Here is a 57,671-nt window from a genome sequence, read left to right as displayed (position 1 = left end):
CCGGCCGGGGCGGGCACACCGCGGAAGACATCGGGGTAGTTGTCCAAGGCGCCGAGGCGGTTGAAGGGCCAGGCGATGACGGCGGCCCGGCCTTCGATGTCGGCGATGTCGACGAAGCCGCCGTTGGTGTCCGCGTGGGCACGTGAGTCGGCGGAGTGGTTGCGGTTGTCACCCATCACCCAGACCTTGCCGTCGGGGACGACGACGTCAAAGTCGCGGATCTGGGGCACCTCGGCGGGATTGATGTAGGTCTCCTCCAGCGGCGCGCCGTTGACCATGATCCGGCCGCCGGTGTCGCAGCAGACCACATGGTCGCCCGGCAGCCCGATCACGCGCTTCACGAGATGCTGCTCGGAGTTGTCCGGCAGCAGGCCGATAAACGTCAGGCCATCCTGCACCCAGGTAAAGGGACCGGCCGGCTTCGACACCGCGGGAGCCAGCCAGCCCTGGGTGTCCCGGAAGACAACGACGTCGCCGCGCTCCAGGGCAAACGGTTCGGGGACCAGGAGGTTCACAAAAATGCGGTCATTCACGTCCAGCGTGCTGACCATGGATTCGGAGGGAATGTAGAAGGCCCGGAAGAGGAAGGTCTTGATCAGGAAGGACAGCACGATGGCGACGAGCACCACGGTCGCCACCTCCTTCACCCAGAGGAACAGCGGGCTGTGACGCGCCTGGGCTTCCGCCCGGCGTGCGTTTTTCGACGAGTTCCCTGCGTGGGCCGGTCCGCCCGCGGCGGGAATGCCGGACGCCGGGCTGTCGGGCGCCGGGCTGTCGGGCGCCGCCGCGGACACGGACTCGGGCGGAGACGCCGGGGCCGTCGGAGACGCGGGAGACGCCGCTTCCGCAGACTGCGGCAGCTGGGACGTCTGAGTGGCGCGGGCATCCGGAGCGCCGGCACCGGGGGTCGAGCCGGGATCCGTGCGGACACCGGTCTCCGAGGAGCGCTCCGCGCCGGGGATCGCTGCGGAGGTCACCCGGGGCTGGTCCTGCCCCCTCGGATCGGGATTCCGGGGTCCGGTCTCGGGCATCTACTGTCCGTTCTTCTCTGTTGTTGGAGCGGTCTCTGTTGAAGCGGCCTCGGCGGGCCGTGCTACTGCTGCAAATCTATCAAGCGGCCAGATGATCTGGACGGGTCTGCCGACCACCCGTTCCTGCGGGACCATGCCCCCACCGGGGGCCCCCAGCAGACTTCGGGAATCGGCGGAGAGGGCGCGGTGGTCCCCCATCAGCCAGAGACGATCAGGCGGAACGCTGACGCTGAATTTCAGTTCGCTGGGGGCGTCGCCTGCATAAAGATAGGGTTCCGCAACTTGCTGACCGTTCACTGTGAGGTGGCCGCCGGTGTCACAGCAGACCACCTGGTCACCGGGGAGCCCGATGACGCGTTTGATGTACGTGCTGTCGGCGCCGGAGAGACCCACCCAGTGTCCGACGCCGGCCAGAAAGTCCAGCAAGGCGCCGTTGCCGCTGTTCAGCGGTGCGAAAGAGCCCCGGCCGTCGAAGACGACGATGTCGCCGCGCCCGAGCGGGTCGGCGCGGAAATCCGTGCGGGACACGAGGATTCTGTCCCCCTCGCGGAAGAGCGGCTCCATCGAGGCGGACGGGATGTAGTACACATCGATCCACAGGGACCGGACCAATCCGCTGATGACCACGGCAAGGACCAAGGCAAGCAAAGCAAAACGCCAGCCGAGTTTCCTGGGCTGGCGTTTTGTTTGTTCCATGATCCGTATCCTCTAACGCTTTTCGAACGTGAACAGCGCTGTTGCGGATGTTCCGGCGCTGGCCGGACACGGTCCGTGGACCCGCAGGGAAGTCCGAAGGACTTATTTGCCGGTCAGGAAGTCGCGCTTTTCCTTGATCTTTGCGGCCTTGCCGCGCAGGTTGCGCATGTAGTACAGCTTGGCGCGGCGCACGTCACCCTTGGACACGAGCTCGATCTTGTCGATGATCGGGGAGTGCACCGGGAAGGTACGCTCCACGCCGACGCCGAAAGAGACCTTGCGGATGGTGAAGGTTTCGCGCAGGCCATCGCCGTGGCGGCCCAGGACGAAGCCCTGGAAGACCTGGACGCGGGAGTTCTTGCCTTCGATGATGTTCACGTGAACCTTGAGGGTGTCACCCGCGCGGAACGTCGGAACATCGGTGCGCAGCGAGGCTGCATCTACGGAATCGAGAATATGCATTGATTCACTCCTGGCAAACGCCACAGGTCATTTACGTGGGGTCACGGCGGCCAAGCCCGGGCAAAGGTGCGGCCCGGAAATCCCCGCCGAAAATTGTTGATCCGGCACCGTCAGGAATTGACGGGGCCGGGGTGCCGCGCTGTTGGTGACGCTCCCCCTGTGGCAGGTTCGCTACCCAGCAGGCACAAGGACTAATTTTGCCATACCCGGGCCCATCCAGCCAATCCGGTCAGGCGGGGTTACCGCCGGCGTCGGGACGCAGCGCAAGGCGGCCGTCGACGACGGCGTACCCCAGGTCAGCGAAGGCCGTCCGGTCCGCGCGGGGCAACTTGCCGGCGTCGAACCCGGCGAGCAGGTCCGGGCGGCGTTCGGCGGTGCGCCGGTATTGCTCGTGCCGGCGCCACTGGGCGATCTTGCCGTGGTTGCCGCTGAGCAGCACTGCCGGAACGTCGCGGTCCCGCCAACTCGACGGCTTGGTATAGACGGGGTACTCCAGCAGCCCGTCTGAGTGTGATTCCTCCACGAGTGATTCTGGGTTGCCGACGACGCCGGGCAGCAGCCGTCCGATGGCCTCCACCATCGCCAGCACAGCCACTTCGCCGCCGTTAAGAACATAGTCACCGAGGCTCATGGGCCGCACCGTAAAGTGCTCAGCCGCCCATTCCATGACGCGTTCATCGATGCCTTCGTAGCGTCCGCAAGCGAACACCAGCGTCTCTTCCCCCGCGAGTTCCTGCGCCGTGGCCTGGCTGAACCGTTCGCCTGCTGGCGAGGGCACGATCAGTACCGGTTTGGCTGCCTGCTCCTGGCCGAAGGGACCCGAAGCGGGATAGTCCGAACTCGAAGCCTCGGAGCTGGAAGGCTCGGGGCTGGAAGTGTTCGATCGTCCGGCGGCGACGGATGCCAGGGCCAGCGCCCACGGCTCGGCTTTCATCACCATGCCGGCGCCGCCGCCGTACGGGGTGTCATCCACGGTCCGGTGGCGGTCGGTGGTGAAGTCCCGGAGGTCGTGGACGTTGAGTTCCAGCAGCCCGTCCTGCCGCGCCTTGCCAATCAATGACAGTTCCAGCGGGGCCAGGTACTCGGGAAAGATGGTGACGACGTCGATCCGCATTTAGGCGTTGTCTCCGGTGTTGTCGCTGGCGTCCGCGCTGACGCTGGTGTCGGCCGGACCGGCGGACGCGGGCTTGGCTTTGGTCTCAGCTTTGGCCTCGTCCTCGGCGTTAACTTCGAAGAGTCCCGGTGGCGGGGTGACGAGGACGTAGCCTTCGCCGACGTTGACCTCCGGGACGATCTGCTCCACGAACGGGATCAGGACTTCCTTGCCGTCGGTGGCGGTGACTACCAGCAGGTCCTGGACCGGTAGGGTGTGGAGGCCGGAAACCTTGCCCACCACCTGGTCGCCGACGCGGACCTCCAGGCCTTCAAGCTCGTGCTCGTACCAGCCCTCGTCGTCGTCATCGTCGTCGAGCCCTTCGGTTTCCACGAAAAGCTTGGCGCCGCGAAGGGTCTCCGCCTCGTTTCGAGTCTCAATTTCCTCAAACGCGAGCAGCAGGATGTCCTTGTTCCACCGGGCGCTGAGAATCGTCAGCGGCCCGGCCGTGGCGGGCTCCACCACGAACTGGGTTCCCGCAGTGAAGCGGTCACCGGGCGCGTCCGTGAGTACCTGGACGGTCACTTCGCCGCGGATGCCGTGGGGCTTGCCGATTCGTGCCACCTGGAGCTGCATCTGATCCTCTGTTCGGGGTTGGTGATGGTGGGTGCTGGGAAAAACAGTCCGGCCCCTCCACCATTATCTGGTGAAGGGGCCGGACTCAAGACAAGTGTTGCTGAAAGCGTTACCGGCGGCGGTCGGTGTCAACGACGTCGACCCTGACCGGCTCGCCATCCGCCAAAGCTGCCACCACAGTGCGCAATGCGCGTGCGGTGCGGCCCTGGCGGCCGATCACCCGTCCGAGGTCGTCCTCATGAACGCGCACTTCGAGGGTGTCCCCGCGGCGATTGTTCTTGGCACTGACCTTGACATCGTCGGGACTGTCAACGATCCCACGGACGAGGTGTTCGAGCGCTTCGGCCAGCAAGTTACTCAGCCTCGGTGGTCTCTGCTGCGGCGTCGGCGGGAGCCTCGGCTGCATCGTCCTTCTTGGCCTTCTTGGTGATGGCTTCCGGGATAATCACGGAACCCTTTTCCGGCGTAACGAAGGCAGCCTTGGGAGCCTTGGTCTTCAAGGTGCCCTCCTGGCCCGGGAGACCCTTGAACTTCTGCCAGTCACCGGTGATCTTGAGGATCGCGGCAACCTGCTCGGACGGCTGTGCGCCGACGCCGAGCCAGTACTGGGCACGGTCCGTGTCGACCTCGATGTACGAGGGCTCTTCGGTCGGGTGGTACTTGCCGATCTCTTCGATGGCACGGCCGTCACGCTTGGAGCGTGCGTCCATGACGACGATGCGGTAGTACGGTGCGCGCATCTTGCCAAAGCGCTTAAGGCGAATCTTTACGGCCACTTTTGTGGTCACTCCTGTTTCTGAAACGGGGTCGAGCCCGGCGTTCTGCACCCGTGGGGCGGGCCATACTAGGGGGTTCTAAAAGGACAGGATCCGGACGCGGAGAGAGGGGCCACGCAGATCGAGTACCTGTTTATTGTGCCAGATCAGCGGCGGGATTTCGACTTGACACCCGCAACGGGTCCATGAAGGTCCCGATCGGTGCTAGGAAGTCCAGACATATAGGCCGGACTTGCTGGCCGGATCGACGGCGGCGGCGAGCTCGGCAAGCTGCTTCACGTAACGGACGGACTGCCCGGCGCCGAAGGGCATGTCCTCCTCGGCGGCCCAGCTTTCGGCGACCTCCTCGAGGACGTCACCCTCGCCCTCCGTCTCGTAGCTGAGCAGTTCGGCGAGCGCGCGGACCATCGCCGGCGGCACACCGAGCAAAGAATCACTGGCAACGTCCACCATGGCCAGTTCGTAGTCGGCGCCGGCGGCGTGGACCGCGGTGCCGGCAAGATCCCCGAGGCGCTCGATCTCGAAGTCGGTGATGTCCGCGATCCGGACGGCTGCGGGCGCTGCGGGAGCACCACCGTCGAGGGCGGCAGCTCGCTTGAGGGCTTCATCGTGGGTGGAGACAAAGACTTCAGTGAATCCCATGGAACTCGTCCTTAAATATCTGGCGGCGCAAGGCCACGGTTTTCGGCGTCGCTTCAGCCTAGCCGCTCCGGCCTCACTGCAGCCCGAACCTCGCCCCACCCCTACCGGACATGCCCTTCTCCGGCCGCGCCGGACGGGCATAGTGCCTCTATGTCCATTCCTGGACGCGGCCACTGGACATGTCCGGCGCTCAGGCAAGCGGCAGATGGTCATGTGCCGCCGCGCGAGTGGCAGATGGACATGTCCGGGCGGCACCAGAAAGAGCGGGCATGTCCAGCCGTCCTGCGTGTAAAGAATGGACAGGCCCTCCTTTGCCCGCGACGGATGGACATAATGCCACTATGCCCGCCCCCGCCGCGTCCAATGGACATGTCCCCGGGACTGGGAATCGGAGGCCGAGCAAGCTCATTGATCGTCGTGAACGCCGGACATGCTCTGTGGACTGTCTGAACGTTGGGCATGTCCGTCGGTTTGAAAGCCCCTTAAAGCTCACCCGGGCCTTGAGATGCCGCCGGCGGACCTTGGCGGCGACACGACGGCCTGCGCTCAGCCGGACATGCCCTCCCCCGGCCGCGCCGAATGGACATGACGCCGCTATGTCCATTCCACGCCGCAACCAATGGGCATGTCCCGATGGACGGGTTAGCGGACGGTGACGCGGATCCGGTTGCGCCACGGATCCTCGAAGCGCAGTTCGGCACCGGTGTGGTGGGACTGGACGCCGGCGGTCTTGAGCCGGTCCGCGAGGGCTCCGATGTCGTCACCGGAGGGTACTTCGATCAGTACTTCGCCCAAGCCCAGGGTGTCGCGGCGGGGTCCGGCTCCGCGGCTGTTCCACACGTTCATGGCCATGTGGTGGTGGTAGCCGCCCGCCGAGACGAAGAGGGCCTGCCCGTGCCAGCCTGCGGTCTTCTCGAAGCCCAGGGTTCCGACGTAGAAGTTTTGCGCGGACTGCACATCGCCCACCTGGAGATGGACATGCCCGACGCCGGCGGCCGCCTCGCGCTGGCCGGCCAGCGACGCTTCGGTGAGGTGCTGCTCCAGGTACCGCTGCGGCGGCAGGGCGAGGCTGTCCATCACCACGGTCTTGCCGTCCCAGGACCAGGCATCGCGGGGCCGGTCCCAGTACAGCTCGATGCCGTTGCCCTCCGGGTCGTTGAAGTAGAAGGCCTCGCTGACGAGGTGGTCTGCGCTGCCGGTGAAGGACTGCGGTTCGAACTGGGCAGCGGAGGCGATGGTCGCGGCCAGTGCGGACTGGTCCTCGAACAGCAGGGCGGTGTGGAAGAGGCCGGCCTCGCCGCGGGCGGGAACGTTGAGTCCGGGTGCGGGGGCCAGGTGAACGAGTGGCTTCTGCTGGCGCCCGAGGTAGAGGCCGCCGTCCTGCTCGGCCACAATCTCCAGGCCCAGGGCACGCTGGTAGTAGTCGGTCATGACCTTCATGTCGCCAACTTTGAGCATCACGGTGCCCATGGTGAGTTCGGCGGGAAGGAGATCCTGGATGCTGGTTTTTGCGCTCATATGGTCACTCCGGTGCTTGAACGGCCACCGACCTTCGATGACCTTACCTAGAGATAAATTACTTGAAGCTTCAATTTATTCCTAAATGGTCCGGCGCTGTGGCTAAAACACCGGCTCTCCGCGCAGCACGATGTGCTTCAGGGCCTGCAGGGTGGCCAGGCTTCTGCGCGGGTCCTCGGCGCAGACCAGGACGTCGGCGCTGGCGCCTTCGGCGATCGCCCGGGCCCCCAGCCACTCCCGGGCAGCCCACGCGCCGGCGTTGAGGGCAGCTGCGGCCGGAAGCCCGGCCGCATGCAGCGCCTGCAGTTCATCGACGATGCGGCCATGCCGGATGACACTGCCGGCGTCAGTCCCGGCATAGATCGTCACGCCGGCTTCAAACGCTTCCAGGACCCGTTCCGCCCGGCGCTCCCAGAGTGCCAGCATGTGCGCGGCGTACCGGGGGAACTTTGCTCCTGCCTGGGCGGCGATGTCAGGGAAGGTGGCGATGTTGATCAGCGTGGGAACGATCGGCACGCCTTGTTCGACGAAACGCGGCATATGCCGCGGGAGAAGCCCGGTCGCGTGCTCGATGCAGTCGATGCCGGCGTCGAGCATGTCATCGAGCGTGTCCTCGGCGAAGCAGTGTGCCGTGACCCGGGCGCCCTCGTCGTGGGCGGCGCTGATGGCGTCCCGCAGCGCTTCGGCAGGAAAAGAGGCGGCGAGGTCACCGGCGCCGCGATCGATCCAGTCCCCCACGAGCTTGACCCAGCCGTCGCCGGCGCGTGCCTGTTTGCGCACCGCTTCAACCAGGTCTGCAGGTTCGACCTCGACGGCGAAGCCGCGCAGGTACCGCTGCGTCCGGGCAATGTGCCGGCCGGAGCGGATGAGGCGTGGCAGGTCCTTCCGCTGCTGGACCCAGCGGGTGTCGTGGACGGCACCGGCGTCGCGGACCAGCAGCGTGCCGGCGTTCCGGTCAGTCTCGGCCTGCTGCTCTGCGACCTCTCCGGGAACATCCCCCTCGGGACCGAGGCCGATGTGGCAGTGCGCATCGACCAGCCCCGGGATGACCCACCCGTCGAAGACGTGGTCCGGCGCCTGGTGGGGGCGCTGGAACGTCAAAGCACCGTCCACGGCCCACAGGCCGCGGCGCTCCTGGTCCGGGCCGATGAGAACGGGGCCGCTGAATTTGATGATGCTGCTCATGCCCTACAGCCTAGGGCGCGGCCAGCACGGGCGCAGTTTTGCGCGGGCCCCACGGCAGCACGGGCGCAGTTTTGCGCGGGCCTTACGGGCTTTAGGATGCCTGGGCGTGCTGGTGCCGGCCGACGTCGGCAATGAACTCCCGGATGAGCCGGTCCCCTTCGGCGGAATCCTGGGGCCGGTGCCCGCCCGGTGTTGTGCGGTGCACGGCGCCGGTCTCGCGCAGGTACTCCGCGATTTCCTCGTAGAGCGGTTCCCAGCCGCCGGTCAGGACCAGCGTGGGGACGCCCGGGACAATCTGCAGCGGAGCCTCCCAGGCCGGAGCCTGCAGCCGCAGGCGGCGTGCCTCGCGCTGGTCCTCTGGACTGGGTGCGCCCAGCGTTGCCTGGGCGGGGGTCTGGGCCGCGGAGATCCGGCGGACGAATTCGCGGTGAAAGTCCTCATCGCTGAGGTGGTGGCGGACGTCGAAAAGCGGCTGCATCAGGGCCCGGTGGGCCGCTGTCGCGGGCAGTTCGGCGGTAAGCGAGAGGCAGGCCGGTTCCACGAGCGTCAGCGAGTGCACCAAATCAGGACGTTCGACGGCGGCCATCATCGCCGCGATGGCCCCGTGGGAGTGGGCCACCACGTGGCCCCCGGCCACCCCGCGGCCATCGCCGGCCAGGGCGCTGAGCACGACGCCGGCATCGACGGTGAAGTTCGTCTCCAGCGGCTCGGCAACGGGGTCGTACCCGTGGCGGCGCAGGAACAAGGCGTCATAGCGCAGCGCCATGCCGTGCTGTTTCGGCCACGCGGCAGCACCGAAACTGCCGGCCCCGTGGACGAAAACTACGCGCTGCTTGAACATGATCCAACCCTATGGCACCGGACCCACAATGGGCCGGCGACATATCGGCCGCAAGGGCCTATTTGCCGCCGCCGAGGAACTTGTCAAAGCCCTTGGGCAGATTCAGCTGGGACGGATCGAAGTCGGCGCCCTGCTGGCCAAAGGCGGCGCCGGTCGGAAGAGCCTTGGCGCCCTCGGCCCGGCGGGCCTGGGCGTCCTTGAGTTCCTGGGCAGCCTTGGCAGGGTTGCCGGAGCGGGCCTTCTTCTTGGGCGCGCTCTTGGCGTTCTTCCGGGAGCCGCCGCCCATCCCCGGCATCCCCGGCATCCCGGGCATGCCGCCGCCGGCAGCCATCTTCTTCATCATCTTCTGGGCCTGGGCAAACCGCTCCAGCAGGCCGTTGACCTCGGAGACGTGCACACCGGAACCGCGGGCGATCCGGGCCCGGCGGGAGCCGTTGATGATCTTGGGGGCGACGCGTTCGTGCGGGGTCATGGAACGCACAATCGCCTCGACGCGGTCAATCTCGCGCTCGTCGAACTGCTCAAGCTGCTGCCGGATATTCTGCGCTCCGGGCATCATCATGAGCATTTTCTTCATGGAGCCCATGTTGCGGATCTGCTGCATCTGGGCGAGGAAGTCGTCCAGGGTGAAGTCTTCCTGGTCGGCGAACTTCTGCGCCATCCGGGCGGCTTCGTCCTTGTCCCAGGACTTCTCCGCCTGTTCGATCAGGGTGAGCACGTCACCGAGGTCGAGGATGCGCGAGGCCATGCGGTCCGGGTGGAAGAGCTCGAAATCGTCCAGGCCTTCGCCGGTGGACGCGAACATCACGGGCTTGCCGGTGATGGAGGAGACCGAGAGTGCGGCACCGCCGCGGGCGTCGCCGTCGAGTTTGGAGAGCACGATGCCGGTGAAGTTGACGCCTTCATCGAAGGCCATGGCCGTGTTCACGGCGTCCTGGCCGATCATGGCGTCCACCACGAAAAGCACCTCGTTCGGGACGATGGCGCGGCGGATCTGGCGCGCCTGCTCCATCATCTCGGCGTCAACGCCGGTGCGGCCCGCGGTGTCAACGATCACGACGTCGTGCAGGGTGCGCTTGGCTTCCTCGACGCCGGCACGGGCGACGGCGACGGGGTCACCGGCGGGGTGGTCCAGCTCGGTGGAGGTAGCGCCCGGGTGCGGGGCGTAGACGGGCACCCCGGCGCGCTTGCCCACCACCTGAAGCTGGGTGACGGCGTTGGGGCGCTGCAGGTCGCAGGCCACCAGCATGGGGCTGTGGCCCTGCGCCTTAAGGTACTTGGAAAGCTTGCCGGCCAGTGTGGTCTTACCGGCACCCTGGAGGCCGGCGAGCATGATGATGGTGGGGCCGGTCTTCGCGAGCCGGATCCGGCGGGTTTCGCCGCCGAGGATCTCCACAAGTTCCTCGTTGACGATCTTCACGATCTGCTGGCCCGGGTTCAGCGCGGCCGAGACCTCGGCGCCGAGGGCGCGCTCGCGCACCCGTGCGGTGAATTCGCGGACAACGGGGACGGCGACGTCGGCGTCCAGAAGGGCGCGCCGGATTTCGCGGACCGTGGCGTCAACGTCCGCCTCGGTCAGGCGGCCCTTGCCACGGAGATTCTTGAAGGTTGCTGTCAACCGGTCAGAGAGTGAATTGAACACGCGCCGTGCACTTCTTTCAGTGGATCTACAGATGGCGGCCGGTCCGGCACGCCAGCGTCGCGACTGATGTTCGCCTGAACGAACCGCCTCGACAACGGGACTCGACTATCTAGGGTACCAAGACCGGCCCATCAGATGGCATGCTGGCTTAGATGACCAGCCAAACGAGTATAAAAACTTTGCTCATCCTCGGTGCCTCGGGGGACCTCACCGGCAGGCTGCTGCTGCCCGGGCTCGCCCGGCTGGTGTCCCGGGGCCGCGCCGACGGCCTGACCCTGGTGGGCGCCGGTTCGGATGACTGGGCCGCGGACCGGTGGCTCGAGCGCCTTGAGGAATCCTTTGCCGACGCCAACTCCCAGGCCGACTCGGCCGGGAAGCAGGAGCTGAAGCGGATCCGCCAATCCACCAGTTACCACCAGCTCGATGTCACCGCCGACGGGCAGCTGGCCGGGCTGCTGGCCACCCTGAAGGGACCGGTGGCGGTCTACTTCGCGCTGCCGCCGCGGATCAGCCAGCTCGCCTGCGAGGCGTTGAAGCCGGACCAGGTGCCCGCCGGAACCCGCCTGGTCATGGAGAAGCCGTTCGGTTCCAGCGAGGACTCGGCCCGGCACCTCAACCAGACCCTGGCCGCCCTGGTCCCGGAGGACCACATCCACCGGGTGGACCACTTCCTGGGCAAAGCGACAGTCCTGAACATCCTGGGGCTGCGCTTCGCCAACGCGTTCCTGGAGCCGGTGTGGAACCGCCGGTACGTGGAAAAAGTGGAGATTGTCTTTGACGAGGACCTGGCGCTGGAGGGGCGGGCCCGGTATTACGACGGCGCCGGCGCCCTCCGCGACATGATTCAAAGCCATCTGTTGCAGATCATGGCCCTGATGGCTATCGAGCCTCCGGCCTCGGTGGATGAGCGGGACCTCCGCGACGCCGTAGCCACAGTGCTGCGGGCCAGCAGCATCAAGGCGCCCTTTGCCAAGAGCACCCGCCGGGCCCGGTACACCGCCGGAACGGTGGATGGCAGGAAGGTTCCGGACTATGCCAGGGAGGACGGCGTCGACGCGTCCCGGGGCACCGAGACCCTGGCCGAGGTTGAAGTGGAGATCGACAACTGGCGGTGGCAGGGGGTGCCGTTCATCCTGCGGTCCGGCAAGGCCCTGGCCAACACCCGCAAGGAAGCGGTGGTGACCTTCCGGCCGGTGCCGCACTTGCCGAAGGGTTTCACCGGGGTGGACGCCCCCAACCAGCTGCGGATCGGCTTCGGCCCGGACACGCTGCAGTTCGACGTCGATGTCAACGGACCCGGCGACGTCCTCAGCCTGGACCGCGCCACGCTTGGGGCGGAACTCAGCGCCTCGGCGCTGCTGCCGTACGGGGAAGTCCTGGAAGGCGTCCTGGCCGGCGATCCCCTGCTTTCGGTCCGCGCCGATACCGCCGAGGACTGCTGGCGGATACTGGAACCGGTCCTCAAGGCCTGGGATCGGGGCAGCGCACCGTTGGAGGAATACCCGGCTGGAAGCGACGGTCCGGAGGGCTGGCCGGCCTGAGCAAAACGTAGGCCGGGCCGGGAACCTTTCCAGGTTCCCGGCCCGCCCTTTTTGCGCGACTGCTTTGTGCGACTGCCTTGTGCGAATGCCCGCTATATAGCGGCTGAGCCGCGTTCCCCGGTGCGGACCCGCACCGCTTCGAACACGTCCATCGTCCAGACCTTGCCGTCACCGGCGCGGCCGGTGTTCGAGCTGGCGATGATGACATCGAGGATGTCATCTGCCTGTTCGTCGGTGGCCAGGACCTCAACCCGGATCTTTGGCAGCAGGTCCACGTTGTACTCGGCGCCGCGGTACACCTCGGTGTAGCCGCGCTGCCTTCCGTAACCGCTGGCCGCGCTGACGGTCAGGCCCTGTACGCCGTAGGCTTCAAGTCCTTCGCGGATGGTGTCGAGCTTTTCAGGCCGGACGATTGCTGTGATGAGTTTCATGCTTCGACACTTTCCTTACCTGCTGCTGCGGACTTCTTGCCGTTGGACGCCGGGTCCACGGTTCCGGCCGGGGCCGCTGCGGCCTGGGCCTTGCCGGTGATGAGTTCGTGTAGCGGGGTGAAGCTTCCACCGTGGCCGCCGACGCCGAACTCGTAGGCGGTCTCGGCGTGCAGGCTCAGGTCCACGCCCACCACTTCCTGCTCCGGGGAAACCCGGAACCCCATGGTCTTGTGGATGGCCAGGGCGATGATCGAGGTCAGCACCGCGGAGTAGGCGATGGCGATGCCGGCCACTGCGAGCTGGGCCCACAGCTGGGTGAAGCCGCCGCCGTAGAAGAGGCCGCCGCCCACGCCTTCGACCGGGAGGGCGATGAAGCCCAGGGCCACGGTGCCGATGATGCCTGAGACGAGGTGGACACCCACGACGTCGAGTGAGTCGTCAAAGCCCCAGCGGAACTTCAGGCCGACGGCGAGGGAGGAGGCCACACCGGCCACGACGCCGAGGCACAGGGCGCCGATCGGGCTGACGTTGGCGCAGGCCGGGGTGATGGCGACGAGGCCGGCGACCACACCGGAGGCGGCACCGAGCGAGGTCGGGTGGCCGTCACGGATGCGTTCGGTCACGAGCCAGCCGAGCATGGCCGCGGCCGGGGCGGCCAGGGTGTTGACCCAGATCAGGCCGCCCTGTTCTGCGGTGGTTGCTGCGCCGCCGTTGAAGCCGAACCAGCCGAACCAGAGGATGGCGGCACCGAGCATCACGAACGGGATGTTGTGCGGGCGGTGGTTGGGATCCTTGCCGAAGCCCTTGCGGTTGCCGATGATCAACACGAGCATCAGCGCGGCGACACCGGCGTTGATGTGGACCACCGTGCCGCCGGCGAAGTCAATCGCCGGGCCCAAAGCCTTGCCGATTGCGCCCTCCGGGCCGAACAGCCCGCCACCCCAGACCATGTAGGCCAGCGGGCAGTACACCAGGGTGACCCAGACCGGAACGAACACGGACCAGGCGCCGAACTTGGCCCGGTCGGCGATGGCGCCGCTGATCAGGGCGACGGTGATGATGGCGAAGGTGGCCGCGTACCCAACCTTGATCAGTCCGTCAGGAGTGTCGATGCCCTCCAGCCCGAAGGTGGCGAACGGGTTGCCCACGATCTGCAGGAAGCCCTCACCGGAGCTCATCGAAGCACCCCACAGCACCCAGACCACACCGACCATGCCGATGGAGATGAAGCTCATCATCATCATGTTCAGTGCGGCTTTGGCGCGCGTCATGCCGCCGTAGAAAAATGCGAGTCCTGGTGTCATGAACAGCACAAGTGCTGCTGCCACCATCAGCCATACGTGACCTGCGGTAAGTTCCATGGTGCACGTCCTCCTTGCTTGGATGCGATCGGAAAGTTGTTGTTGCGGAGTCTTCTGCGTGCCTCAACGCGGTTTGCGTTCTAAGAAGATTTTGTCGGTGGCGTGTTTCGCCGGCGGAGGATTTAGATTGCCGGGGTGTTACAAGAACCTCCCGGAAGTAAATGGTGCAATTCCTTCTTGTTACGGTTATGTTTCACGCGATCCAACACCGTGCCCTCCCCCACGCCACACCGCCAGGAAGCCACCACCATGAGTAAGTCCCACCGCCCCGCGGGTTCCCCGCCCCAGGCAGTTCCCCGGACCGGTGGAAAGGCTGTGCTGCCCCGGGACATCAAGGTGATGTTGGTGGCTGCCTTCCTCATCGCCCTCGGCTTCGGCCTCGTGGCCCCCGTCCTCCCCCAGTTCGCCACCACCTTCGACGTCGGTGCGACGGCCGCCGCCGTGATCGTGAGCATCTTCGCGTTCATGAGGCTCGTCTTCGCTCCCGCCGGCGGCGCGCTGATTGTGCGGCTCGGGGAACGGCCGGTCTACGTGGCCGGCCTGCTGATTGTGGCGGCGTCGACGGCGGCGTGCGCCTTCGCGCAGGATTACTGGCAGCTGTTGATCTTCCGGGGACTCGGCGGCGCCGGCTCGGTGATGTTCACTGTGGCGTCGATGGCCCTGGTGGTCCGGCTGGCGCCGCCGGAAAGCCGCGGCCGGGTCTCCGGGGCCTACGCCTCGGCGTTTCTGATCGGCAACGTCTGCGGGCCGGTGGTGGGCGGCCTGCTGGCCGGCTTTGGCCTGCGGGTGCCGTTCCTGGTCTACGCAGGGGCCCTGATTTTGGCAGCCCTCGTGGTGCAGACCCAGCTGAGCCATATACCGGCCGGTTCCCGCCCGGAAGGGGGTACAGCTCCGGCCATGGAGCTGCGCACCGCCCTGCAGGACAGCGCCTACCGGGCCGGGCTGTTCTCCAGCTTCGCGAACGGCTGGGCCACCTTCGGGGTGCGCATGGCCACGGTGCCGCTGTTCGCCGTCGCCGCACTGAACGCCGGCCCGGAATCGGCGGGCTGGGCGCTGGCCATGTTCGCCGCGGCAAACGCGGTGGCCCTGACCTTCTCCGGCAAACTCGCCGACAGCCTGGGCCGGAAGCCGATGATGATCTCCGGGCTGCTGGTCACCGGCACAGCGACGGCGTTGATCGGCTTCACGCACGAGCTGCCCTGGTTCCTCGCGGCCACCGCCGCCGCCGGCATCGGGTCGGGCCTGCTGGGCCCGGCCCAGCAGGCGGCCATGGCTGACGTGATCGGCAACGAACGCTCCGGCGGGCGGGTACTTGCGATCTTCCAGATGTCCTCCGACAGCGGCGCGATCGTCGGCCCGGTCCTGGCCGGGCTCCTGGCGGACCGGCTGGGGTACGGCTGGGCCTTCGGCGTCACCGGCGGCATCCTGATTGCCGCCGCCGCGGGCTGGCTGCTGGCCCGGGAAACGTTCCAGCGCCCGGCGGCGCGCGCCGCCTGAGAACATCCCCGCGGGCGGACTTCGTTAGGCTGTGGGGAGTCCCCACGCAGAAGCCGGAGAAGTTTTTACATGCCATCCCATGAAGGTCCGCCCGAGCACACCCCGGGGCACACTCCCAATGACCGTTCCTCCGACGGACACCCCGACGGAACAGCAACGCGGCAGAAAAGGCTCCGTCCCGCCGTCGTGATCTCAGTGCTCGCCGTCCTCGCCGTCCTCGCGTCCCTGATGCTGTTTTTGCGGCCCACGACGTCCGGCGACGATGCAGCGTCCCCCGCCCCGAGCGCCAGCGCCACCCCGGCCCCCTCCTCGGCGAAGGCCGTACCGTCGCCGACCAAGGATCCGTTCTACAAACAGCTCGGCCCGCCCGCCGGCTCGCCGCTGGAACCTGTGGCACCACAGCAAGTCAACGTTTCAGCGGACCCGGTGGGTACAACGCTGAACAAAAGCACCGCCGGATTGTCACTGGAGGCCACGGACCTCGGCGATCCGGCCCTCACCGCGGACAACGCCTCCATGGTGGCGCTCCTGAAGCAGATGGACCAGCCGTTCCTGAGGTTCGGCGGGCGGGCCGTCGACCGTCGCTTCTTCTGGACCTCCTCCGGGGAACCCCTGCCCGAGAATTACCGTGGGGATAAGGCACACGTGCCCCGGGCGGTCGGCCCGGCAGACCTGGCCAGGGTGGCGGCGCTGCTGAAGGCGACCGACGCCAAGGTCACCATCACCGTAGACCTCGGACACTATGACCCGGCCCGGGCCGCGGACCTGGTCAAACACGCCACGGAAATTTTCGGTGACCGTCTTCTCAGCGTCACCGTCGGCAACGAACCGAACGGGTACGCCGCCGACGGGGTCCGTCCGCCGAGCTACAACGTGGCGGACTACCTCAAGGAACTGCAGGCCTATGCCGCTGCCATTTACGCGGTGGCACCCGACCTGCCGATCTCAGGGCCCGGAACCTACGACGACACCTGGTGGCAGCCCTTCATCGACGTCAAACTGCCGCAGCGCAAAATCCTTACCTTCCATTACTACGCCCTGTTCAGCTGCGATGGCAGCACCCCCACCAGCTCCCCGGTGATGGGCAACCTCATGAACGCCAACATGCACCAGCGCGCCATCGAATACCTCAATGAGGCGCTCAGGGCCGCAAACGCGGCGGGAATCGAAACCTGGCTGCCCGAGACCGGCGCCTCAACGTGCCCGGGGTCGAACGAGATCACCAAGACACATGCTTCGGCGTTGTGGGCGGCGGACTACAGCCTGAACGCCGCGCAGCTCGGCATTGCCAAACTTGCTTTCCACAGCTCCCTGCTGACGTGCACCGGCGGACCGCCCATGTCAGCCATTTGCAACGGCGGCCCGTACCTCAAGCCGGACGGCGAGCTCTCCGCACGGGCCAACTTCTTCGGCATTGCCATGGTCAGCCAGCTTGAGGGCGGAAAGTTCCTGAAAACCATCAGCACCGGCGGCGGTCTTGCCACGTCCTACGCCCTGCAGAACGCGGACGGCAGCACCACCGTGGTCCTGGTCAACGAAAACGACCCGGAGAAGGCCGCCCAAACGGCCGTCACCCTCGACCTGCCGGGCAAGGCCCGGACAGGAACCATGAGCCAGCTCACCGGGCCCAGTTACGCCTCGCAGGATGGCACGGCCATTGACGGAGACAAATCCGGACCGGTTCCACTTGCCGACCGGGCCACGATGGAGGGCTTCAAGCCCGGTTCCGCGACGCAGACGTTCAAGCTGACGGCCGGCACAGTGACTGTCCTGAACTACACGTACTAGACGAACGTCCCGTCCTAAGACCCCTTAAAAGCAACTGGCTCCCGGGCAGTACCGTTCAGTTCAGCGAACGGCATCACCCGGGAGCCAGCCGCGTTTAAGCGGTGCGGCGGCGAGGCCTAATTCAGGATGGCATCGACGAAGTTCTCGGCGTCGAACGGGGCGAGATCGTCCGCGCCCTCGCCGAGGCCGATGAGCTTGACCGGGACGCCGAGCGACTTCTGAATGGCCACCACAATGCCGCCCTTGGCGGTTCCGTCCAGCTTGGTCAGGACGATGCCGGTGATGTTGACTACCTCGGCGAACACCCTGGCCTGGTTCAGGCCGTTCTGGCCGGTGGTGGCGTCCAGGACCAGAAGCACCTCATCCACCTCGGCCAGCTTCTCGATCACGCGTTTGACCTTGCCGAGCTCGTCCATCAGGCCGGTTTTGTTCTGCAGGCGCCCGGCGGTGTCAATCATGACGACGTCGACTTCCTGGTCGATGCCTGCCTTGACCGCCTCGTAGGCTACGGACGCCGGGTCCGCGCCGTCGACGTCGGACTTCACGGTGGGAACACCGACGCGGCTGCCCCAGGTGGCGAGCTGCTCGGCGGCGGCGGCGCGGAACGTATCTGCCGCTCCGAGCAAAACGTCCTTGTCCTCGGCGACGAGCACCCGGGCGAGCTTGCCCACCGTGGTGGTCTTGCCGACGCCGTTGACGCCCACCACCAGCACGACGGCGGGCTTGTCGGCGTGGCGCTGGACCCGCAGCGTGCGGTCCATCGTGGGGTCCACCAGCTTGATCAGTTCCTCACGGAGGAGGGCTTTGACCTGCTCCGGGGAGCGGGTGCCAAGCACCTTGACGCGTTCCCGCAGCGCGTCCACGAGCTGCAGGGTGGGCTCGGTGCCGAGGTCGGCGAGCAGGAGGATTTCCTCCACCTCGTCCCAGACGTCCTCATCGATCTTGTCGGCGGAGAGCAGGGCCAGCAGGCCCTTGCCGAAGATGTTGTTGGAACGGATGAGCCGTTCGCGCAGGCGGATCAGGCGCCCTGCCACCGGCAGCGGCGTCTCCACGGGGACGGTTTCCAGTCCGGCGACGTTGTCCGGCACGTCAACCGTTTCCAGGCCCTCCAGGTCGACGCCGTCGGGTGCGTTCCGGTCCCGGGTGGGAGCAGGACGGTCTTCCAGGAGGGTTCCGCCGGCACCCGGCTGCACAGGATCGTTCTCGTCCCGGGTTCCGGGGTAGTTGGTGATGTTCTTCCGGGTCTTCATCAGAACCGGAAGGAGCGCACCGAGGACCACCAGGGCGGCGAGAATGGGCAGGAGAATGGGGAGGATGTCGTTCACTCCCCTAGCTTCTCACAAACCGGAAAGCGGCCGCGGAGCCGGAAAACCGGAGCGGACGGACCCCGGCTCCCGGGCCGGCCGGGGCCGACGGGCCGCTGTTTAGGTCTGGACGCCGAGGCGCTGGCTGATGACGGTGGAGACGCCGTCGCCGCGCATGGTCACCCCATAGAGGGCGTCAGCAACTTCCATGGTGCGTTTCTGGTGCGTGATGATGATCAGCTGGCTGGACTCGCGCAGTTCCTCGAAAATGGTGATGAGCCGGCCCAGGTTGGTGTCATCCAGGGCCGCTTCCACCTCATCCATGACGTAGAAGGGTGAAGGCCGGGCCTTGAAGATTGCGACGAGCAGGGCCACCGCGGTCAGCGACCGTTCGCCGCCGGAAAGCAGTGAGAGCCGCTTGATCCGCTTGCCCGCCGGCCGCGCCTCAACCTCGATGCCGGTGGTGAGCATGTCGGTGGGGTCGGTGAGGACCAGCCTGCCCTCGCCGCCGGGGAAGAGCCGGGCGAAGATCCGGACGAACTGCTCCGAGGTGTCCTCGAAGGCCTCGGCGAAGACCTTCTGGACGCGCTCGTCCACTTCCTTGATGATGTCCAGCAAGTCCTTCCGGCTCGATTTGAGGTCCTCGAGCTGGGCGCTGAGGAACTGGTGGCGTTCCTCGAGGGCGGCGAATTCCTCCAGCGCCAGCGGATTGACCCGGCCCAGCGCGGACAGGTCCTTTTCGGCCCGCTTCAGCCGTTTCTCCTGCTCCTCCCGGACGAAGGGTTTGCCGGCCACGATCTCGCGGCCGGCTTCATCGACCGGCGCACGCAGGGCAGCCCATTTGTCGCCCGATGCCGCGGCGGCGACGGGGACGGGCCGGTCGGGGCCGAAATCGGCCACCAGCTGGTCGGCGGTCAGCCCCAGTTCCTCGATGCTGCGAAGTTCCAGGGCTTCGATCCGGAGGCGCTGCTGGGTGCGGGCCAGTTCGTCGCGGTGCACGGAGTCGGTCAGCTCGGCCAGTTCGCGGGCGAGTGCGTCGTTGCTGCCGCGCACAGCGGCGAGCTCGGCGTCCATCTGTTCCTTGCGTTCCTCGGCGCTGTCCCGTTCCTGCCGGGCGAGTTCCACGGAGACGTCCAGGAAACCGATGACTTCGGCGACGGCGGCGGTGACGGCCGCGGCGCGGTGCGCCTGGAGGCGGCGGCGGCGTGCCCGTTCGGCGGCTTCCTCGCGGGCGCGGCGTTCGGTGGCGGCGGCGCGTTCGAGCGACGAGGCCCGGTTGCGGGTGGCGGTGAGCTGCTCTTCGGCGCTGCGCAGGGCGAGCCGGGCGTCCATTTCGGCGCTGCGGGCCAGTGATGCAGCGAGGGCCAGCGCGTCGCGGTGTTCCGGGGACGGTTCTTCCTCGGCCGGAGCTTCCTGGGCGGCGGCGAGCCGCGCCGCCACCGCGGTCAGCGTCTGCTGTTCGGTCACGATGTTGGCTTCTGCTTTTGCGAGGGAGGCGGCGAGCCGTTCGCTCTCGCCGACGGCACTGCGCAGCACGGAGTTCAGGTGCCCCAGGCGTTCGGCGACAGCCGCCAGCCGGGCATCGGAATCATGGAGTTTCTCGAGGGCCGCGTCGGCGCGGTCCTGCGCCGCGGCCCGCCGGTCCCGGGCGGCGGCGAGGGCGAAGCGGTGGCGCTCCAACTCGGCCGTCACCGCGGCAAGCCGGGCGGAAGCATCGTCCACCGCTGCCTGCACCTCCAGCAGTGACGGTGCCGTCGCGGAGCCGCCGCTCACGCTCAGCGCCGTGAGCACATCCCCGGCCGGCGTCACGGCGGTCAGGTCCGGACGGGCGGCCACCAGCGCCGCTGCGGCGTCCAGGTCATCGACGACGGCGATGCCCGCCAGCAGCGCGGTCAGCGGCAGCTTCGGGGCGGCGTCGTCGGTGCCGGATGCTGTGATGAGCTCGGAGGCCCACCGGGCGCCCGCGGGCAGGTCGGCGCCGGGAGCCCCGGCCTCGGACTGCGGCACCCCGCCGGAGGGTAGATCCGGACCGGCGGCGGAAGGGACCTCGGACAGCAGCAGGGCGGCCCGGCCGGCGTCGTCGTCCTTCAGGTTCCGGACGGCGGCGGCCGCAGCCGCGCTGTCCCGGACCACGACGGCGTCGGAGGAGGCGCCGAGGGCCGCGGCAACGGCGGCCTCGAAGCCGGGCTCAACGGTGACCATGGACGCCAAAGATCCGAGGACCCCGGGGATGCCCGAGCCGAGGACGTGCTCGGAGCCGTCCTTGCGGTTCAGTCCGAGTTGCAGGGCGTCGCGGCGGGCCATCAGGGCTCCGCGTTCGCGCTCAGCGTCGCGTTCGGCCGCTGTGAGCGCATCGATATCGGCCGCGACGGCGTCCAGGGCCGCGCTGGCGTCCTCATAGTCGGCGTCGAGGGTTTCCTCGCCGTCCTCCACGCCGGCAACCTGGGATTCGAGGGCGGTGAATTCGCTGTGCGCCTGCCGGCGGCGTTCCTCGCCCGCCTTGAGGGATTCACGGAGCCGGCCGAGTTCAGCCTGCGCGGCTTCGACCCGGGAGCGTGCGGCACCCACCTGTCCGGCCAGTTTCGCCAGGCCCTCGCGGCGGTCTGCGGCGGCGCGGAGCAAGGAGGCGAGCCGCTTGTCCTCGGCCGCTGCGGCGTTTTCGGCGTCCTGCTTGGCCGCCGTCGTGCCGTCCAGGGCGCCACGGCGGTCCACGATCTGGCGTTCCAGCCCGGCCTGTTCCTCGCGGACGCGGGCGGCCTGGCGGTCCAGCTGGTCGGGGTCGCGGCCGGAATCCGGCATGGCGTCGGAGGTGCCCAGCAACCGGCGCCGCTCCTCGGCGAGCGAGCCCAGCGAGCGCAGCCGTTCCCGGCCGGTGGAGAGCTGGTACCAGGTGTCGCGGGCTGCGTTGAGCTTGGGCGTGGCCTCGGCCGCGAGGTGCTCCAGGCTGGCTTGCCGCTGCCTGCCGGTCTCAAGTTCCTGCCCGACGACGCCGCGCCGGGCTTTGAGCGCGCTCTCGTCCGCGACGTCCTGGGCCAGGGCGGACTGCTGCCGGACGAGGTCGTCCGCGAGGAGGCGGGAGCGTGCATCCCGGACCTCGAACTGCACGGTCTGGGCCCGCCGGGCTACCTCGGCTTGTCTGCCTAGTGGCGTGAGCTGGCGCCGGATTTCGCCGGTGAGGTCGCTGAGCCGGGCGAGGTTGGCCTGCATCGCTTCGAGTTTGCGGACCGTCTTTTCCTTGCGGCGGCGGTGTTTGAGGATGCCGGCGGCTTCTTCGATGAAGCCGCGCCGGTCCTCGGGGGTGGCATGGAGCACCTTGTCCAGTTGGCCTTGCCCCACGATGACGTGCATTTCCCGGCCCAGGCCGGAGTCGGAGAGGAGTTCCTGGATGTCCAGGAGCCGGCAGCCGGCGCCGTTGATGGCGTATTCCGAGCCGCCGGTGCGGAACAGCGTGCGGGAAATCGTGACTTCGCTGTATTCGATGGGCAGGGCGCCGTCGCTGTTGTCGATGGTGAGGGAAACATGCGCGCGGCCCAGCGGCGGCCGTCCTGACGTGCCGGCGAAAATCACGTCCTCCATTTTGCCGCCGCGGAGGGTCTTGGCGCCTTGCTCGCCCATGACCCACGCCAGGGCGTCCACCACGTTGGACTTGCCGGAGCCGTTGGGTCCCACCACGGCGGTGACGCCTGGCTCGAATTCAAAGGTCGTCGCCGAGGCGAAGGACTTGAATCCCCGGACGGTCAGGCTTTTCAGATGCAAGGTGTTTCTGGTCTCCTGCTCGGCGGACGCGGGTGGTGGGGACAGCCGCGGATACCTACAATCTACTGCGGGGCAGGGACATTTCCGCGCAGAACCGAGGCAACCACGGGGCAGTTGCCTCAATTTGCATATGCAGGAATGGATCGGCACCGGGCATAGTTAAGCTCTTGGGCTTGTGCTTAAAGGCGGGGTTAGCCGCCGGAGCGCAGGACAGACACGAACAGAGGCTTGATTTTGATAGGGAATGCAACATTCCGGCACCGCAACACCGCCCTGCTTTCGGTGAGCAGCGTCGAGGCTCCGAGGATCATCAGTTCCAGGGATTTCGACCACAAGCTGGCTTCGACTTTGCACCGGTTGAAGTTTCCCCCGCGACTGCTCGAACGGGTGGCCGGCGTCACCCACCGGCGGTGGTGGGCTCCCGGGACCTCGTTCGACGACGCCGCCATTGAAGCGGGCGCGAAGGCCCTGGCCGAGTCCGGCATTGAGGCGTCCGAGGTGGGTTTGCTGATCAACACCTCCGTGACGCGGCGGAACCTGGAACCGTCGGTCGCGGTGAAGATCCACCATGGACTGAGCCTCCCGTCGTCGGCGATGAACTTCGACCTCGCCAACGCCTGCCTCGGATTCGTCAACGGCATGACCCTGGCGGCCAACATGATCGACTCCGGCCAGATCAAGTACGCGGTGATCGTCAACGGCGAGGACGCCCAGGCGACGCAGGAGGCCACCCTGGCCCGGCTGCAACGGCCGGAGACCACCCGCGAAGACTTCAACCGCGAGTTCGCCACCTTGACCCTGGGCTCGGGGGCTGCTGCCGCGGTCCTGGGCCCGGCCGACGAGCATCCCGGCGGCCACCGGATCCTCGGCGGCGTGATGCGCGCCGGCACCGAGCACCATGAGCTGTGTGTGGGCGGCATTGACGGCATGGCCACGGACACCAAGGGCCTGCTCGACGGCGGCCTGCAGCTGGTGGTGGACGCCTGGCACGAGGCGCAGCCGGAGTGGGACTGGGCTTCGATGGACCGTTACGTCACGCACCAGGTGAGCACCGCCTACACCCAGGCAATCATCGACGCCATTGACCTGGACCCGGACAAGGTGCCCATCACATTCCCGCACTGGGGCAATGTGGGACCGGCTTCCCTGCCCATGACGTTGGCCGCCGAGGCGCAGAACCTCGGCGCCGGCGACCGTGTGCTGTGCATGGGCGTTGGTTCCGGCCTCAACACCGCCATGGTGGAAATCGTTTGGTAACCGCCGACTGGCCCGGCGTCGACCCCGAGTGGTCGCGCGACATCGAGGTGGCCTCCAGCTCCGCCGCGGATGCGCCGGGAACCGTGCGCCGCTGGCACCTGCTCGACAACGGCGCCCAGCTCAGCCGCCGCGGCCTGGCTCCTGCCGGCACCCTGCTGTGCGTCCACGGCAACCCCACCTGGTCCTACCTCTGGCGGACCCTGCTGGCCGCCGGATCCAACCCCGCGCAGCCCTGGCGCGTGGTGGCCGTGGACCAGCTGGACATGGGCTTCTCCGAGCGCACCGGCACGTTCCGGCGCCTGGCGGACCGGATCACGGACCTTGGCGACCTCACCGACGCCCTGGAGCTGGACGGCCCGGTGGTCACGGTCGGCCACGACTGGGGTGGCGTGATCAGCCTTGGCTGGGCCCTGGACCACCCGCAGCAGCTCGCCGGCGTGGTCCTGACCAACACTGCCGTCCACCAGCCGGCCGGCTCCCCCATCCCGCCGGCGCTGCGGCTGGCCCTGCACCCGGCTGTGCACCGCTGGGGAACCACGACGTCGGATTCCTTTCTGCGGGTGACGCACTCCCTGGCCCACCCGCCGTTGACCCCTGAGGTCCGCAGCGCATTCCTGGCCCCCTACCGGGGCGCCGCCCGCCGCGCCGGCGTGGGGAATTTTGTCGCGGACATCCCTGCCGACGCGTCCCATCCCAGCTTCCCCGCGCTCACCCGCGTCGCAGAGGGGCTGCACGGACTCAAGGTTCCGGCGCTGATGCTCTGGGGACCGCGGGATCCGATTTTCTCCGACCGGTACCTCAAGGACCTCATTACCCGGCTGCCGGAAGCGAAAGTACACCGCTTCGAAGGAGCCGGGCACCTGGTTGCCGAGGACAGGGACATCGCCACCCCCATCTTCGAGTGGCTCGCCGGGCATGCCCCGGACACCCGTCCGGTGGACGCCGACAGCCGTCCGGCCGGCGCCGACACCCGTCCGGCCGGCGCCGACAGCCGTCCGGTGGGCGCCGACAGCCGTCCGGTTGGCGCCCCCGTCCCGTCCGCACCGCCGCTGTGGGCGCCGCTGACGGAGCTCGCCGCGGGACCGGCCGGCACGGACACCGCCGTCGCGGAAATGGCAGCGGACGGCACGGTCGCCCGCTCGCTCAGCTGGCTGGACCTGGAACGAAACGTCGCCGCCGCCGCGGCGGGACTGCAGGAGACCGGCGTCGGGCCCGGCAGCCGCGTGAGCCTGATGGTGCCGCCGGGCGTGGACCTGACAGTGGTCCTCTACGCCTGCCTGCGGCTGGGCGCCGTGGTGGTGGTGGCCGACGCCGGCCTCGGCACCCGCGGCCTCAGCCGTGCCGTCAAGGGCGCCACTCCGGATTTCCTCATCGGCATCGACAAGGCCCTCGCCGCCGCCGCAGTGCTCGGCTGGCCGGGGCGCCGCATCAGCGTGCGGGAGCTCCCGGCAGCCCAACGCCGGCTCCTCGGCGTCGAGACCTCCCTTGCCGCCCTCGCCCGCCGCGGAAAGCTCCACGCCGGGACGGTACCGCCCGTACCGGCGCCGGATCCGGACGCGCCCGCCGCGGTGCTTTTCACCTCCGGATCCACCGGCCCCGCCAAGGGCGTGCTGTATACCCACCGGCGGCTGGCGGCGATGCGGGACACCGTGGCCGCGACGCTGGGCATTCAACCCGGTGCGCGTCTGGTGGCGGGTTTCGCGCCGTTCGCCCTGCTGGGACCGGCCCTGGGTGCCGTCTCCGTGACGCCCGCCATGGATGTGACGGCACCCCGGACCTTGACGGCCCAGGCACTGGCGGACGCCGCCGCGGCCATCGGCGCCACCGTGGTCTTCGCCTCCCCCGCGGCGCTGCGCAACGTCCTCGCCACCCGGGACAGCCTGAGCCGGTCGGGGCACCAGGCCCTGGAGCGTGTGGAGCTGCTGCTCTCCGCCGGCGCGCCCGTGGCCGAACCCCTCCTCGCCGCCGTGCAGGAGATCCTGCCCTCCGCCTCCCTGCACACCCCGTACGGGATGACCGAGGCGCTGCCCGTGACGGACATCAGCCTCGAACAGATCCGTGCCGCGGAAGCGGACGCGGCCACCGGAACGATGGCGGGCGCCGGGAACGGCGTCTGCGTGGGCCTGCCGGTCCACGGCGCCCGCGTGGCCCTCATTCCGCTCGCCGCCGACGGCACGGCCCCCGGCGACAAACCCGTTACCGTGCCGGCGGTGACCGGTGAGATCCTGGTGTGCGCTCCGCACGTGAAGGAAGCCTACGACAGGCTGTGGCTGACCCAGCGCGACAGCGCCCGCACGGCCGGCTGGCACCGCACCGGCGACGTCGGGCATCTCGATGCCGCCGGCCGGCTTTGGGTGGAAGGACGCCTCGCGCACGTCGTGACGGCACCGGATGCCGTCATCACGCCGGTGGGCGCCGAGCAGGCCATCGAACGCCTGCACGGCGTCGGGCTGGCCGCTGTTGTCGGCGTGGGCCCGGCCGGGACGCAGGCCGTCGCCGCCGTCGTGGAGACCGTTCCCGCCGCCCGCCGTGCCGGTCCTGCCGCGCCCCAACTCGCGGGCCGTGTCCGGGAGGCGGCCCGCGAGGCCGGCGTCAGCGTCTCCGCCGTCCTGGTTGTCTCGTCCCAGCCCACCGACATCCGCCACAACGCCAAGATTGACCGGACCCGCCTGTCGCGGTGGGCATCGGCAGTGCTGGCCGGCGGCCGCGCAGGCACCCCATGAAGATCCTTGTCACCGGCGCGAGCGGCCTGCTCGGCGGGGAAGTCGCCCGGCAGCTGGTGCGCCAGGGTCATGACGTCACCACGTTCCAGCGCCGGCCCGCAGGCGTCGACGGCGCCGCGGACCTGACGGCGTCCATCACCGACGTACACGCCGTCCGGCGCGCACTCGCCGGCGCCGACGGTGTCATCCACCTGGCTGCGAAGGTGTCCTTCACCGGCCGGCCCGCGGATTTCGACGCCGTGAACGTGGAGGGCACCCGCAGTCTGCTCCGCGCCGCCCGCGACGCCGGCGTGCGGGATCTGGTGTTCGTCTCATCCCCGTCGGTGGCCAACTCCGGGGCTGCGATTGCCGGACTGGGTGCCGAGCCGGCCGATCCCGCCCGTGCGCACGGCGATTACTCCCGGACCAAGGCCGAGGCCGAACTGCTGGCGCTGGCCGCGAACTCGCCGGAGCTCCGGGTCGCGGCGGTGCGCCCGCACATCGTATGGGGCCCCGGGGACACGCAGCTGGTGGAACGGGTGCTGGACCGTGCCGGCCGCCGTCGGCTGCCGCTGCTCGATGCGGGAGCGGCCCTGATCGACACCACCTACGTGGACAATGCCGCCGCAGCCATCGTCGCCGCTCTGCACCGGATGGACCACGTCTCCGGCCGGGCGCTGGTGGTCAGCAACGGCGAACCACGACCGGTGGGCGAACTGCTGGCGGGGATCTGCGCCGCCGGCGGCGTCCCGGCGCCGTCGTGGTCGGTGCCGGGCGGGCTGGCCCGGGCGGCAGGATCGCTGGTGGAAAAGGTGTGGCTCCGGTCCGGGCGGGCGGAAGAGCCGCCCATGACCAGATTCCTGGCCGAACAGCTGTCCACCGCGCACTGGTTTGACCAGCGGGAAACCCGCGAACTCCTCGACTGGGTCCCGGCCGTGTCGCTGGACGAGGGGCTGGCGAGGCTGGCCGGGCACTACAGCCCGCGGCAGCCTTAGCGGATTCCCGACCACTCGACCCCCAGGGGACTTTCAGCACTTGGCCTGCCGCCCGGGCGGTGGCGAGAATGGGTTCAGGAGGCGCTTAGCACCCGGAGGAAGAAATGGAACAGCTGATTCTCTGGCTTGTGTTCTGTACGGCTTTCCTTGCGTTGAGTCTTTGGAAGCCGGGGGCTGCCCGGATCTTCCTTGGCGTCTTCTTTATCCTCATGGCGGTGGCCGTAAACCTCGTGTTGAGCTTTGTGGCACCTGAGGTGTTCCTATCGCTCGGCACGGATGATCCGCTGGTGCCAAGCTACGTGTGGGTGTTCCACAACGTCGTGGCCCTTTCCCCGCAAGGCGTCGGTGCGCTGGCAGCGGCAGGGGAACTTACAGTGGGCATGCTCATTCTCGGTCGCGGGCGGAGCGTCAAGATCGGCCTCGCCTTGGCAATCGCGTTCCTGCTGCTCATCACGCCTGTGGGGATCTGGACCTTACCCAACCCGGTCATGGCTGCCGGTGCGGCCTGGCTGATGACCAGGGACTTCCCTCAAAGCCCGCTCCAAATGCTGCGCGCAAGGCGCGGACGCGCGCACACGCACGTACGGGCGGGCACCAACGCCGCCCTTTCGCTTGCTACAACTTTCCCCACCCCGGCGCTCTAAGCCCGCGGGGCCCCGGGCCTGCGGTTGGACCCAGCAGACCACGAGTCAAACGAGGGGCGGCAAACCGCCGGCTTCCCCGCGCAGCCTGTGTGACCTACCCTGAACCCATGGCTGATACCTTGGCGTCCATCGCGGACACTTTCAAGAACATGGGCGTTTCCACGGCCTACGGCGAACGTGTGAACGTGGGCGGCGAGGAGATCGTCCCTGTCGCACTGGTCTGGTTCGGTTTCGGCGGCGGCAGCGAATCAGAGCGGGGCCCGTCCGGCGGCGGTGGCGGCGGAGCAGTACTCCCGCTCGGCGTCTACCGCACCGTCAACGGAAGGGCAGTATTCGAGCCCAACACGATTGCCACGTTGGTGTGCCTGGTGCCGCTGGTCTCCGTAGCCGGCAGGGCAGTTCGCCGGGCCATCGCCGCAGCAAGAAAGTAGCACGCCGGACGCACGCAACGGGCGGAGCCGCAACCTTCAGACGCATCAACGGGGACGGGTCCCCTAAGGGCTACGGTCAGTGGCCGCGTCCGGAGAGAAACCCAGCCGCACGGCCAGCAGCTTCAGCGTCTGAACCGCCTCTCCCGGCTGCAAAGCGCGCCGCACTGCTCCGGCCGCACCTCAAGGACGGTGTTCCCCCGTCAGGATCCCCGGAACACTGCCGCGGACTGGCCTACCAGCGGCCGTTACGTGGCCGGGGCTGGCAGATGGGGCAGGAATAGGACGAGCGGTTCATGAACTGTTCCCGCTTCATGATGCTGACGATTCCGGCCGCGGCGCAGCGCTTGCACTCCAGGCCTTCGCGGCCGTAGGCGTTGAGCGAGCGGTCGAAATAGCCGGAGGCGCCGTTGACGTTGACGTAGAGCGAGTCGAAGCTGGTTCCGCCGGCGGCGAGGGCGTCGGTCATGACCTCACGGGCGGCGTCCAGGACCCGCAGCGCGTCGGCCCGGCGCAGGGTGTCCGTGGGTCGGGCATAGTGCAGCCTGGCTTTCCACAGGGCCTCGTCCGCGTAGATGTTGCCGATTCCGGAGACGAGGCCCTGGTCCAGCAGGGCGCGTTTGAGGCCGGTCTTGCGGGCCCGGAGACGGCGGTAGAACTCGTCGAAGGAGAAACAGGGGTCCAGCGGGTCCCGGGCGATATGTGCGGCTTCCCCGGCGATCAGCGGCAGGGGCGTTTCGGCGCGGCCGCCGGGACCGCCGTCGGCCGTGGGGATCAGCGAGGTGAGGAAGAGCCCGCCGAAGATCCGCTGGTCCACGAACCGGAGCTGTCCGGGCATGCCCTCTGCGGGGCTGAGGCTCAGCCGCACTTTGAGGTGTTTTTCGTCGGCCGCCGAGGAGTCCTGCATCAGCAGTTGCCCAGACATGCCCAGATGCGCCATCAGGGCGACGGCGGGGCGTCCCGCGTCCTCTTGGCCGCTGCCGGGGGAGTCGAGGGGCGTGTCCGCCAGCGGCAGCCAGAGGAACTTGCCGCGCCGGACCACGTCCAGGACGCGGGCGCCTTCCAGGTTGCCGGCGAAGTCCTCCGGGCCGAGCAGGTGCCGGCGGACGGAGCGCGGGTCCACCACCTGGACGGCGGTGATGGTGCGGCCGCGCACCCAGCTCACCAGGCCGCGGCGCACCACTTCAACCTCGGGCAGTTCCGGCATGGTGCGCGGCTAGGCGCCGGTCGTGGACGACGCGTCCTGCGCGCCGGGCTCCATGGCGCCGCCGGCGGCCGCGGGGGCCGCAGACGCGGCGGCGGGTGCTGAGAGCCTGCGCCAGGCGTCCGCGGCGGCTTCCTGCTCGGCTTCCTTCTTGGAGTTGCCGGAGCCGGAGCCGTAGTCATTTCCGCCGATCCGCAGGATGGCTTCGAACGTCCGGGCGTGGTCCGGGCCGGAGCCCTCCACTGCGTAGTTGATCGTGCCAAGCTGGCGGCTCGCGGCGAGTTCCTGGATGCTGGTCTTCCAGTCCGTGCCGGCACCGAGCGCGGCAGCGTCGGCCAGGAGCGGCCCGATCAGGCGCATGACCAGCTGGCGGGCGGTTTCGATGTCGTTGGAGATGTAGGTGGCGCCGATGAGCGCTTCCATGGTGTCCGCGAGGATGGAGGCCTTGTTTTTGCCCTCGGTGAGCTTCTCGCCCTGGCCGAGGTAGATGTACTCGCCCAGGCCGATGCTGCGGCCGATGCCTGCGAGGGCCCGGGTGCTGACGACGGCGGAGCGGCGCTTGGCCAGGTCCCCTTCGGGCAGCGTGGGGTTGTCGCGGTACAGCGCGTCGGTGACGGAGAACCCCAGGATGGAGTCGCCCAGGAACTCGAGGCGTTCGTTGGTGGGGATGCCGCCGTTTTCGTAGGCGTAGGAACGGTGTGTGAGCGCAAGACGAAGCGTCCCGGCGTCAATAGTGACACCGAGACGCTTCAGAAGCTCTTCAGTTGAAGACATCTTAGTCAGCCTGTTGGCGGATTAGACGTCTGCGACCTTGCGGCCCTTGTATTCAAGGAACAGCGCGGTGCCAGCCGAGTCGGTAACGACCTTTGCCTGGTGCGGCAGGCTGTAGGTAACCTGGCCGTTCTCGACAGTCTTCACCAGGTGGGGGGCGGTTGCCTTCCACTGGGAGCGGCGGGCGCGGGTATTCGAGCGAGACATTTTCCGCTTCGGGACAGCCACGGCTAACTCATTTCTCTCTAGTCCAACACTTACAAATCAGTTTTGCCGGTCAGGCTTAGCCAGGTCGGCTAGGGCAGCCCAGCGAGGATCTACCACCTCGTGGTGATGCCCCGGCTCGTCTTCCAGGCGAACTCCGCATTCGGAGCAGAGGCCCTGGCAGTCTTCCCGGCACACCGGCTGGAACGGCAGCATGGTTACAACTGCGTCCCGCAACACCGGTTCAAGATCGATCAGATCGTGCTCGACTCGACGTTGCTCTTCTTCGTCTTCCCCGTCCGAGAACACAGCGTCCTCGTAGAAGAAAAGTTCTTGCACATCAACCTCTTGGTCATACGCAAGGGGATCCAGGCATCGGCCGCATTCGCCAGTAACTTCAACATGCGCGGTTCCTGATACCAGAATTCCTTCGTGTACGGCCTCAAGCCGCAGGTCCAGCTCGACATCCGAGCCTTCCTGCACGCCGATGAGCGCCACACCAAGGTCACTTGGTGCGGGTACATGTTCTGTCAGCGTCCGCATGCTTCCCGGACTGCGTCCGAGGTCCTTGACGTCTAACACCAAGGGCGAACTAGCATCTCGTTTAATGAGAACTCCTGTTGAACATATGACCGACGTACTATCTTAGCCTGATCTGCCGGGCGGACTCAAACCGGGGCATAGCGGCGGTTTCCACCGCACGCCGCTCCGGATTCGGGCCGCGCAAACGGCAGCAGGCCGCCGAGTACCGATCAAGCCTACCCTCTGCGCGGCTGATCCCGGGCAGGCTCGCCCGCGTGCAGCCGTTTCAGCACCGAGCGGGGCACGAACTCGGAGACGTTGCCGCCCAGGGTGAAGACTTCCTTGATCAGCGTCGAGGACAAGTGCAGGTAGTGGCTCTCCGCCGGGAGGAAGACTGTCTCGACGCCGGTGAGCTGGCGGTTCATGGTGGCCATCGGCAGTTCGTAGTCGAAGTCGGAGGAGGACCGCAGGCCCTTAACAATGGCGGACACGCCGCGCCGCCGGCAGTACTCGGCGAGGAGTCCCTCCCCCACCGGCTCCACCACAATTCCGCGTAGGGAGGCCAGGGTTTCCTTGGCCATGTCGATGCGTTCCTCGAGGGTGAACCGGTATTTCTTGGCGTAGTTGGTGGAGACACCCACGATGACCTCGTCGAAGAGGCCGGCGGCTCTGGCGATGACTTCCAGGTGGCCGTTGTGGATGGGGTCAAAGGAGCCAGGGCATACGGCGCGTCTCATGTTCCGAACCTACCGTATGGCTGCCGCCGCCCGGGATAGCATGACTGCATGTCAGCATCGAGCAATCCTTTCACCGTGTCCGGAGGCGTGGTTCTCGTGACGGGAGCCGCCATGGGCATGGGCCGCCTGTACGCCCTGCGCGCGGCCCGCGAAGGTGCCAGCACAGTGATCCTGTGGGACGTCGACGCCGACGGCCTCGCCACGACTGCCGGCGAGGTGACTGCCCTGGGCGCGCGCGCCGTCGTCCGTCAGGTGGACCTGGCCAGCCGGACGGCCATCTCCGACGCCGCTGAGGCGTGCCGGGACGAAGGGCCGCTGACGCTCCTGATTAACAACGCAGGAATCGTCCGCGGCGCGCTTTTCTGGGATCACGATCCGGAACGGGACGTCGCCCTGACCATGGACATCAACGCCCTCGCCCCCATGTACGTCACCCACGCGTTCCTGCCGGCCATGATGAACGACGCCGGGCGGCCGCGGCGGATCCTGAACATCGCCTCCGCCGCCGGTACGGTTTCCAACCCCCGGATGAGCGTGTACGCGGCGTCCAAGTGGGCGGTGATCGGCTGGAGCGATTCGCTCCGGCTCGAACTCGAACAGCAGGGCCATGGCCATCTGAAGGTGACCACGTTCTGCCCCAGCTACATTTCCACCGGCATGTTCGACGGCGCCCGCGGCCCGCTCTTCACCCCGCTGATGACCCCGGACGACGCCGTCAACCGGGCCTGGCAGGCCACCGTGGCCGGCCAGCCGCAGCTGATCGCCCCCGCCACCGCGCAGCTGGGCAAGGTGCTGCGCGGAATCCTGCCCGTGCGGGCGTGGGACTTCGTGGGCGGAAAGGTCTTCGGGATCTACTCCACCATGGACAAGTTCACCGGCCGCGGCGGAAAGGCCGGCTCCCAGTGAACACCCCTTTGCCGTTCCCCTGGCAGCGGACCGCGGCCGGCGCCAACCTGCTCTCCCCCGACGGCACGCTCGGCGTAACGATCTTTGAGGAGATGACCACCCTGGCGCTGCAGACCGGCGCCATCAACCTCGGCCAGGGCTTCCCGGACGAGGACGGCCCGGTGGAAATCAAGGCCGCCGCGCAGGCCGCCATCGCCGCCGGCGCCAACCAGTACGCCCCCGGCAAGGGCATCCTGGAGCTGCGGGAGGCGATCTCGCTGCACCAGGAGCGCTTCTACGGCCTGACCCCGGACCCGCAGACCGAGATCATCGTCACCACCGGAGCCACCGAGGCTATCGCCGCGGCGCTGCTGGCCCTGGTGGGACCCGGGGATGAGGTCCTCACCTTCGAGCCGTTCTACGACTCCTACGGGGCGATCATCGGCCTCTCCGGTGCCCGGCACGTCACCGCCCCGCTGCTGGCCCCCGATTTCCTGCCGGACCTGGACGCCCTCGAGGCGGCGTTCAGCAGCCGCACCAGGGTGGTGCTGGTGAACAACCCGCACAACCCCACCGGGGCGGTGTTCCCCCGCGAGGTGCTCGAACGCGTCGTGGAGCTCGCCACCCGGTACGACGCCGTCATTCTCACCGATGAGGTGTACGAGCACCTCACCTTCGGTCCACAACACATTCCGGTGGCCACCCTGCCCGGCGCCGCGGAACGCACCCTGACCATTTCCTCCGCCGGAAAGACGTTCTCTTTCACCGGCTGGAAGATCGGCTGGCTCAGCGGCCCCGAGCATCTGGTTTCGGCGGCCCGCACCGTCAAACAGTTCCTGAGCTACAGCTCCGGCACGCCGTTCCAGAGCGCCATCGCCGCCGGGCTGGGCCTGCCGGATGAGTTTTACACCGGCATCGCCGATACCCTCCAGCTCAAGCGCGACATCCTCAGCGAGGGCCTGCGGGCGGCCGGGCTGGATGTCTTCACGCCGCAGGGAACGTACTTCGTGAACGTGGACACCGCGCCGCTGGGCATCACCGACGCAGTGGACCTGGCCCGCCGGCTGCCTGCCCTGGTGGGCGTCGCGGCCATTCCGGTGCCGGTCTTCTGCCACCCGGAAGGCGCCGAACGGACCCGGAGCCTGCTGCGCTTCGCGTTCTGCAAGCGCATCGATGTGCTGCAGGAAGCCGCCGAACGGCTCGCGACCCTCCGCGACCGGCTCTGATGGCGGACGTGCCCGCGGCCTCCCGCTTCCTGCGCACCACCGGCCAGCACGCCACCATCGAGCCCGACCCCTTCACCGAGGGCGGCTTCGTGCTCAGCATCGGCGGGGCGGAACAGTCGCACGTCAACCTCGCGGACCCTGCGGACATCTTCTACGAGTACCTGCGCCGGATCGGCCATGTGGTGGATCTCGCGGCGCCCTGGGGTGAACCGATCACGGCCCTGCATCTGGGTGCCGGGGCGTTGACGCTGGCACGTTATATCCAGGCCACCCGGCCGGGGTCCGTGCAATACGCCGTGGAACTGGAACGCGAACTGTTGGACTTCGTGCTGCAACAGCTCCCCCTCCCCGAAGGCACCGGACTGCACACGCTCGTCGGCGACGCCCGGGAGGCCCTGGTCCGGCTTCCCCCGGAGCTGCGCTTCGACGTGGTGATCCTGGACATCTTCTCCGGGCCGGAGGCACCGGAACACCTCGCGTGCACCGAGTTCTATTTGGAGGCGGCCGCGAAGCTCAGCGCCCGCGGGGTGCTGGTGGTCAATGTGGGCGATGAGCCCGGCCTGACGCTGGTCCGCAGCCAGGTGGCCGCGCTGCGCCGGGCCATGACCGACGTCTCCGCTTTCGCCGAGGCGGGCATGTTCAGCGGCCGCTATCCCGGCAACATCATCCTGACCGGCACGCAGGGTCCGTGGCCCGAAGTGTGGACCGCGGCGCTGGCCGCCCGCGGGCCGCATCCTGGGAGGGTGCTTTCCGGCGTCGAACTGGACGCCCTCTCGTACTAGACCTCGCGCTCGGTTTCCGGCTCCGGGTCTGACGCGGGCGGGTCCTCGGTTTCTTCTTCTTCCACGCCGGGTTCGGCGAACCAGAGCCTGGTTTCCCCGTATTTCCGTTCGGCGAAGCGTTCCATCCCGGCGGGCCAGGACGGTTCGGGGGTCCGGGAGGAGCGCTCCACCACCACCACGGCGCCTTCGGCCAGGTGCGGCAGCAGCTTCGCGAGCACTGCTGCCAGCGCCGGCTCATCCAGGGGGTAGGGCGGATCGAGGAACACGAGGTCCCAGCGGGCATCCTCGCGGGTCCGTTCAAGAAAGGATTCAACCTTGGACCGGTGCACGGTGACTACTTTGCGTCCCGCTACGGTGTTGACGAGGTCCGCGTTGCGCTGGCAGACCTCGCTGGCTTTGCCATCGAATTCCACCAGGTCCACGGCCTGCGCCCCGCGGCTGGCGCTCTCCACGCCGAGGGAACCGGTGCCTGCGTAGAGATCCAGCACCCGGGCGTCCGCAATCACCTCGAAGGCATCCAGCCGGGAAAACAGGGCTTCTTTGACCCGGTCCGTGGTGGGACGGGTCAGTGACCCGGGGACACTGACCAGGGCGGTTCCGCCGGCGGCGCCGGCGATGATGCGGCTCACGGTCGTGCCGCCGGGGATAGATGGAAGTTCTTAGCCGCGTTCAAGGAACGCCTCCTTTTCCGGATTGAGGTATTCATCGATCGCTGCGGCGAGGGCGGGGTGGGCGCCCAGGGTGGGGTCGCCGCCGACGATCGCCTGCGCGTCCTGCCGGGCGCGGGCGATCAGGTCCCCGTGCTCCAGGACCCGGAGCAGTTTCAGCGTGGAGCGGCCGCCGGACTGGGAGGCGCCCAGGATGTCGCCTTCACGGCGCAGCTTGAGGTCCTCCTGGGACAGTTCGAAGCCGTCGGTGGTGGCGGCGACGGCGTCAAGCCGACGCCGGCTCGGGTGGCCGGGTTCCAGCGTGGTCACGAGCAGGCAGGTGCCCGGCAGCCCGCCGCGGCCCACCCGGCCGCGGAGCTGGTGGAGCTGGGAGATCCCGAAGCGGTCCGCGTCCAGGATCACCATGAGCGTGGCGTTGTGGACATCCACCCCCACCTCGATCACGGTGGTGGAGACCAGGAGTTTGGTCTGGTTGGCGGTGAAGGAGGCCATGGTCTCGGTCTTCAGCGCGGGATCCTGGCGTCCGTGCAGCGGCGCCACGGGAACCCCCGCCAGGGCCGGTTCGTCCCGGAGCTGTTCCACGACGCCGGTCACGGACGCGAGTTCGCGGGCTCCGGTTTCCGCCAGGTCGGCGTCGGTGGGTTCGGCCTCGCCGGGACTGAAGTCGCCGTCGTCGTCCGAGCCGATTTTGGGGCAGACGATGTAGACCTGGTGGCCGGCGTCGATCTCTTCCCGGGAACGGGTCCAGATGCGCGGGGCCCACGCCGGATGCTCGGCGAGTCCCACCACGTGGGTGGTGATCGGGGCCCGGCCGGCCGGCAGTTCATCGAGGACCGAGGTTTCGAGGTCGCCGAATACGGTCATCGCCACGGTCCGCGGGATGGGGGTGGCGGTCATGACCAGCAGGTGCGGTGGTTTGTTGGCCTTGGACCGGAGGACATCGCGCTGTTCCACGCCGAAGCGGTGCTGTTCATCGACCACGATCAGGCCCAGGTCATAGAAGGACACATTGTCGCTGAGCAGGGCGTGGGTGCCGATGATAATCCCGGCGGTTCCGGCGGCGGCGTCGAGCATGGCTTGTTTCCGGGCGGCGGTGGGCATGGAACCGGTCAGCAGCGTCACCTGGACGGCCTCGGAGCCGAAGCCGCCCAGGAGGCCGTCGCGGGAGAGCGGGCCGAGGGTGCGGCGGATCGACTCGAAGTGCTGCGCGGCGAGGACCTCGGTGGGGGCCAGCAGGGCGGCTTGTCCCCCAGCGTCCACCACCTGCAGCATGGCGCGCAGGGCCACGATGGTCTTGCCGGAGCCGACCTCTCCCTGCAGCAGCCGGTTCATGGGCGAGTCCTGGGCGAGTTCGGCGGCCAGGGTCTTGCCGACGTCGGCCTGGCCGGCGGTGAGCGTGAACGGCAGCTGCGCGTCGAAGGCGGTCAGCAGGCCCGCGGCGACGGACCGGCGGGCGGTGGCCTCCTCCGCTGCGAGCTGGGCCCGCCGCCGGGCCAGGGCGGACTGGAGCACCAGGGCTTCCTGGTAGCGGAACCGGTCGCGGGCGCGCTGCCAGTCGCCCGTGATTTCCGGGGCATGGATGAGCCGGTAAGCATCGGCGACCGGCAGGAACTTCTCCCGGGCGGCGATGTCCGCCGGCAGCGGGTCGGGCAGAATGGCCAGGTGCGCGGTTTCCAGCAGGGTGGACACGACTTTTTGGATGGACCAGCTGCTCAGCTTGGCGGTGGCTGGATAGACCGGGATAGGCATGGCGGCGAGCTGTTCCGGATCCTTGCCGGGGACGTCCGGGTCCTCGTCCAAAAGCTGGAAGCCGGGGTTGGTCAGCCCCAGGACGCCGCCGTAGCGGGTGACCTTGCCGGTGAACATGGCGCGCCGGCCCGGCTGCAGTTCGGCCTTGGCCCGGAACCCGTTGAAGAAACTCACCTTCAGCGTGCCGGGCAGGCCGGATCCGGTGTCGGCGTCGTCGGTAATGACGACGTCGGTCAGGGAACCCCGGCGGGCGCGCATGGGCCGGGTACTGCTGGAGAGCACCCGGGCGATGAGGGTGACGTCCTCATCCAATGGCACCTCGCTGATGGGGGTGAGCTCACCGCGGTCCAGGTAGCGCCGCGGAAAGTGGTTCAGCAGCCCGCCCACCGTGGTGATGCCAAGGTGTTTTTCGATGACGGTCGCGGACCGTTTGCCGATCCGCCGCTCCAGTGGCAGTGCCAGTTCGGCGTTGCCGAGGTCTACGAGTTCAGCGGTCATGTCCGTCGGAGACCTGTCCTGCGGGCTCACGATCCCCGGCGCTTCGGGGTTCGGCGCTGGTCAGTTCGGCGCTGGTCAGATCGGCGCTGGAGGGTTCGGCGTCCGGCACGGCGAGTTCGGTGACGCTGATGTCTGTGGGTTGGCCGAGGGAGCGGATCAGGGCCACGGCCGGCTTGGCGTCCGGCACATGGACGTGGACCCGCCACCGGTAGGCCCCGGCGGCGTCGGCTGCTCCGCCCACCTGGCTCATGATGACGGACTCGCCCATCTCATCGAGCCGCTGGCGCATCATGGCGGCGTCGAGCGGTGACAGCGAAATGGTGCACATGACTTCCACGCCCTCATCCCGCGGCATGCCCGCGTGGATGTGCGGGTCCTGGACGTCGTAGCCGTGCAGTCCGTCCAGCAGCTGGTCCTGGAGTTCCTCGCCGAGGACGGCGGAGCGGAGGCAGTCAAGGATCAGCAGCATCCCGACGCCGCCGGCGTCCACCACGTGGGCGGCGTGCAGGGCTTCCAGCTGGTCTTCGGTGCGCACCACGGCCGCGAGCGCGGCTTCCACGGCGGCGTCGAGGGCCAGGCCCAGGGTTTGGTTGCTGTCGTCGCCGTCATGCGCCGAGTCCACGGCGGCCGCCGCGCGGGCGGCGGCTTCCATCACGGAAAGCATGGTGCCGGGCACCGGGTCGCTCAGTGCAGACCAGGCGCGGAGCTGGGCCCGGTTCAGGGCGGCGGCCAGCAGCGGCGCGCTCAGCCGGGAGTGCCCGGCGAGGGGCTCGGCGGCGGCGCACAGGAACACGGCAAACAAGGTGCCGGAGTTGCCGCGGGCCTGCTCCATGGCGGCCAGGCCAGCGCGGGCCAGGGTGGCGCCGACGTCGTGCTGGGCCGGATTGGGCGAACCAAAAGCATGAACCGTGGGATCCCCGCCGACCGGCGGCAGTGCTGCCGTGTTGAGGCCGTGGAGCGCCTGGGCAGCGGCGCGGACCGTGAGGTAGAGGTTGGTGCCGGTGTCGCCGTCGGCCACCGGGAAGATATTGATGGCGTTCAGGCGGTCGCTGTGGTTTCCAAGCGTCGTTTCTGCCTTGCCCAACCACCGCTTCATCGCTTGCGCGTTGGCGGCAATCTTAGTCTGCAAAGTGATCCCATCCCACAGTGTCAGCGGGCCTGCCCGCTATGGTGACGCCCGCGCCGTCCGTTGAGGCGGGGGCCTTCACCGAGCCTATCGCAGTGAAACCGGAAGGCAGCTGAACACCCGGCGGGAATGTGGCCAGCAGTCCGTGGTCCTCCCCACCGCCCAGCACCCAGGCCAGCGGGTCTGCGCCCAGTAGAGCAGCGGCCGAACGGAGCGGACCCGCGAACTCCTGCAGCGGCGCCGGGTCCAGGTCCAGGACGGCGTGGCTGGCGGCCGCCATCCGGGTGGCGTCGCGGACCAGCCCGTCGGAGATGTCCATCAGCGCGGTGGCGCCGGCTTCCCGGGCCAGCGGCCCTGCCACGAGCGGGGGCCGGGGCCGGCACTGGGTGTCCAGCAGGGCGCGTTGCTCGGCGCTCAGCTCCGCCACCGGGGCTGGCGATTCCAGCAGCGCCAGGCCTGCCGCGGCGCGCCCCACGGTGCCGGCGAGCGCCAGGGTGTCCCCCGGCCGGGCACCGGAGCGCAGCACCGCTGCCGCACCGTCGAGTGTTCCGACAATCGCGACGCTGACCGAGAGCTCGCGGCCCCGGCCCAGGTCGCCGCCGGCCACGGCGCAGTCAGGGGCGCCGAGTTCCCGGATGCCTTCGCTGAGTCCGTCGGCGAAGTCCTCCACCCAGGCCACCCGGGTGTCCCCGGGCATCGTCAGGCTGACCACCAGGGAGGTGGCGCGGGCTCCCATGGCGTTGATGTCGCTGAGGTTCTGCGCGGCGGCTTTCCAGCCGACGTCGTACCCCGTGGTCCGGTAGCCGTTGCTCCATTCCAGCCGGAAGTCCTGATCCACCACCTGGGTGTCGATACTAAGCACCACCCGACCGTCCGGCGCGGCCACGATGGCGGCGTCGTCCCCCGGACCCAGCAGCAGGGAGGGGTTGTACTCCTGGCCGTAGTGCAGGCGCGGAAAGATCCGTCCCAGGAGCTGGGATTCGGAGAGCTCCGCGACGGTCAGGGGCGATGTGGACCGGACGACGGCGGGTGGCTCGGCGGGCGGGGCGTCAGGCGGGGCGTCAGGCTGCGGGCGGGGCTCGGATTCAGGCACAGCCCTACGCTACCGCCAGGGGGTGACAGCGGCGGCCACGGGCGGGAAGGGGCGGCCAGGTCAGGCTCCCTCGGACGGTTTCCCCGTGGCACCGGCCGCATGGAAGACTCGTAAGCATGCCCCTTCCGCTGCCCGCCCTGAACGCCCGGGGCAAGCGGCTCATGGCCTGGATATCCGGGGCTGCACTCGTTTGGCTGGTCCTCGCCTTCCAGGTCTTTGTTAACGTGGACCCGTTGAGCGTGCACCGGACCGACGCCGTCATCATGCTCGGCGGCGCGGCAGACGAGCGGCTGCCGGTGGCGGAGGAAATGCAGCGCGACTACGGCGTTCCCGTTCTGGTACTGTCCCACACGGACACCCCCGGTAACGCCGTGGCCGACGACGTCTGCAACTCTTCCGCCTCCCCCAGCACCCGGCTCCTGTGCTTCCGGCCCGGTGAGTACGACACCCGCGGCGAGGCGCGAGCCATCGGCAGAATCGCTAAGGCCAACGGTTGGAACTCCATCACCGTGGTGACCTCCAGCTATCACGTGGCCCGGGCGCAGCGGCTGATGCAGCAATGCACGACCGCGGAAGTGCAGATGGTGAACTCCCACCCGGAGCTGAGCCTGGGACAGTGGCTGCGGCGGTTCGTGATCGAAACCGGAGGCCTCATGGACGTGTCGCTGCGGCCCGAATGCGCGAGTATGCATTAGGGGATGTAAGAATTAGAGGTTATGTGGTTGAGTTCTTCAGCCGACCAACCGTGCAGCTAGGCGAGGAGGACCGGAGTGGAAGACGAATCTGCCCACCAGACTCCCCCGTTGTCTGCCACTCCCCGTCACCTGCGCCGCCGCGCCCTCCACGACGAGGTTCCAGACGCACTGCTTGTTCCGGACGGTGAGCCCGTTCCTTCTTCTGACGGCAGTGCCGTCTCCGCTGAGGGCGCATCAGGCTTTAGCGCGAACGGACAACAAGTGGCGTACAAGCGCAAGCGGCTCATCGCCCTCATATCGGTAATTGTCGTTGCAGTCAGCGTGCCGGCACTTGTACTAGTCCTTCTACTTCTTGGCTGAACCTTCCAGGCAGGCCGTCCAAACTTCCGCTCAAGTTTTTGGGGAAATTTACTTGCATAACATCATGCCGATCTTCGGAACCAGGCCGGAAGCCATCAAGATGGCTCCCATCATCAACGAGCTCCGAAAGTCCCCGCTGTTCCGCTGCGTCGTGACCGTAACGGGCCAACATCGGGCCATGTTGGACCAAGTCAACGAACTTTTCGGCATTGTTCCGGACCACGACCTCGACATCCTGCAGCCTGGCCAGTCCCTCTCCGCCATCATGACCAGGACCATCGATGGGCTGGAAAAGCTCTTCGCCGAGAACGTGCCGGATGCCATTATCGTCCAGGGCGACACGACCACATCTACCGCGGCAGCTATCGCGGCTTTTTACCATGGCATTCCCGTCGTCCATGTCGAGGCGGGCCTCCGGAGCGGCGATCTCAATTCTCCATTTCCGGAGGAAGCCAACCGCAAGATCACCAGCCAGATTGCGAGCCTCCACCTCGCCCCCACCAGTGTCAGCCGGGCGAATCTCCTCGCCGAGGGAATTAGCCCTGAGAACATCGTCGTCACTGGCAACACCGTCATCGATGCGTTGCTGAGTACGGTCGGCAAGAAGGTCCGTTTCGCCGACACGGAGCTGGAGGAGCTCGCAACCAGCGGCGGGAAAATCCTGCTGGTCACGACCCATCGCCGTGAAAACCAGGGCGATGCCATGCGGGGCGTGGGAAGGGCCCTGGCCCGGATCGCCGACGCCGAACCTGACCTGGTGGTCGTCCTGCCGGTGCACAAGAATCCCGTAGTCCGTGACGCCCTGCTGCCTGCCCTTGAAGGCCGACCGAACATCATCGTCGTCGAGCCCCTGGCCTATGGGGAGTTCACCCGGATGCTCTCGCTGGCCCACGTCGTCCTGACCGACTCAGGCGGAGTGCAGGAAGAGGCGCCCAGTCTGGGCAAACCAGTTCTGGTGATGCGGGACAACACCGAGCGTCCTGAGGCGGTCGACGCTGGAACGGTGACGCTGATCGGCACTGACGAAGGAAGAATCTTTCAGGAAGTCGAACGCCTGCTGCACGACCAGGACCACTACGACTTCATGGCCAACGCGGTGAATCCTTACGGCGACGGCCGGGCCGCCGCGCGGACGGTGGCTGCCATCGAAGCCCTGCTGGGTGTCGGAGCGCGGAGCGCTGAGTTCACGGGCGGTTAGCGGAGAAGGTTGCGAGCGGCGGGCGGAAACGATGTCGAATTAACGCAAGGTTAACGCATGTTTGCCGGCATTCTTGGGCCGTCTGAACGATTGCGGCTAGGATTGAGCGCGGGGGAAGCGCGTTACGGCCGGCCTACGGTCCGAAACTGCCTGCTCGAGTGATGCAATGGCTCGCCGCTCCCGACCTATGGATCACTCGTCGAAGAGGAACACACATGAAAATCCAGGCCGTAATCCTTGCTGCCGGAATGGGAACGCGCTTGGCGCGCCCGCACCCGAAGCCCATGACGGAACTCAGCGATGGCAGGACCATCATGCATCAGCAGGTCCAGAATCTGACGACCAAATTCGGCAAGAAATTGCGGCTCACCATTGCTGTTGGTTTCAAGCTGGAAATGATTTTGGAACACGTCCCCAATGCCTCGTTTGTGTATAACGAAAACTTCGACCAGACCAACACGTCTAAGAGTCTCCTGAAGGCAATCCGCAACTCCGCTAAGGGCGGGGTGCTGTGGATGAACGGTGACGTCGTCTTCGACCCGGACATCCTGACGATGATCGAGCCCTACATCCAGCGTGACGAGTCCTTCGTCACCGTAGACATTTCCTCGGTCTCAGATGAAGAAGTCAAATACACAACCGACGCCGACGGAAAGATCCTGGAGCTTTCTAAAGTTGTTCCTGCAGACGTTGCCCACGGCGAAGCTGTCGGCATCAACTATGTGAGCTCGAAGGACAAAAAGAAGCTCCTCAAGCGTTTGATCGAAGTCGATGAACAGGATTACTTCGAGAAAGCCATCGAACTGACGATCACGCAGGACGATGTCAAATGGACGCCGGTCGACATCAGCGAGTTCTACGCCGTTGAGGTCGACTTCCCCGACGACCTCGTCCGGGCTAACGCCAGCATCTGACGTAGGGATCGCCGCGGATAGCGGGCGACTCCTGCCAGCGACGAGTGCCGGGCACCCCGGTCCATACGACCCCGACAGCAAAGGTTCATTCCAGTAAGTGCGACAGCAGGGCAAGGAGCAAGTACCGCGACGGGACGCCATTCGGTGGACCCTGGCCGGGGCTGCGGGTCTGGCGGTTCTCGCATCGAATGCGTCGAGGGGCTCCGGAACGGAAGCGAGCACTCAGGCCGCCCCGGATCGCCCGGATGCACCTAGGACGACGTCGGACGCATCGGTCGTAGCCGGACGGCAACGTGTTCTTGGACTGCCCTACCGCCGGCTGGCCCAGGGCCCCGCTATCGAACGAGTGATCCGTGAGGACCTTTGCCTCCGCAGGGAGTCTCCTTGGCGGACCGGCCTGGCCGCGTTTGGTCAGATTACCGATAGTCACGTTCTGGATGCCGCCAATCCGGGAAGGCTCTCTTTCCTGTGGCAGTACATGGATTTCTCAGACGGATTCCCCAACTCCGGCAAGTTTCGGCCGCACGACCTCCTAACGGTTCATGTTTTGGATGCATCGGTCCGGCAGATCAATGCTGTCGGGCGTGGACCCGTGAGCGGGCGGCCTCTGGACTGCCTGGTAGTAACAGGCGACCTCACCAATTCCTACTGCCTCAGCGAGTTGTCGGCTGCGGTTGGCGTCTTTGCGGGCGGGTCTGTGAATGCGCACGCGGGGGGCAGATACGTGGGCGTGCAAGACGAGGGTGCCGCTCCCCCTGCCCTCTTTAAGAGCATCTGGCATCCTGAGCCGGCCCCTTCTCCGCTCCGGAGGGATGACTGGCAACGCCTGTACGGCTATCCCACCGTGAAAGGTTTCCTTGCCGCAGCCGTCGAGCCCATAGCGGCCCCCGGCTCGGATTTCAAGTGGTACGTCGGCATTGGTAACCATGATGATGCAGGGCGGCCAGCCCGAGGAACACTATCCCCAAAGGCTCAGTTTGTGGATCTCGTGCGCATTGGGGACCGCCTACCCACGGAATTGCCTCCGGGAGTCAAGGCAAGCGAATTCTGGACTGAGGTCAGAAGGTCGGACGCCGCCCAACGCCACGCCCTTCTTGAGTCCTTGCCTTTCAGGAAAGTTCCGGCATCGACGCTCCGGCGAGCATTCAGCACGACGGAATTCATAGATGCGTGGTCTCATGGAGCGTCGAGGAAACTCCTTCCAACAAGGGGAGAAAGTTCCCTTGATAAGCCGTTTTATTCTTTTAGCATTTCAGCAGATGTCGTGGGCATCATGCTCAACACCGCGAGTCCCTCTGGTGGCACGGAGGCAGTACTGGACGCCGCCCAAGCCGACTGGCTTGAGAAGGAACTCGCCCTCCTCAGTGCAAGGTCGTACGACTCCAAGGGGCACCTTGTCCACTCCGACGCGGAGGACAAACTTGTAGTTCTATTCAGCCACCATCCCGCGACCGCCTTTGGCGAGGACTCCTCCCCGTCAGATGAGTCCTCGCCGTCGCTAAACCGATCGGCCATTTTGGACCTGATCGCACGCTTTCCCAATGTGATCGCATGGATGAACGGTCACACCCACCGGCACAGGGTGGCCTCGCATAAAGCCCGGTATGGATACGGTGGATTTTGGGAGATTACTACAGCGTCATTGATTGACTATCCGCAGCAATCGCGGATCGTGGAAGTCATGGACAACCGCAACGGCACCCTCTCACTCAACGCGACACTGGTAGACCATTCGACGCCGGAGAGCGTTGCATATGAAGGAGAGCACACCCCTGCGTCCCTTGCGGCGTTGAGTCTAGAACTCGCCATGAATCGCCCAGGGCTCAACTTTGATGCGGTGATGGGAACTGGAGCGGACCAAAATGTTGAACTGTTAGTGAGAAAACCGTATTGAGGAAAGAGCCCAAAACCGGGCCCATGACTCGGGTCGTGCGATTATTGAGACCAGGTTCGGAGACCGGATCCGCAGATGGCCGTAGTGGCGACGCACGTCCTGCAGTTGCCGCCCGCTCTCCTCGTGTAACGAATCAACGAATAGCCGCCACAGGCCGGCCACAGATGAAAGAAGCGAACCCACGAATGCCAGGTCCCAAGCAAACCCAAGCACTAGCTGCCCTGAAAGCCACCGCTGAGCGGAATCTGCGTCGCGTGTGGCGGGCGCTGCCCCCCGAGCAGAAGGCCCGTATTCGGAAGGCGGCTCACCCGGCGACGCTGGCAAAAGCTCAGCGACAAGTCTCGTCTGTGCCGGGATCGGCGGTGCAGCGGCCGCAGCTGGCTATCATCGTGTCCCTGACAGACCACGCTGACGATCCAGCGGGGACCCTGCGCAGCCTGGTGGGCCAGAAGCCGTCGGCACTGGAAATTATCGTCGTTGATACAACCGGTGGCAGCCTGGGGCAGCAAGCGGTGCAGGAGTTCGCTGAGCGGGACGGGCGGGTGAGGTACGTCATGCTCCCCGGGTTCCGTGCAGAGGAAGCCCGGGAACGCGCCATCGCACAATCGCAGGCGCCGTATCTCATGTTCCTTTCGGCCGGAGACATTATCGAAAAAAACTGCCTCGGCACCATGCTCACGTCGTTGCGCGAGACGGATTCCTCGTTCGCCGTCGGTATGACGGGTGTAGCCAAAGGAAAGACCAGCGCCGTCGCTGACTGGCAACGCAACCTCCATTCGGACACACGGCCAGGGGTAAACCTTTCCGAGATTCCAGAAATTATGCAGGATGGTGCCCTGGCCAACAAGGTGTTCGCACGCACCTTCTGGACCTCGGCGACTGCTGACATCCCCCAGGACCGTGACCACTGGCAATATCAAGCTGTGCCCTCCCTTTACTTGCGTGCTCCGTCCTTTGACGTTCTGGACGTGAAGGTTGTCAGCACCTCATTGGACGCCGCCGTCCGGCCCGCGCCTCGAGAACTGATCTGCAACCTGCAATACCTGGAGGACCGTCTTCACCGACTCCAATCCCTTGCAGAGGAGCTTCGACGCGTTGGAGCTCCGGCAGTTTATCAGCGCGCGCTTTCGCAGGAACTGGGCAATGGGCTCTTCCGCTTCTACGAAGTTGTACCCCGGACCCAGCAAGCGTATTGGGACCGCTTGCATGCCGTGGTGAGTGGCCTTTGCGAGGGCCAGGAGTTGAACTGGGATCTTCTTAGGATCCACAATCGGCTTATCCTGTCGGCGGTCCTTGCGGACAGGCGCGAGGACGTCGTACGCATCTGCAACCACCGTAGTGACTACGGCTCCAGCTTTCCCACCTTGATCACCGACGCCGGTCCAGTGGCCACCCCCAGGTACCTGGATGAACTGTCGGATTACGATCCGGCACTCTTGCCTTGCCGGGATGTTGACCTTCGGCTGGTCAGCAAGATGACGCACTTCGCTTGGCGGCCGGACGGCCTATTGGAGATTGGCGGTCACGCATACGCTTCGTCAGTCGACCCGATAGAAGGCGGACTCTCGATCCAAGCGTCGCTTGTAAGCGCCGACACCCAGCAAGCCATTCAACTGACCGTTCAGCGCTACTCGGACAGCAGCATTGACTGGGAATCGAATGACAATTGGACTTCATACGCCGAAGCTGGTTTCCGCACCACCATTGACCCTGCAGTAATGTTGGCTTCGGAGCACGCCTCGCAGGCCAACTGGCACGTTGTCCTGACCGTGAGCGCCGGCGGCAGGACACTTTCCGCACCGTTGAGTCGCCGCGACCTGAACGGGTCCACCGGCCAACTGCCAGTTGGTCCCTTGCTGGCGGATGCCCGAATGGCCGTTGAGATGCGGCCTGCAACCACCGGTCTCACATTTGTTCCGGTCACTCCCCTATATGTAGCCACCTCAATTATGCTGACGGGACGAACCCTGGAACTGACCGTCGAGTCCCGTTCTGCGCCCCTGGCGGCCAAAGTATCCATCGAGTCCCCCAAATTCGGCATCCGGAAAACTGCGACGTGCCTCAGCGTGGAGGGAAACACTGCCGTCTACGTCATCGACGTCCCCCCGCTGGGATCTGGCGCTTCCGCCACAGTTGAGTATGGATGGCAGCTGCGCCTCGACAGCGGTTTTAAGACCCCGCAGCCGGTGGCGTGGCCCGAAGGGTCCGCGGACTTGGAGGCACACTCCGATCAGACCCGCAGCCTGAGGCTCGGCCTGACGGGTTACGGGTTCATCACCGTCGAGGAGCGAAAGAACCGTGTAATCGCTTCCTCCGTAGAAGTCTCGGCCGACAAACGATATGTAAGGGTCGAAGGTACGGCAGACCTGCCTGTTATCCATGCTCCCCGCTTTGTCCTCTCCAGCGGGAAGGCCGTCATCCCCGCGACGGACGTCGTGTTGACGGTCCGCACCAACGACGGTAGCAACACCTTCGCTGCTGATTTCCTGTTGCCCCAAAATCCCTGGGGCGGCAAGGAAGTGATGCCGGAGATCGGCGCCTACAGCGTGCGCTTCGTCCCTCCGGGGGTCGCCGACCACCTCGGGTACTGGTTTCCGGCGTCGTCGGAACTTCAAACCCAAATGCCCCGCCGTATTGAGGCGGACCGGCTGGAGGTCGGCGTCAGCCGCTCCGCCAAGGCCGGCGCGCTAACCGTTCACCTGCGGCCGCCCTTCACCTCCGACGAACTGGGAAGATTCAACCAACAAACGCTTCGGACACCAGCGACTGCGGGCGGAGACGCCGAGCTCAAGGACGCGGTGCTCTTCATGTGCTTCGGCGGGCGCCGGGCCACAGACAGCCCGCGCCGCCTGTTGGAGGAATTCCAGCGTCGCGGGACCCAGTGGCCTATGTACTGGGCTGTTGCCGACTTCTCGGTGCCTGTACCCGTTGGAACGAAAGCGGTGCTCATTGGCTCTGTGCTCTGGTATCAACTGCTGACCGAGTCCCGGATTCTGATCAACAACAACAACTTCCCCTTCTACTTCCGGAAGCGGCCGGAGCAGGTCTACATTCAGACTTGGCACGGCACTCCACTCAAGAAGCTAGGCAACGACGTCGCGCGCACCAATTTTTCGCTGTCCTACTGGAACCTGATGTGGCGGGAGGCAGGCTACTGGGATGCGTTGCTGGCGCAAAACAGCTATGCCGCTGACGTTCTCGCAAACTGTTTCGGTTTTGATGGGCGTGTTGTCGCGGAAGGATATCCGCGGAACGACAGTCTTACCGCAGAACGGATGGAACAAGACCGGCCAGCCATCCGCCGGCGCCTCGGAATACCCGACGGCAAGACCGCAATTCTTTATGCACCAACGTGGCGCGACGATGCCAGGACCGCCTCTAAACAGTACGAGATGGTCACCTACCTCGATTTCGAAGCGGCGCAGCAGGCGCTGGGCGAAGACTACGTGCTGCTCCTGCGTGGTCACCACAACATCGCGAGCCAGCGACAAACAGCATCAAATAAGTTCGTCATCGACGTGACCGAATACCCCGAAGTCAACGATCTCTACACGGCCGCGGACATCCTGGTTAATGACTACTCGTCCGTCATGTTTGACTTCTGCGTCACTGGCAAGCCCATCCTGTTCCTGACGCCTGACATCGCTCAGTACCGCGACTCGACCCGGGGTTTCTACTTCGACCTTGAGGAAAAGGCCCCGGGACCGCTCCACAGCACCACGGATGAGGTGGTTCGGTCCATAAAGAACATCGGCTCAGTGTCCCGCCGCTATGCTCCTAAGTACGAGGCGTTCGTCGAGATGTTCGCTCCACACTGCGACGGGAGCGCCACGACCCGTGTCTTTGACGCGTTATGGCCTGAAGTGCCGGGCGTGCCCCTGGCCGTCGGAGCCAGCCACCTGGGTTCGGAGACGGAACAATAGTCCCCCGCTGACGCGGCAATAAATGACGAGCATGATTAGGCGCCGGACAGTTCGTCTGTCCGGCTACCACGACTTTAGGACGCAGTACAAACCATGAGCCCCGCGCAAGACACGATCGAATACGGCCTTCTCCTCGAGGAGAAAATGGAATGGAACGCCGCCGTTGAGGTTTACACCGCCCTGATGGTCAACCCGGATGGTAACGAGGCCGAACTTGAATATCGCCTCGGCCATGCGCACTTCCATCTGAGCCAGTACGAACAGGCAGTGACTCACCTTCAGGCGGCCGTAGCCCTTCAGCCGGACAAGGCGTCATGGCACTACCGGCTCGGCTACGTCTTCGAAAAGTTAGCAAGTTTTGAGGAAGCCGTGCGGGCCTATCAGTCCTCGCTTGCTTTGGAACCTGGACATGCCAGGCGTATTGAGCGGCTTCGCTCAGCGTCAGCATCGGCAGAAAGGGTGCTAGCAGCAAGGCTCGAAGACCAAGTTTCTAGAGGAAAGCACCATCTTGCGCGGGTCGAAGAGCTGACCGCTGGTAAGGCCCCCTTGTGGCAGCTTATTGACGCACTGAGCGATGGACTGGAATTCCACCGAGATGATTCTGCATGGCTTATCCGGCTGGCAGATGCCCAGTTTTCGATGAATCGGTTTGTCGAAGCCGGTGAAAATTATGCTGCCGCGGCACACCTGAAGCCTGATCAAGCGGATCTTCACTTCCGCGCGGGTTGGTGCTGGGAACTTACCGGACGGCACGGCGAGGCCCAACGCGCGTACGATCGGGCCATCGCAACCGACTTCGTGCTGGATGCTCGCGCCTTTGGTGTTGGTGTGTTCTTCCAGAAGCGGGGTCGCTGGGTAGCAGCCGCGGATGCTTTCAAGTCAGCCATTCGCCTCAACCCAACGTCGGCCGAGCTCCAGTACAAACTTGGTTACGCACTGATGCGCTCCTACAAATGGCACGAGTCCATCGAGTCCCTCCGAATGGCGGTTGCAATGGACCCTGCCGTTCCCCTGTGGCATTACCGACTGGGCTTTGCCTATGAGCGGCTCGCCGAGTGGGAGGATTCTGCGCACGCCTATGAATATGCGACAACCATTCATGAGACCGCACCCTCGTACTGGTACTACCGGTTGGGTTATGTCCTTACTCAGGCACACGAGTTCAAGCGCGCGTGTCTGGCGTTCGCTTCAACTATGAAATCGCTGGGTGCGGCGGATGATAAACAGACCCACACCGCGCTATCCGCATACGAGGCACGACTCCTTACCGACAGCCTCCGCGCAGCAGTGAAGTCACAATCGGCTGAGCGCTGCTTTTTGGCGGGGGATCGACTGAGTCTCCGGGGTATGTACGCACTTGCTGCAGAAGCCTACGATGCTGGAGTGAAACGGATGGAAGTCCACTCTCCCGAAGCCTACTTTCGGTTGGGCAGTGCCCTGCAGAAAACCGGAGACTTTGAGTCCGCCTGCCTGGCATATGCCGAAACACGACTATTCAAGCGCGCACACGGCATCGATACAGCCGCTTACAGGAAGAACAAAGAGCTCAATCAGTCGATGATTTACACCGACTACCTAGAGACACTTCCGTTGATTCCCCAAACAATACTCTATGAGGCAAGCCACGGCGGCTCAGTCTCATGCAATCCGCTGCAGATCTTTCGGAGTCTCATAAAGGATCCGCGGTTCACCTCCTGGACCCATGTTTGGATACTTAACGATAAATCCCGTATTCCCATCGAATTAGCAAACAAGAAAAATGTAATCTTTGCGTCACGCGACAGCGATTTATACCTTCGATATCTGACCACAGCTACCCACCTAATTAACAACAACACGTTTCCGCCCTACTTCGTCCGACGAGAGGGACAGAAGTATCTGAATACTTGGCACGGCACGCCACTTAAAACATTGGGCAAAGATATTAAGAATGGTTTTATGGACCACCGAAATGCTGCCAGAAACTTTCTGCATTCCACTCACATGATTGCTCCCAATATATTTACGGCGAAGTGTCTTATCGAGAAGTATGACGTCGAGGGTATCTTTGCCGGGGCAATGGCGGTCACCGGCTATCCCCGCATCGATGCCACCGTGGGAGCCAGCCAGCAAAAAAAGACTGAACTTCGCCGCCGACTGGGCATCCGCGAAAATCAGAAAATCGTGTTGTATGCACCCACCTGGCGCGGATCGCTTGGAGCACTGGAAGATAACGGCATCGACATCGCGGGGGTTATGCGCCAGCTCGCCACTTTGGGCTGCGCACCGCTGTACCGAGGCCATGCGCTCGCCTCTAGCGACGAGGTCTCTAGTGATTTCATGGTGCCGGACGACATTCCAACCAACGATCTTCTTGCGATAGTGGATGTGCTGGTTACTGACTACTCCAGCATCTTTTTCGATTTCATGGCAACCGGCCGCCCGATCGTCTACTTTGCCTACGATCTAGAGGAATATTCCTCCGAGCGCGGCATGTATTTCGAACTGGAGTCTTTGCCGGGCCAAGTGTGCATCGATACCGCGGAACTGCTCCAGGGAGTCTCGAAATCGCTCGAGGACACACTGATCGACGATAAGTACCGGGCAGGCATAGATCAGTTCTGCTCAGTTGAGGATGGATTCTCTACAGACCGAGCGATAGAGTTTTTCTTTTTCGATGCGCAAGACTCTGTCATATCAGAAATTCGCCAACCGAAGCGTAACGTCCTTTTTTACCAAGGCTCTTTCATTCCGAATGGCATAACGACTTCCTATCTCAACCTCGTGAGCAACGTTGACAAAGGTTACAACCGCTTGTTTGTGGCGGTTGAGCCATCCACAGTGGCATCAGATGAACGCCGACTTGAAAAATTTTCTCAGAACCCGGACCATGTCCAAGTCCTCGGCCGCGTCGGAGGGCAGCTTGTTACCGCAGAGGAACGATGGGTAATCGACAAGTTCAACGCGACGGGTGACCTCGCATCACCGGAGTTGTGGGATATCTACGACCGTGCTTTCCAACGAGAATTTCGGCGACTATATGGTGATGCCAAGTTCGATGCAGTAGTTTGCTTTGAGGGATACGCAAGATACTGGGCGGCATTATTTGCAAACACAACAACACTCACTGCCCGAAAGTCGATCTATTTGCATAACGACATGCATCGCGAATGGCGTCATCGGTTCCGCTACTTGGAGTCGATGTTCCGGCTTTATGCAAAGTTCGACAAACTGGTGTCAGTAACTAAAAGTGTGCATGAGGAGAACATCCGCCAGTTGTCGACAGACTTCCATCTACCGGCTGCAAAGTTCACGTATTGCAACAATGTCGTTAATGCGGTTGAAGCACACCAGCTAGCAGCTGAAGTATTAGATGACGATCTCCATGACTGGATGAGTGCTGGTTCGAAAAACTTCATCACCATGGGACGCTTGTCTCCGGAGAAAGGCCACGCCAAGCTCATCAATGCGTTTGCCCACGTGGTTAAGCTAAATCCGTCTTGTACATTGACAATTCTTGGCGACGGGCCCCTCAGATCTGAGTTGGAGAAACTAATTGTCGACTTAGCTCTAGAGTCAAACATCTGTTTGGCCGGCTTGCGCCTCAACCCGTTTCCGGCCCTGCGAAAAGCGGACTGCTTTGTATTTTCTTCAGATTACGAGGGACAGGGCCTTGTGGTTCTTGAGGCTCTCATTCTTGGTGTTCCTGTCATTTCAACTGATGTCGTCGGACCAAGGAGCATCCTGGAAGACGGACACGGACTGTTGGTCGAAAACAGTGTCCGTGGCTTAGTTGATGGAATGCTACAGTTTCTTAACGGAAAGATGCCTAGAACTTCTTTTAACTATGAAGATTATCAGGTTGATGCCATAAAGCAGTTTGAACTGATAGCACTTGATGGCCAGTGAATATGGCTTCTCGTTGGTAGCCACGATCCTGACATTTATACGTTATCTAATGAGATGCGATCTAAATCTTGCGAAACGGAGTCTGAAGAAATGAAGGAAATTCGCCTAGATTTGAGGGACAACCTCCGCTCTCTCATGGAAAGGACTTCCGACCTAGAACCTGATGCAAGCTACGTTCAAGTTGATCATGGATCAGAATCAAAGGCTGATGAGAGCCTTATCAACATTTCGAGGAGAAACCCTGCAGCAAAGTCGCTCCTAAGCAGCCTAGCCTCCAAGGGATTCTATCTTTATCGGGTAACGGATGATGGTAGTCGTTTTGTTCGCGACCATACAATCGGGAAACTGTGGCATCGAGTAAAGGACGGCGATTTCTCTGTAAACGAAGAGGGCCTTATTTATTCATTTACTCCCGCCACAGTCACTTCAGAGTTTACTCGTATTTTGGTTGTATTTTCTTCTATGAGTACTAGTATTTATAACCCCAGCATAATGCGGTACTTCGAACAGAACTTTCGATCTGCTCAGCGACATGTTCCTCCCAACACAGCAGTACTCCGAATCGCGGATATTGGCGGGGTTGTCGGCGCTTTCTACCTTAACACTGTACGGAACCCTGATAATGCGACGCGGGTTCGCCGCCTCATATGTGACGTTGCTATCCAGCACGGCGTTTCTCTGAAGGATATTGTTCTATACGGCGCTTCGAAGGGTGGCACCGCGGCTTTGTACCACGGACTGACCGGAGGTTTTAAGTCGATTGCTGTTGATCCTGTGATTTCCGATGAGTACTATGTCTCGAAGTACCAAGACTCACATTTTACGACCGCGGATATCTTTCCCGAAAAGAAGCAGGACGTCTTCCAACGCGTGGTCGCACAAGCAGTTGCAGGTGATTCTCGCACGGCCGCGGACAGTACCACGACTGCAGTTATATACTCGGAGAGGTCGCCGCAATACGCTGCCATCCAGGAGATCGCTGCCCTGAAACTTCAGCACCGTGCCGCGTTCTTTAATTGCATCAATTCTGAGATTCTTGATCATCCGGACGTAAGCCCGAAATCGCTTAATACGGCGGCCATGCTTATGAACATGTTTTTTTATGACCTACCGTTAATGCCGGGTTTGCGCCGTATTGTATAGCATGAGCGTCATCCGCCTATGCTGTTTGCCCCCTAGTATTGCCACCCGGCTAATCGCCCTTCTCAACTGTAAAAAGGAACGTCCAGATGGAAGACAGCTCTACTCCTGCATTAGCCTCGCTTGAGCGGGGTCTCAGATCCATAGCTGACTTGCTGGAAAAGCAGACGCAAAGTATAGAGACACAAGGAAGAACCATAGCGAGGCTACAGTCAGAGTCTTGGGAACAGGCTCGGATGCTCGAGGTTCTCGGACGAATTGAACTAAGGGACGTGTTGACCGAAGTCCGTCGGACGATTCAGGACCGGCAACTTTCCATGATGGAATCTGTGAACCAACTGGCCGAAGGCAAGTCAATAGCACGTTGGGGCGACGGCGAGATCAAGTTGATGCTCCAGCCCGAATTCGATCTCATGTTCCAGAAGTCCTCCGAGGACCTCGCCAAGGATCTAAGGTCTCTAATGGTCGCGCACGACAGTATGTCCGAAAATCTACTGCTCGCGCTACCGACTGTGTATACCACTCGTCTCTGGATGGGCATTTGGGCCGAAAACTGGCACAAAATGAAGCCTCTTTTAGAAGCGTCGACTGCGAAGTGGGCTAACACCCACATCACGCGGCCCTCATTCTTTCAACGTCATGGCCAAACAGCCGTCGACGCCTGGCGGAAGGTTTGGGACGGCAAACGAGTCTGCATTGTGGCAGGCAAGGGATCTCGGTTCGAATTGATTCCGCAGCTTTTTGACAACGTAGCGAGTGTATCAAGAGTAGATTCGGAACCCACGGATGCCTACGCTAGTCTTGGGCAGCTGAAGGAAAGCTTAGAAGGCATTTCAAACGTCGACCTGTTTCTCATTGCTCTTGGTCCCACGGGGACCGTCCTCGCCGGACATTTGGCCTCCCCTGAGGGAGGTTCACGACAGGCTATCGACATAGGCCACCTTGCCTCCAGCTACGCCAATGTGTTCACCGGTGGTAAGGTCCCGGAGGGCCTTCCGACTCGTCTCTGATCCGACAGAATCAGGGTCGAGTGTAGACGCCTGGAGGCTCGGCTCGACGCCTCACGCGTGCTGGGCCACTGGGTCCGATTCCTCCGATCGGGCGCTAACGATCCTGCTCTTTCAGATCCAAAAGAACTCTTTACCCTGCTCTTCACGGTTCTGAGGACATGATCTCGTGTCGGAGATATTGCGGTGGCCCGCGGCCCTGCGGGGATGAGCGTCCCAGCATTCAACCTGGAACAGGACGACGAGCCTATCGTTGTGGCGGCCGACCCTGCCACCGGCATCATCAACCTGCCTGACTATGCGGTCATTTCCGCCACCGCACCGGCTGATGGCTGGCGCCGGGTCATTGTGGAAACCGACCTGCCTTCGGGGTGCCCGATCTGTGGGGGCGTCGTGAGGAGGCGGAAGAAACGACGCTTCCAGTAGATCCGGGACATCCTCGCCCCCAGCGCCGCGAAGGTCCTCTGGGTCCAACTACCGCCGGCACTGCCGGGAATCCGCCTGCCCGCGGCTCTCGTCCTTCGAGTCCACCGCCCGAGTCCCGCGTCGTACCCGATTCACGTCCCAGATCCGGGACCTCGTCATTGATGCGATTTTCAGTTCCTGCCGTGTCCGAGACCGCCGCCGCGTTCGCGCTGTCGTGGTGGATGGCCCGCCCCATTGACCGAAGAGTCTTTGCCGCCGACGACCCGACGGGGAACTCCAAGCCGTTTGAAAGGTGAAGGAGCAACTCAGAGCACTGCTGCGCACAGATGCTCTGACCAATTCCGCCGTGGCGAAAGAGGAACTCAAAATCTTGGCCGAAGCAGCCGGACTATTTGAACCAACAAGCTCTGCCGCACGGTCCGCTAGTGGTGGATCGAGATCGACGTCCTCACCAGCACCGGCGGAAGCCAGTCCACGCAAGCGGAGAGCCAGGTTCCCCAGACGCACGTCGTTCTCGATCGTCGTATGGACCGCTACGCGGAACAGCGGCGCTTCCTGCCAAGGACGGCCCGCTTGGCCCGGTCTCACTTCTGATAGGACGCGCGAGACGCGTCACTTGCTTTTCGTGTTCTGTCAGGGAAGTCCCACCGTTGCCACGATCATATTGTGGTCGGAAGGGAAGATGCCGGTGTAGTTCCCTGCCGCATCCAGCTTCGCCACCGTCTCCCACTTGGAGACGCGCATCTTCGACGTGAGAATGTAGTCGATGTTTGTTCCGTTGGCCGCGGGATTAGCGTTCGCCCTCGGAATTGTTTCCAACCCATTCCAGCTATTGATGTTGGCGTTGATTCTGGACTCGGCTGTGGCCTCCATGCTGGGGAATTCCTGCCGGTAGTCGTTACCGAGGGGGTCGACCAGACCATTCGCCGTCATAACGTCGTAGGGAGCGTTTGACGGTTCCAACCATTTGTTGGAGTTCAAATCGCCCGCGAAGATAACCGGCAGGTCTTCCGTATTCTGGCGCTTGATCTCAGAAATTATGGTCTCGGCCTGCTGTTTACGCAGCTCATAGAACCCCTCCGCCTTGCTGGATGACAAGTGGGTATCCCCGAAGAAGAACAGTTTCCCTGTGGATTTTTGACGCACAACAGCCCAAGCGAAGTAGCGGCGGTTCTCCGGCACGATGCTTTCCGGAAGCGCTTTGGAGCCGGACCGAACTACGTCCATGGTTCTGGAGTTGTAGAGGATTCTTGTGCCCTGGGATGCGCCCTGGTCCTGGTAGACACAGTCAGTCGGCGTCGTTGAGTTTACGCAGTTGTTTCTCTGAGTGTTGGTCAGTTCGTACGGGGCGCCGGCGGCCTTCAGCCGCTGCTGCAAATCTTCGAACTGGGTGAGCCCTCCGCTATATCCTGCTTCATTGAGCCACGCTTGCGAGGCTTCCTGAATGCCGAGAACGTCCGGCATTTTGGATTTGATGGTGTCGACGACGACTCCACGCCGGTCGGCCCAGGGCAGGGCGTTGACGTTCTCTTCGTCCCCCGAGATGCAATTGGCGCAGGTGACGTTGAAGCTGGCCACGGACAAGGGGTTGACCAAAGGTGGTGGTGCCGGCGGCGCCACCAATGTCTTCTGGGACAGTACCGGTGTGTAGTCGCTAAGTGACACTCCCTCGCCGTCAATTACGCGGACCTGGAAGTAGTAGGTGGTCGAGGGATTGAACCCCCGCCTTTCAACGTGGGTCGTTCCGGCATACCTGTGCCACGTCGCGTCCGACATGTCTGCCTTGGTTGCCACCGCAAGGCGATAACCCGGCGCGTTTGGAACAGGGTTCCAGCTTAGGTTCACGGTGCGGTAGGTGGCACTCGCGATGAAACCTGTAGGTGTCGGATATGGGTCAACCGGTGTCGTGAAACTTACCGCCGGTGAATATGATGTTAGGTTTTCGCCCGCAGCACCGATGACTCGTACGCGAGCGAAATACGCGGTCGTTGGCTTCAGCCCCGTGACAGTCCCGGACGATGAGGTGAAACGGGTGAACTTTGAGTCGCTCATGTCCGGCTTGCTGTACACCTGCACCCGGTACCCGGGAGCTGAAGGCACCGCATTCCACGCCACTCCGGCCGAACTGTGGTCGACGGCGATAGCGGTCAGCCCGGCGGGCACCGCGAAGGCGGGAGCTGCCGCGGTCGTGACCGAGATCGGCGCCGAATAGGCCGTCAACGAAACCCCGTCATCGGAGATCCCCCGGACCCGGAACTGATACGTGGTGCTCTTCACCAGATTCTTGATCTCCGCCACCGAATCCGTGAACCGGAAAAACGCAGAATCACTCATGTCCGGCTTGCTGTACACCTGCACCCGATACCGCGGCACATTCGCCGACTTCGTCCACGACAACGTCACCGACGTATCCGTCTGAACCGTCGACTTCAACCCCGCCGGCACCGCGAAGGCGGGAGCTGCCGCGGTCGTGACCGAGATCGGCGCCGAATAGGCCGTCAACGAAACCCCGTCATCGGAGATCCCCCGGACCCG

The 57,671-nt window shown here is 65.0% G+C and carries 46 protein-coding genes (1 of these 46 running past the window's edge); 20 read left to right on the top strand and 26 right to left on the bottom strand.

The features are described 5' to 3' along the window. From lepB (RCH15_RS06505) to ffh, 12 genes are all read right to left on the bottom strand, one after another. On the bottom strand, window positions 1-977 hold the 5' portion of the coding sequence (lepB, locus tag RCH15_RS06505) for a signal peptidase I (RefSeq protein ID WP_326959230.1). Its footprint begins 7 nt before the window's first position; 977 of the gene's 984 nt are visible here — the first part of the coding sequence; its start codon is at window positions 975-977; its stop codon lies off the left edge, out of view. Window positions 978-1,031: 54 nt separating this feature from the next. After that, window positions 1,032-1,727 carry a signal peptidase I gene (gene lepB / locus RCH15_RS06500; RefSeq protein ID WP_326959228.1) on the bottom strand — a complete coding sequence of 232 codons (696 nt, stop codon included), beginning with the start codon at window positions 1,725-1,727 and terminating at the stop codon, window positions 1,032-1,034. 102 nt (window positions 1,728-1,829) lie between these two features. Next, a complete protein-coding gene (gene rplS, locus RCH15_RS06495) occupies window positions 1,830-2,189 on the bottom strand; it encodes a 50S ribosomal protein L19 (protein WP_326959226.1) in 360 nt (119 codons plus the stop codon). A gap of 229 nt (window positions 2,190-2,418) precedes the next feature. Then, complete coding sequence (gene trmD, locus RCH15_RS06490) at window positions 2,419-3,303, bottom strand: tRNA (guanosine(37)-N1)-methyltransferase TrmD (protein ID WP_326959224.1); 885 nt, start codon at window positions 3,301-3,303, stop codon at window positions 2,419-2,421. Further along, entirely contained in the window at window positions 3,304-3,918 is a 615-nt protein-coding gene (rimM, locus tag RCH15_RS06485; protein WP_326959222.1) for a ribosome maturation factor RimM, read from the bottom strand. A 109-nt stretch (window positions 3,919-4,027) separates the two neighbouring features. Further along, window positions 4,028-4,270: an RNA-binding protein gene (locus RCH15_RS06480; protein ID WP_326959220.1), complete on the bottom strand. Its 243-nt coding sequence runs from the start codon at window positions 4,268-4,270 to the stop codon at window positions 4,028-4,030. Window position 4,271: 1 nt separating this feature from the next. Next, on the bottom strand, window positions 4,272-4,694 hold the full coding sequence (gene rpsP, locus RCH15_RS06475) for a 30S ribosomal protein S16 (protein WP_104175432.1): 423 nt from the start codon (window positions 4,692-4,694) through the stop codon (window positions 4,272-4,274). A gap of 204 nt (window positions 4,695-4,898) precedes the next feature. Next, window positions 4,899-5,336: a hypothetical protein gene (locus RCH15_RS06470; protein WP_326959217.1), complete on the bottom strand. Its 438-nt coding sequence runs from the start codon at window positions 5,334-5,336 to the stop codon at window positions 4,899-4,901. Between the two features lie 642 nt (window positions 5,337-5,978). Then, on the bottom strand, window positions 5,979-6,854 hold the full coding sequence (locus tag RCH15_RS06465) for a VOC family protein (RefSeq protein ID WP_326959215.1): 876 nt from the start codon (window positions 6,852-6,854) through the stop codon (window positions 5,979-5,981). Between the two features lie 102 nt (window positions 6,855-6,956). Then, window positions 6,957-8,039, bottom strand: a complete 1,083-nt coding sequence (locus RCH15_RS06460; RefSeq protein WP_326959213.1) for an amidohydrolase family protein — start codon at window positions 8,037-8,039, stop codon at window positions 6,957-6,959. A 91-nt stretch (window positions 8,040-8,130) separates the two neighbouring features. Beyond that, entirely contained in the window at window positions 8,131-8,880 is a 750-nt protein-coding gene (locus RCH15_RS06455) for an alpha/beta hydrolase (RefSeq protein ID WP_326959211.1), read from the bottom strand. 58 nt (window positions 8,881-8,938) lie between these two features. Next, on the bottom strand, window positions 8,939-10,522 hold the full coding sequence (gene ffh, locus RCH15_RS06450; protein ID WP_326959209.1) for a signal recognition particle protein: 1,584 nt from the start codon (window positions 10,520-10,522) through the stop codon (window positions 8,939-8,941). 152 nt (window positions 10,523-10,674) lie between these two features. On the opposite strand from ffh, the gene RCH15_RS06445 reads away from it, so the two are divergent. Then, window positions 10,675-12,063: a glucose-6-phosphate dehydrogenase gene (locus RCH15_RS06445; RefSeq protein WP_326959208.1), complete on the top strand. Its 1,389-nt coding sequence runs from the start codon at window positions 10,675-10,677 to the stop codon at window positions 12,061-12,063. A 92-nt stretch (window positions 12,064-12,155) separates the two neighbouring features. Here the strand turns inward: RCH15_RS06445 and RCH15_RS06440 are convergent, their stop codons facing one another. Both RCH15_RS06440 and RCH15_RS06435 read right to left on the bottom strand, forming a co-directional pair. Then, window positions 12,156-12,494, bottom strand: coding sequence for a P-II family nitrogen regulator (locus RCH15_RS06440; RefSeq protein ID WP_024366371.1), 339 nt, complete (start codon window positions 12,492-12,494; stop codon window positions 12,156-12,158). Further along, complete coding sequence (locus tag RCH15_RS06435) at window positions 12,491-13,855, bottom strand: ammonium transporter (protein WP_326959207.1); 1,365 nt, start codon at window positions 13,853-13,855, stop codon at window positions 12,491-12,493. Before RCH15_RS06435 ends, RCH15_RS06440 begins: the two co-directional genes overlap by 4 nt. A gap of 249 nt (window positions 13,856-14,104) precedes the next feature. Between RCH15_RS06435 and RCH15_RS06430 the strand changes: the two genes are divergently transcribed. Beyond that, on the top strand, window positions 14,105-15,352 hold the full coding sequence (locus RCH15_RS06430; protein ID WP_326959205.1) for an MFS transporter: 1,248 nt from the start codon (window positions 14,105-14,107) through the stop codon (window positions 15,350-15,352). Window positions 15,353-15,421: 69 nt separating this feature from the next. Further along, a complete protein-coding gene (locus RCH15_RS06425; RefSeq protein WP_326959203.1) occupies window positions 15,422-17,140 on the top strand; it encodes a hypothetical protein in 1,719 nt (572 codons plus the stop codon). 116 nt (window positions 17,141-17,256) lie between these two features. On the opposite strand, the gene ftsY is transcribed toward RCH15_RS06425, so the two are convergent. Beyond that, window positions 17,257-18,465, bottom strand: coding sequence for a signal recognition particle-docking protein FtsY (gene ftsY, locus RCH15_RS06420; RefSeq protein WP_326959201.1), 1,209 nt, complete (start codon window positions 18,463-18,465; stop codon window positions 17,257-17,259). Window positions 18,466-18,564: 99 nt separating this feature from the next. After that, a complete protein-coding gene (gene smc / locus RCH15_RS06415; protein WP_326959199.1) occupies window positions 18,565-22,200 on the bottom strand; it encodes a chromosome segregation protein SMC in 3,636 nt (1,211 codons plus the stop codon). 234 nt (window positions 22,201-22,434) lie between these two features. Here smc and RCH15_RS06410 point away from each other — a divergent pair, with 234 nt between their 5' ends. The 5 genes from RCH15_RS06410 (at window position 22,435) to RCH15_RS06390 (ending at window position 28,229) form a co-directional block, all read left to right on the top strand. Continuing rightward, window positions 22,435-23,457, top strand: coding sequence for a 3-oxoacyl-ACP synthase III (locus RCH15_RS06410; protein ID WP_326959437.1), 1,023 nt, complete (start codon window positions 22,435-22,437; stop codon window positions 23,455-23,457). Continuing rightward, window positions 23,451-26,180, top strand: a complete 2,730-nt coding sequence (locus tag RCH15_RS06405; protein ID WP_326959197.1) for an alpha/beta fold hydrolase — start codon at window positions 23,451-23,453, stop codon at window positions 26,178-26,180. The genes RCH15_RS06410 and RCH15_RS06405 overlap by 7 nt, the downstream gene beginning before the upstream one ends. After that, window positions 26,177-27,154, top strand: coding sequence for an NAD-dependent epimerase/dehydratase family protein (locus RCH15_RS06400; protein ID WP_326959195.1), 978 nt, complete (start codon window positions 26,177-26,179; stop codon window positions 27,152-27,154). The genes RCH15_RS06405 and RCH15_RS06400 overlap by 4 nt, the downstream gene beginning before the upstream one ends. A 104-nt stretch (window positions 27,155-27,258) precedes the next feature. After that, window positions 27,259-27,798 carry a hypothetical protein gene (locus RCH15_RS06395; protein ID WP_326959193.1) on the top strand — a complete coding sequence of 180 codons (540 nt, stop codon included), beginning with the start codon at window positions 27,259-27,261 and terminating at the stop codon, window positions 27,796-27,798. 107 nt (window positions 27,799-27,905) lie between these two features. Then, window positions 27,906-28,229 carry a hypothetical protein gene (locus RCH15_RS06390; RefSeq protein ID WP_326959191.1) on the top strand — a complete coding sequence of 108 codons (324 nt, stop codon included), beginning with the start codon at window positions 27,906-27,908 and terminating at the stop codon, window positions 28,227-28,229. Between the two features lie 232 nt (window positions 28,230-28,461). On the opposite strand, the gene mutM is transcribed toward RCH15_RS06390, so the two are convergent. The 5 genes from mutM to coaD all read right to left on the bottom strand — a co-directional run bounded on the left by mutM (window position 28,462) and on the right by coaD (window position 31,664). Continuing rightward, entirely contained in the window at window positions 28,462-29,433 is a 972-nt protein-coding gene (gene mutM / locus RCH15_RS06385) for a bifunctional DNA-formamidopyrimidine glycosylase/DNA-(apurinic or apyrimidinic site) lyase (protein WP_326959189.1), read from the bottom strand. Window positions 29,434-29,442: 9 nt separating this feature from the next. Next, a complete protein-coding gene (gene rnc / locus RCH15_RS06380) occupies window positions 29,443-30,204 on the bottom strand; it encodes a ribonuclease III (RefSeq protein ID WP_326959187.1) in 762 nt (253 codons plus the stop codon). A gap of 21 nt (window positions 30,205-30,225) precedes the next feature. Further along, the gene (gene rpmF / locus RCH15_RS06375) at window positions 30,226-30,429 is read right to left on the bottom strand and encodes a 50S ribosomal protein L32 (RefSeq protein ID WP_009356569.1); all 204 of its coding nucleotides are present in this window, start codon (window positions 30,427-30,429) and stop codon (window positions 30,226-30,228) included. 36 nt (window positions 30,430-30,465) lie between these two features. Next, entirely contained in the window at window positions 30,466-30,990 is a 525-nt protein-coding gene (locus tag RCH15_RS06370; RefSeq protein WP_326959185.1) for a YceD family protein, read from the bottom strand. A gap of 173 nt (window positions 30,991-31,163) precedes the next feature. Further along, window positions 31,164-31,664 (bottom strand): pantetheine-phosphate adenylyltransferase, encoded by a 501-nt coding sequence (gene coaD, locus RCH15_RS06365; protein WP_326959184.1) that lies wholly within the window; start codon window positions 31,662-31,664, stop codon window positions 31,164-31,166. A gap of 48 nt (window positions 31,665-31,712) precedes the next feature. On the opposite strand from coaD, the gene RCH15_RS06360 reads away from it, so the two are divergent. The 3 genes from RCH15_RS06360 to RCH15_RS06350 are packed head-to-tail and all read left to right on the top strand — an operon-like array spanning window position 31,713 to window position 34,557. After that, on the top strand, window positions 31,713-32,570 hold the full coding sequence (locus tag RCH15_RS06360; protein ID WP_326959182.1) for an SDR family NAD(P)-dependent oxidoreductase: 858 nt from the start codon (window positions 31,713-31,715) through the stop codon (window positions 32,568-32,570). Next, window positions 32,567-33,775 carry an aminotransferase class I/II-fold pyridoxal phosphate-dependent enzyme gene (locus tag RCH15_RS06355; RefSeq protein ID WP_326959179.1) on the top strand — a complete coding sequence of 403 codons (1,209 nt, stop codon included), beginning with the start codon at window positions 32,567-32,569 and terminating at the stop codon, window positions 33,773-33,775. Before RCH15_RS06360 ends, RCH15_RS06355 begins: the two co-directional genes overlap by 4 nt. Next, complete coding sequence (locus RCH15_RS06350; RefSeq protein WP_326959177.1) at window positions 33,775-34,557, top strand: spermidine synthase; 783 nt, start codon at window positions 33,775-33,777, stop codon at window positions 34,555-34,557. The genes RCH15_RS06355 and RCH15_RS06350 overlap by 1 nt, the downstream gene beginning before the upstream one ends. On the opposite strand, the gene rsmD is transcribed toward RCH15_RS06350, so the two are convergent. Genes rsmD through RCH15_RS06330 form a run of 4 tightly spaced genes read right to left on the bottom strand, consistent with a single transcriptional unit; the run spans window position 34,554 to window position 39,601 of the window. Then, window positions 34,554-35,186, bottom strand: a complete 633-nt coding sequence (gene rsmD, locus RCH15_RS06345; RefSeq protein WP_326959175.1) for a 16S rRNA (guanine(966)-N(2))-methyltransferase RsmD — start codon at window positions 35,184-35,186, stop codon at window positions 34,554-34,556. The genes RCH15_RS06350 and rsmD overlap by 4 nt on opposite strands. 30 nt (window positions 35,187-35,216) lie before the next feature. Then, a complete protein-coding gene (locus RCH15_RS06340) occupies window positions 35,217-37,472 on the bottom strand; it encodes an ATP-dependent DNA helicase RecG (protein ID WP_326959174.1) in 2,256 nt (751 codons plus the stop codon). Next, window positions 37,462-38,568 (bottom strand): DAK2 domain-containing protein, encoded by a 1,107-nt coding sequence (locus RCH15_RS06335; RefSeq protein WP_326959435.1) that lies wholly within the window; start codon window positions 38,566-38,568, stop codon window positions 37,462-37,464. The genes RCH15_RS06340 and RCH15_RS06335 overlap by 11 nt, the downstream gene beginning before the upstream one ends. Window positions 38,569-38,590: 22 nt before the next feature. Further along, entirely contained in the window at window positions 38,591-39,601 is a 1,011-nt protein-coding gene (locus tag RCH15_RS06330; RefSeq protein WP_326959432.1) for a thiamine-phosphate kinase, read from the bottom strand. Window positions 39,602-39,807: 206 nt separating this feature from the next. Between RCH15_RS06330 and RCH15_RS06325 the strand changes: the two genes are divergently transcribed. From RCH15_RS06325 to RCH15_RS06285, 9 genes are all read left to right on the top strand, one after another. After that, on the top strand, window positions 39,808-40,386 hold the full coding sequence (locus RCH15_RS06325) for a YdcF family protein (RefSeq protein WP_326959172.1): 579 nt from the start codon (window positions 39,808-39,810) through the stop codon (window positions 40,384-40,386). Window positions 40,387-40,810: 424 nt separating this feature from the next. After that, the gene (gene wecB, locus RCH15_RS06320; RefSeq protein ID WP_326959170.1) at window positions 40,811-41,944 is read left to right on the top strand and encodes a non-hydrolyzing UDP-N-acetylglucosamine 2-epimerase; all 1,134 of its coding nucleotides are present in this window, start codon (window positions 40,811-40,813) and stop codon (window positions 41,942-41,944) included. Between the two features lie 215 nt (window positions 41,945-42,159). Beyond that, complete coding sequence (locus RCH15_RS06315) at window positions 42,160-42,858, top strand: phosphocholine cytidylyltransferase family protein (protein WP_326959167.1); 699 nt, start codon at window positions 42,160-42,162, stop codon at window positions 42,856-42,858. A gap of 97 nt (window positions 42,859-42,955) precedes the next feature. Continuing rightward, window positions 42,956-44,752 carry a TIGR03767 family metallophosphoesterase gene (locus RCH15_RS06310; RefSeq protein ID WP_326959165.1) on the top strand — a complete coding sequence of 599 codons (1,797 nt, stop codon included), beginning with the start codon at window positions 42,956-42,958 and terminating at the stop codon, window positions 44,750-44,752. A 164-nt stretch (window positions 44,753-44,916) separates the two neighbouring features. After that, a complete protein-coding gene (locus tag RCH15_RS06305; RefSeq protein ID WP_326959163.1) occupies window positions 44,917-48,675 on the top strand; it encodes a CDP-glycerol:glycerophosphate glycerophosphotransferase in 3,759 nt (1,252 codons plus the stop codon). 93 nt (window positions 48,676-48,768) lie between these two features. Then, window positions 48,769-52,563 (top strand): CDP-glycerol glycerophosphotransferase family protein, encoded by a 3,795-nt coding sequence (locus tag RCH15_RS06300; protein WP_326959161.1) that lies wholly within the window; start codon window positions 48,769-48,771, stop codon window positions 52,561-52,563. A 90-nt stretch (window positions 52,564-52,653) separates the two neighbouring features. Next, on the top strand, window positions 52,654-53,706 hold the full coding sequence (locus RCH15_RS06295; protein WP_326959160.1) for an XcbB/CpsF family capsular polysaccharide biosynthesis protein: 1,053 nt from the start codon (window positions 52,654-52,656) through the stop codon (window positions 53,704-53,706). A gap of 86 nt (window positions 53,707-53,792) precedes the next feature. After that, window positions 53,793-54,713: a GT-D fold domain-containing glycosyltransferase gene (locus RCH15_RS06290; protein ID WP_326959158.1), complete on the top strand. Its 921-nt coding sequence runs from the start codon at window positions 53,793-53,795 to the stop codon at window positions 54,711-54,713. Window positions 54,714-54,917: 204 nt separating this feature from the next. Continuing rightward, window positions 54,918-55,136: a hypothetical protein gene (locus tag RCH15_RS06285; protein ID WP_326959156.1), complete on the top strand. Its 219-nt coding sequence runs from the start codon at window positions 54,918-54,920 to the stop codon at window positions 55,134-55,136. Between the two features lie 633 nt (window positions 55,137-55,769). Here RCH15_RS06285 and RCH15_RS06280 read toward each other — a convergent pair. Further along, window positions 55,770-57,671, bottom strand: a 1,902-nt coding sequence (locus RCH15_RS06280) for a fibronectin type III domain-containing protein (protein ID WP_326959154.1), incomplete at its 5' end; no start/stop codon positions are given.

The sequence above is a fragment of the Arthrobacter sp. MP_M4 genome (genome assembly GCF_035984855.1).
Taxonomy (GTDB): domain Bacteria; phylum Actinomycetota; class Actinomycetes; order Actinomycetales; family Micrococcaceae; genus Arthrobacter.
This window is presented reverse-complemented; position numbering and strand designations above follow the sequence as displayed.

What these genes read in the sequence shown, in the direction of transcription:
- lepB (WP_326959228.1), bottom strand. Translation starts at nt 1,727, where the DNA reads ATGGAACAAACAAAACGCCAGCCCAGGAAACTCGGCTGGCGTTTTGCT.
- rplS (WP_326959226.1), bottom strand. Translation starts at nt 2,189, where the DNA reads ATGCATATTCTCGATTCCGTAGATGCAGCCTCGCTGCGCACCGATGTT.
- trmD (WP_326959224.1), bottom strand. Translation starts at nt 3,303, where the DNA reads ATGCGGATCGACGTCGTCACCATCTTTCCCGAGTACCTGGCCCCGCTG.
- rimM (WP_326959222.1), bottom strand. Translation starts at nt 3,918, where the DNA reads ATGCAGCTCCAGGTGGCACGAATCGGCAAGCCCCACGGCATCCGCGGC.
- RCH15_RS06470 (WP_326959217.1), bottom strand. Translation starts at nt 5,336, where the DNA reads ATGGGATTCACTGAAGTCTTTGTCTCCACCCACGATGAAGCCCTCAAG.
- RCH15_RS06465 (WP_326959215.1), bottom strand. Translation starts at nt 6,854, where the DNA reads ATGAGCGCAAAAACCAGCATCCAGGATCTCCTTCCCGCCGAACTCACC.
- RCH15_RS06460 (WP_326959213.1), bottom strand. Translation starts at nt 8,039, where the DNA reads ATGAGCAGCATCATCAAATTCAGCGGCCCCGTTCTCATCGGCCCGGAC.
- RCH15_RS06455 (WP_326959211.1), bottom strand. Translation starts at nt 8,880, where the DNA reads ATGTTCAAGCAGCGCGTAGTTTTCGTCCACGGGGCCGGCAGTTTCGGT.
- RCH15_RS06445 (WP_326959208.1), top strand. Translation starts at nt 10,675, where the DNA reads ATGACCAGCCAAACGAGTATAAAAACTTTGCTCATCCTCGGTGCCTCG.
- RCH15_RS06440 (WP_024366371.1), bottom strand. Translation starts at nt 12,494, where the DNA reads ATGAAACTCATCACAGCAATCGTCCGGCCTGAAAAGCTCGACACCATC.
- RCH15_RS06435 (WP_326959207.1), bottom strand. Translation starts at nt 13,855, where the DNA reads ATGGAACTTACCGCAGGTCACGTATGGCTGATGGTGGCAGCAGCACTT.
- RCH15_RS06430 (WP_326959205.1), top strand. Translation starts at nt 14,105, where the DNA reads ATGAGTAAGTCCCACCGCCCCGCGGGTTCCCCGCCCCAGGCAGTTCCC.
- RCH15_RS06425 (WP_326959203.1), top strand. Translation starts at nt 15,422, where the DNA reads ATGCCATCCCATGAAGGTCCGCCCGAGCACACCCCGGGGCACACTCCC.
- RCH15_RS06400 (WP_326959195.1), top strand. Translation starts at nt 26,177, where the DNA reads ATGAAGATCCTTGTCACCGGCGCGAGCGGCCTGCTCGGCGGGGAAGTC.
- RCH15_RS06395 (WP_326959193.1), top strand. Translation starts at nt 27,259, where the DNA reads ATGGAACAGCTGATTCTCTGGCTTGTGTTCTGTACGGCTTTCCTTGCG.
- RCH15_RS06390 (WP_326959191.1), top strand. Translation starts at nt 27,906, where the DNA reads ATGGCTGATACCTTGGCGTCCATCGCGGACACTTTCAAGAACATGGGC.
- mutM (WP_326959189.1), bottom strand. Translation starts at nt 29,433, where the DNA reads ATGCCGGAACTGCCCGAGGTTGAAGTGGTGCGCCGCGGCCTGGTGAGC.
- rnc (WP_326959187.1), bottom strand. Translation starts at nt 30,204, where the DNA reads ATGTCTTCAACTGAAGAGCTTCTGAAGCGTCTCGGTGTCACTATTGAC.
- coaD (WP_326959184.1), bottom strand. Translation starts at nt 31,664, where the DNA reads ATGAGACGCGCCGTATGCCCTGGCTCCTTTGACCCCATCCACAACGGC.
- RCH15_RS06360 (WP_326959182.1), top strand. Translation starts at nt 31,713, where the DNA reads ATGTCAGCATCGAGCAATCCTTTCACCGTGTCCGGAGGCGTGGTTCTC.
- RCH15_RS06350 (WP_326959177.1), top strand. Translation starts at nt 33,775, where the DNA reads ATGGCGGACGTGCCCGCGGCCTCCCGCTTCCTGCGCACCACCGGCCAG.
- RCH15_RS06340 (WP_326959174.1), bottom strand. Translation starts at nt 37,472, where the DNA reads ATGACCGCTGAACTCGTAGACCTCGGCAACGCCGAACTGGCACTGCCA.
- RCH15_RS06335 (WP_326959435.1), bottom strand. Translation starts at nt 38,568, where the DNA reads ATGAAGCGGTGGTTGGGCAAGGCAGAAACGACGCTTGGAAACCACAGC.
- RCH15_RS06325 (WP_326959172.1), top strand. Translation starts at nt 39,808, where the DNA reads ATGCCCCTTCCGCTGCCCGCCCTGAACGCCCGGGGCAAGCGGCTCATG.
- wecB (WP_326959170.1), top strand. Translation starts at nt 40,811, where the DNA reads ATGCCGATCTTCGGAACCAGGCCGGAAGCCATCAAGATGGCTCCCATC.
- RCH15_RS06315 (WP_326959167.1), top strand. Translation starts at nt 42,160, where the DNA reads ATGAAAATCCAGGCCGTAATCCTTGCTGCCGGAATGGGAACGCGCTTG.
- RCH15_RS06305 (WP_326959163.1), top strand. Translation starts at nt 44,917, where the DNA reads ATGAAAGAAGCGAACCCACGAATGCCAGGTCCCAAGCAAACCCAAGCA.
- RCH15_RS06300 (WP_326959161.1), top strand. Translation starts at nt 48,769, where the DNA reads ATGAGCCCCGCGCAAGACACGATCGAATACGGCCTTCTCCTCGAGGAG.
- RCH15_RS06295 (WP_326959160.1), top strand. Translation starts at nt 52,654, where the DNA reads ATGAAGGAAATTCGCCTAGATTTGAGGGACAACCTCCGCTCTCTCATG.
- RCH15_RS06290 (WP_326959158.1), top strand. Translation starts at nt 53,793, where the DNA reads ATGGAAGACAGCTCTACTCCTGCATTAGCCTCGCTTGAGCGGGGTCTC.
- RCH15_RS06285 (WP_326959156.1), top strand. Translation starts at nt 54,918, where the DNA reads ATGAGCGTCCCAGCATTCAACCTGGAACAGGACGACGAGCCTATCGTT.